This is a genomic window from Streptomyces sp. yr375 (genome assembly GCF_900110755.1).
In the GTDB taxonomy this organism is placed as follows: Bacteria; Actinomycetota; Actinomycetes; order Streptomycetales; family Streptomycetaceae; genus Streptomyces.
Genome location: NZ_FOFF01000064.1, coordinates 1 through 43396, shown reverse-complemented (window position 1 = coordinate 43396; position 43396 = coordinate 1). Strand labels below are relative to the sequence as shown.

The following is a 43396-nucleotide window of genomic DNA, read 5'->3' as shown; positions in this document are numbered from 1 at the left end:
CGATATTTCACTCCGATCGCGGAAGTAACTACATGTCAGCAGAGTTCGGGAAGACGCTCGACCGGTTCGGTCTCCGCAGGTCTTCCGGCCGCACCGGGATCTGCTTCGACAACGCCATGGCCGAATCATTCTTCGGCGCCCTGAAGAACGAGCGCGTATCCAGGGTGACTTACCTGACCCGCGAGGCCGCCCGACAGGACATCACTCGCTACATCGAATTCTGGTACAATCGCAAACGCCTCCACTCGGCGGTGGGTTACCGCCCTCCGTACGAAGTCCACGCCGAGTACGAGAAGTTGCGAATCGCCGCGTGAAATGAACGGCCAGAAGCCTGTCCGGAAAACGCGAGGCTCCTCACTGTCGCGCAACTCAAGTTGCACGGCAAAGTGTTGGGCCTTCGCCAGGGCGTTGCGCGCTGGAGGTCGCACTTGCTGTTTCTCCGTTGCCGTTGTCTGGGCGGGGGATGTACTTCAGCATGAACGCCGGGAGCCTGATGATCGTCTCGTGGTCGGGAACGTCGGTGGAATGTCCAGGGATCGAACCGACTTCCTGGCCCTCTTCAACTTCTTATTCGGTCGCCTTGTACGACTGGATCAGGAGATCGCTTGTCTCCTCGTGAAACCAGATCGTCGGAGACTCGTCAGTGGGCGTGTTGGGGCTGATACCGAGAATCTTCAGGGACATGGCTGCTTCTGCCGAAGAGAGTTGCACCAACGTGCACGAACTTCATCCTCCCGACCGATCAGCAGGAGGGCGCAAGCGCGGCGCATGGAAGCGCGAGCGCATCCGCCACCGTTCGTTTTGAAGTGTTCTTTCTCGGTGAGGGTGGCGAGAGGAGCTTCGTCCGAACTGCGGTTCGCCATGATCACTGAGCGGTCTGCGGTGTCGCCCCTCCGTGATCACGGCGCTTTTGGGGTTCGGCCAGTGGGCCCGGCCACCGCCCGGGAAACAGCACCCCACATCCCCTGCTGTGGCGATCCCGCCGACCACCACGTTCGCCAGGTGCACGGAGACCGGACATGAAAGGAGTCTCGTGGCTGAACCGCCGAACTTGCATGTGCTTGCACGGTTTTGAGGTTCGCGACGTGAGGCCCGGTGGCAGGCTTCCACCATGACGCAGCCCAAGCACGCACACCTGACGTGGGACGAGCAGCTTCAGGAAGGAACGGGGGCGGTCCAGGGGGCGTTTCTGGAACTTGTGCGGGAGACCAAGGACACCCGGTCGTACCACAGCAACATCATCGACGGGGATCTCCAGACCGCGGACTACGCACGGGCCGTCCTTCGGCGCGTCGTCGACTTCCACGCCATCCCCGACGACGTCGAGGACGGCGTCGCTCACCGCACGGCCCGCGCCCAGTACATGGGCCAAGGGGGACGCACGTATCACACCCTGTTGGACGAACAGGCCTTGCGGACGAACATGGGCGGCGTCGAGGTGATGCGGGGTCAGCTCAGGCACCTGCTCGATGTGTTCAGCCTACCGGGCTTGAGGCTGGGGGTGATTCCCGCGCGGGCGGAACTCGCCGTGTATCCAGGGCATTCGTTCGCCATCTTCGACGGAGAACTGGTCGAGGTCGAGACCTACGCGTCCTGCCTCAGCGTCACCGAGGTGGATGCCATCTCCACCTACGAGAAGGCCTTCGGCCTGTTGGAGCGGTCGGCTGTCTATGGCCAGGAGGCGCGGGAGTTGATCGAGGCCGAATTGCTGGTCCTGGGGTGAGGGTTGGGCTAGGTCTCGGTCTTGTCCTTGGTTTGGCGTATCAGGGACAGCAGGGCGGGCGGGGACAGCGTGAGCGCGATGGTGGGATCGTCGCTCTCCCGGAGCAGGAGGTGGGGTTCTGCGTGGGTGACTTCGACGCAGTCCTCGCCGTCGACTCCTGAGAAGGACGACTTCTGCCAGCGGGGCTCAGGTGTGGCAGGCGGGTTCATAGTTCTCTCTCGATGCTGTGAATGAGCCGGAGGGACTCCTGCGCGCTGAGCGCGGCCCGGTCGGCGACCTCGAACTGTGCGCGGTACTTTCGGAGCGCGGCGTCGGCGTACAGGCTGCGTCCGCCCAGGGCGCTGTCGAGCCGGACGGTGTCCAACTCCCCCACCGGGCCGCCCGCGTAGAGCACGGGTTGGGTGGCCTCGATGAAGCCCTCGTACGCGAAAGGGATGACCCGTACGGTCACCGTCGGCCGGTCGGAGACCTGGCGCAAGTAGCCGAGTTGGGCCTGTGTGACCTTGCGGCCGCCGAACCGCATCCGTAGAGCCGCCTCGTGGATGTACGCCTCGAAGGGGGGCGGGTCGTCCCGTTCGAGGACCTGGCTCCGGATCAGCCGGAACTCGATCCGCAGGTCGGTCACTGCGGGCGGAAGCGGCGGGACGCGGTCGCTGTGGATGGCCCGCACGTACTCCTCGGTCTGCAGCAGCCCCGGGATCGTCACCGTCTGCAGAGACCTGAGGTACGTCGCCCGGAATTCGAGTTCGGCGACGTCGAGAAACCCCGGGGCGAGGACGCTCCGGTACGCGTCCCACCACCGTTTGCCCCGCTCCTCGGCCATCGCGCAGAGCGCGTCGACCAGTTCGGCGTTCGAGGCCTCGTAGTGCACGGCCAACTGCCGTACCCGCGCACCGCTCACGCCCCAGCGGCCGGCCTCGATGTGGCTGATCTGGGCCTGGTTCCCGCCCAACAGCGCACCCGCCTCGGTGGTGGTCAGCCCTGCCGCCTCACGCAACTTGCGCAGCTCCGCGCCCAGCCGCGCCTGCCGCGCCGTGGGATTGCTCCTGGGGGGCATCGATTCCCTTCCTGCCTTACGGACACAGTCTGCCGCGCCGCACTCCGACGGGTCCACCCACACGGGTGATAGTTCCGTCATCATTATGCGACGGCACATATCTGTGCCCTACTGTCTTCCTCGTACCGCACCACGCACCAGTAACCCCACAGTGCAGCCATGCCAGTTGGCGTGGCCGAGCCATGGCGGTGTGCGGGCGGAACACCCTGTACCCACCGGAACAACGAGGGAGCCCCCGACATGGACCCCACCGCACCTGCCGCCCCTCACCTCCCCCACCCCCCGCAGATCTACCGCCTCCGCACCCCCAACTCCCCCACCAGCCCCAAGATCTGCCGGGACACGGTCGCTCTTCTGCTCCAAGTGACCGGGCATCCCGAACTCCGGGACACCGCCGGGCTGTTGGTGTCCGAGTTGGTGACGAATGTGGGGCGGCACACCGGGTCCCTGGCCGTTCGACTCGAAGCTGTCGTCCGTCATGACCGGGTGCGGGTGGCCGTGTACGACGACGAGCCGGCCAGGCCCCCGGCTCCTTCGGCCCGTCCGGCACCCGACCATGACAGCGACTGCGGGCGCGGGTTGCTGCTCGTCGAGGCGATGGCGACGGCGTGGGGTGTCGGGGCCGCGCATCCGTCGAGTCTGGCGGGTCTGACCGGCCTGAGTGATCCGAGTAATCCGAGTGATCTGACCGGTGCGGCTGGGCTGGGTGGCAAGCATGTGTGGTTCGAGCTTCTTGACCGGCCCGGCCGCGACTGACCTGCGCGGGGTGACATAGGGATCCCCTATAGCTCCTACTCGTATTTCGTCTTTGCCTCTCGTTCTTTTGCGAACGTACCTTGAAGCAGCTCGACTTCGACGAAGTGCTTACCGCGAATTCTCCGAGGATTCGCGCTCTGCGTACGTTTGTTTCGTTCCGTCGAGCGGGCTGATACGCGAACGAAAAGGGACGGGCATGACCACGATTGAGAATGGTTCCGGCACGCGAGAGTTTGTGGGAAAGCGGGCCCTGGTCACGGGTGGTTCTCGTGGGATCGGGGCGGCCATCGTGCGCCAACTCCTGGACGCGGGGGCCGACGTGCTGACGACCGCCAGGTCGGCGACGGGCTCGGTGCCGGAGGGGGCCGGCTTCGTGGCGGCCGATGTGCGGACGCGGGCCGGAGCGGAGGCGATCGCCACGGCCGCGCAGGAGAGGCTCGGCGGGGTGGACGTCGTCGTCCACAACGCGGGTGGGGCGCGGCCGTACGAGAGCACCTCGGCCATTCCCGACGAGGAGTGGCAGGACCAGTTGGACCTGAACTACCTGGCCTCGGTGCGGCTGGACTCGCTGCTGGTACCGGCGATGCGGGAGCGGCGTTCGGGGGTGATCGTGCACGTCTCCTCGGCCGCCGTCCCCGTCACGCCTCCGCCGTTCCTGCACTACACGGCGGCGAAGGCGGCGCTGGAGAACTACAGCCGGGGACTGGCCTCGGAGTTGGCCCCGTTCGGGATCCGGGTCAACACCGTGACGCCCGGCAGGGTCGCCACGCCCGGCGGCGAACTGACGCGGGAGCAGTGGGCGCAACTCGACCGGACGCAGGGCGAGAACGACACCATCGTGCCGCTGGGGCGCATCGGTCAGCCCGACGACATCGCCCACGCGGTGCTGTTCCTCATGTCCGACCGGGCGAGCTGGCTGACCGGGAGCAATCTCGTCGTGGATGGTGGGGAATTTCCGAGGGGCTGATGCGTCGTCATCACTGGTAGTGCTGCCAGCAGTACTGCCGACGGCTTCAGGGCGTCAGCGGTGAGGTGGACGCTGTGCTGGTGGGGACCAGGGTTCCTGGCGTAGGAGTTCGAGTAGGGCCGTCTCCGCCGGGCCCGCGCCGGGGCGGAGTACGGCGATGACGGGCTGGGACACGGCCGGGGCCACCGGGCGGACGAGGTGCTCGTGACCGTGGGGGACTGCGGAGGCGGGGACGAGCGTCACCCCCAGCCCTTGGGCGGCCCAGCGCACTGCCGTTGCCGTCTGGGAGACCCTGGCGGCCGTGGTCGGGGGCAGGTCGTTGTCCCGCAGTACGTTCAGCAGTACGCCGTCGAGCGCGCTGTCACGGTCGAAGCGTACCCACGGCTCCCCCGCCAGTTCGCGCAACTCGACTCGTTCGGCGGCGAGTTGGCAGTGTCCGGGGCCCAGCACCACGACGAACTCCTCGTCGCCGAGGTGGTGGGCGTCGGCGGGGGTGCGGCGGCACGCCGCCATCAGCGCGAGGTCCAACACGCCCCCGCGGCACAGCCGTTCCAGCTCGGCGGAGCTCGGCTCCTCGAAGACGGTGACCTCCAACCGGGGGAAGCGGCGGCGCAGTACGCCCAGCGCACCCGGCAACTGCCGTGTGCCGAAGCCCATCTGGACCGCGACCACCAACTCGCCCACCAGCTCGTCGGCACCGGCCCGCGCCGTCGCCCTCGCCCGCCGCGACGCGCTCACCGCGACCTCCGCCTCCCGCAGGAACGCGCGGCCGACCACGGTGGGCACCAGTCCGGTCGCGGTCCGGGCGAACAGTTTCACGCCGAGTTCCCGCTCCAGGCCGCGGATCTGCTGGGACACCGACGGTTGAGCGACGTGCAGCAGCTCCGCCGCCGCCGTCACCGAGCCGTGTTCGGCGACGGCCAAGGCGTACTCATACTGACGAAGGCTCATCGGCTCCCGTCCCCATCCGTCATCTCCATCGTCCCCATCGTGTCCATCGTCGTCATGGGTGGTGCAACTCGGTAGGCGGCGCGTTTACTCCGGGTCCGTCCATCCGTCCATCCGTCCGTCTCCGGGTGCGGGAGATTGTCGACCGGAGGAGAATTGTCGCGTCAATTCACGGGAGGAAAAGATGAGTGCTACGCCCGCGAGTGTCAACGAGTGGTATTTGGCCGGGCTCATTTTCGGCTGGGAAGCGCCCCAGTGCACCGCTCAAGCACCGGCGCCCCTCGACGACGAAACCCTCCAGGCCTACTTCCAGGGAGTTCAGGACGGCGGCGTCGCCCGTCTCGACTTCGAGGACAAGAAGGCCGCCGAGGCGGACAATCCGGAGCCGGTGAACTACCCGACGATCGGGCCCGTCCCCGGCGGCGGCGTTCCGCTGGACGACTTCCTCAAGGATCAGCGAGAGCTGCTCGAAGGGCTTTTCCACCAGCACATGCCCCACATCGAGGTGCCGGAATACGAACCCTGGTATCCGCCCTTCGAGAGCGTACCCAGGTGACCGCTGGGTAGATGCCGGTCGAGTGACCGGGCGAGTGGCTGGGCAGGTGGGGTGACGGGCGGGGGCGTCGAGTTGGTCGAAAAGCGGGAGCGTCAGGCCGGGCGGGTGGCTGTCGTCGATCCCGGCGGGGCCGTGCTGCTCTTCCGGTACTACAACGTCGAGGACGGCGTGCACTGGGCGTTGCCCGGGGGTGGGCTGGAGGACGGGGAGTCGCCGCGCGAGGGTGCGCTGCGGGAGCTGGGCGAGGAGACCGGGTGGACGGATCTGGAGCCCGGGCCGCTGCTGTGCACCTGGGAACACGACTTCGTGCGCGCCGGCACCCTCGTCCGGCAGTACGACCACATCTACGTCACCGCCGGGCCGCGCCGTGAGCCCGCCGGGGACGACCTGGTGGCCGCCCACGCCGTGGACGGCATCCTCGGCTGGCGCTGGTGGACGCGCGCGGAGCTCGCCGAGGAGGCCGAGACGGTGTGGCCGTCCGGTCTCGCCCGGCTGCTCGATCAGTGGGAGGCGGGCACCGGGCCGTGAGGTTCACGGGCGGCGCGGCGGCTTGGCCGCTCCGTACAGCCAGTCCGACCAGATGTCGTCGAAGTCCGCGTCCGGCGCTGCCTTTTCGACGTACGCCGTGAAGGCCGCCGTGTCCGCGTTGGCGTGGCGGTGGGCGGCGGTCCAGCCCTGGACCAGGTCGTGGAAGGCGTCGTCGCCGACGGTCTGGCGGATGCGGTGGATCACCATCGCGCCGCGCAGGTAGACGGGGGTGTCGGAGATGTGGGCGGCGGTCGTGGGCTTCGCGGGTGCGAAGGACCACAGGTCGTCGTACTCGTCCTCGCCGTGGTCGTACAGGTCGTTGAACGTCTGCTCCGCGGTCGCGCCGCCCTCGTCCTCCGTCCAGAGCCACTCGGCGTAGGTCGCGAAGCCCTCGTTGAGCCACATGTCCTGCCAGCTCTTCGGCGTCACGGAGTCGCCGAACCACTGGTGCGCGCTCTCGTGGACGAGGGTCACGAGGTCGGGGGCGCCGGGGTAGACGGGACGGTTCTGGGTCTCCAGGGCGTAGCCGGCGTCCCCGGGGCGGTCGACGATCGCGCCCGTGGAGGAGAAGGGGTACGGGCCGAAGGTGTCCGCCGCCCAGTCCATGATCTCCGGGAGCCGGGCCAGCACCTTGCTGCTCGCGGCGGTCTGGGTCGGGTCGACCGCTACGTACACCGGCAAGCCGTCCGTGGTGGCGGAACGGGTGACCTTGTAGCGGCCGATCGCGACGGTCGCCAGGTAGCTCGCCATCGGCTCCGCCGTGTGCCAGGTGAAGGTGCTGCGACCGTCGGCCGTCGTGCGCTCGCTCTTCAACTCGCCGTTGGAGACTGCCGTCAGGCCCTTCGGGACCGTGACCTCGACGTCGTACGACGCCTTGTCGGAGGGGTGGTGGTTGCCGGGGAACCAGGCCATCGAGCCGGTCGGTTCGCCGAGGGCGAGCGCGCCGTCCGCCGTGCGCAGCCAGCCCTCCTTCGAGCCGTCCGGGTCCGTGATCGTGCGCGGGCTGCCGGAATAGCGGACCTCGGCCTTGAAGGTCGTGCCCTTGGGGAGGGGGGTGGGCGGGCGGATCGTCAGCTCCTGGCCGTCCCGGTCGTACGCGGCCGTACCGCCCCCGACGGTCACCTTCTCGACCTTCATGCCCGCCAGGTCCAGGTTGAAGGCGGTGAGGTCCTCGGTCGCGCGGGCCGTGATGACGGCGGTGCCGGTGAGACGGTTGCCGTCGGGGGTGTAGGCGAGGGTGAGGCCGTAGTGGGAGACGTCGTAGCCGCCGTTGCCCGCCTTCGGGAAGTACCGGTCGCCCAGGCCGGAAGCGCCGTGCCGACCACCGTCCCGCGAGCCGTCTTTCGAGCTGTCGCACGCGGTGAGGGTCAAAGCTAAGGCCAGGAGCGCGGCGGGCGGGCCAAGGCGTACGAATCTGGGCATGCCGGCGATCCTATGACGGCGTCGGGGCCGGGCGCGGGGGCGTGACACCATCGCCTACGTGCTCGATATCGGCTACGCCCTCTCCAACCGCTTCCCGGACCCGCCGCAGACGGACTACCGCCGCGCGGACGTCCGCGCCCTGCGCCACGACCTGTTCTGCGGCGACGTCTACCTCGCCGACACGAAGGCCGACCGCGAGGTGTCCACAGCCTGGGGATGGGTGCCGGTGCTGGACTTCGCGTGGGCGCTGTGCGACATCGTGGAGCGGATCGACCAGGACCCGGCGGGCTCCCGCGCCTCCCGCCCCCAGTACGCCGAACTGGACTTCACCGAGTCCACCGACCGCATGCTCTTCGAGCGGCGCTTCGGCTGGGTGGACATCGAGGCCGACTGGATGCGGGTGGAGGAGCCCGCGCTCACCTTCTCCCACGCCGAACTCCGCCGCGAGGCCCGCGACTTCCTGCACGACCTCCTCGCCGACCTGACCGACCTGCACGACGACCTGGGGGAGAACCCGGCGATCTGGACGTTGCAGGCCAAATTCCCCCGCCTGAAGTAACACCCCGGACGCCCGCCCCTCCCCCTCACCTCCAGCTCCCCCCCCTCTGCCTCCCCCTTTCCCCTCCCCTTCTCAGCCCTCCACCCTGATTCCCAGCTCGCCCGCCAACACCGGTGCCAGGTCCAGTAGTTGGGCTGTGCTGATCACCGCGCCCGACAGGCGGTCCACGCCGCCCGCGATGCCCAGTTCGGTCGCTCCGCGCAGGTCGACGTCCGTCAGGGTCGCCGCGGTGAAGTCGGCGGACTTCAGGGCGCAGTCGATGAACTCGACGCGTTCCAGGCGGGCGCCGCCGAAGTCCGGTTCGACCAGGACGCAGGCCTCGAAGACGACGTCCCGCAGCCGTGCCTGGCGCAGGTTCAGGTAGTCGATCTTGCCGCCGCGGATCACCACCCGCTCCAGGACGGCGCCGTACAACTGCGTGCCGCCCAGCCGGGCGTCGATCAGCTCGACGTCGCGCAGGGTCGCCTCCGCCAGGTTCGTGCCGACGCCCCGGATGCCGGTGAGGGAGGAGTCGAGGAAGCGGGCGTGACGCAGCCGGGTCTCGTCCAGCGCGCAGCCTCTCAGGGCGCAGTCCATGAAACGGGCGCCCCCGCCGTCCTGCCCGGCGAGATCCAGCTCGCGGAACTCCACACCGTCGTAATCCCCGTCCGGCTCCAGCGCCCCGCCCCCGTACTGCTCCAGCGCGGGCAACCGCACCTCCGGACGCTTCGCACCCTTCACGGCCCGCACCGCACCACCACCGCCACCGCCGCTGACACTCGCTCGCCTCGCCATGCCCCCATGCTGCACCCCACCACTGACAGTCCCCCTCCTCGCCGGGGGTGCGATTGATGCCGATTCGTGGTCTTCTGTCTCAATGAGTGTCACCCGGACAGGTGAACCCTCCACCGACACCGAACCCGATCCGCGCCGCTGGTGGGGGCTGGTGATCATCGCCCTCGCGCAGCTCATGGTCGTCCTGGACGCGACGATCGTGAACATCGCGCTGCCGTCCGCGCAACAGGACCTGGGCATGTCCGACGCGAACCGCCAGTGGGTGATCACCGCCTACACGCTCGCCTTCGGCGGCCTGCTGCTGCTCGGCGGGCGCGTCGCCGACCTGCTGGGGCGCAAGCGCACGTTCGTTTTCGGGCTGATCGGCTTCGCCGCCGCGTCCGCGCTCGGCGGTGCGGCCGTCAGCCCGGGCATGCTGTTCGGCGCCCGCGCCCTCCAGGGCGTCTTCGCCGCCGTACTGGCGCCGTCGGCGCTCAGCCTCCTCACGACGACGTTCACCGACCCCAAGGAACGTGGCAAGGCCTTCGGCATCTACGGCGCCCTCGCCGGCAGCGGCGCCGCGCTCGGCTTCATCGTCGGCGGTCTGCTGACGGAGTACCTGGACTGGCGCTGGTGCCTCTACGTGAACGTGCCCATCGCCATCGTGGCCGTCCTCGGCGCGTTCGCCCTCCTCCACGACCGGCCCGGCCACGCGGGCGCCCGCCTCGACGTGCCCGGCGTGCTGCTGGGCTGCGGCGGTCTGGTCGCGATCGTCTACGGCTTCAGCGAGGCGCAGCCGCGCGGCTGGAGCGATCCGGTGGTGCTGGGGCTGCTGATGGGCGGGGTGGCGCTGCTCGCCGTCTTCGTCTGGTGGCAGACCAAGGCACGGGTGCCGCTGCTGCCGCTGCACATCATCAGGGACCGCAACCGCGGGGGCTGCTTCCTGACCATGGGGCTGGCCGTCATCGGCATGTTCGGCCTGTTCCTGTTCATGACCTACTACCTCCAGGTCATCCTCGGCTACTCCCCCGTGCGCACGGGCCTCGCCTTCCTCCCCCTCACCCTCGCGATCATCACCGGCTCCACCCAGATCTCGGCGCGGCTGATGAACCGGGTCGCGCCGCGCATGCTGATGGTGCCGGGCATGCTCCTCGCGTCGGGCGGCATGGTGATCCTCACGCAGATCACGGTGCACTCGTCGTACACCACCGAGATCCTGCCCGCGCTGCTCCTGATGGGTCTCGGCATGGGGCTGACCTTCATGCCGGTGTTCGCCACGGCCACCGCCGGGGTCGCCCCGTACGACGCCGGCGTCACCTCCGCCACCGTCAACACCTCGCAGCAGGTGGGCGGTTCCATCGGCACGTCGCTGCTCAACACGATCGCCACCACCAGCAGCACCGCCTACATCGCGGCCCACCTGACCGGCCCCGGCACCGCCGCCCACAAGGCCCAGATCGCGGCGGTGGGCACGGTGCACGGCTACACGGTCGCCATCTGGTGGGCCGCCGGCATCATGCTCCTGGCCGGTCTGGTCGCGGGCGTGATGGTCACGGCCAAACCCCCGGGCCACGACGTCCCGGCCCGGGCACCCGTCCCGGAACCTGCCACCTGACCACCCCGGCCTACCCACCTACCCCAGCAGGCGCGCTACCGCCCCGCCACCCGGTCCGCGAGTCGTGCCAGGCGGGACGAGGTGGGCGCGTGGTGTCGGGTTTCTCGGCGGTCGGCCGTGCGGTAGGTGGCGTACATGGCCTGGACGCCCAGCCAGCGCAGGGGTTCCGGTTCCCAGGCCCGGACCTTGTGGCCGACCCAGGGGAGGGTCGTCAGGTCGGTTGCCGTGGCTTCGGGCTGCCGGCCCGAGTCGAGGCGGACCAGGTCGCGCAGGGTGCGGGCGGCGAGGTTCGCGGTGGCTACGCCCGAGCCGACGTAGCCACCCGCCCAGCCGAGGCCGGTGGCCCGGTCCAGGGTGACCGTCGCGCACCAGTCGCGCGGCACGCCCAGCACCCCTGACCAGGCATGTTCCACGCGCAGCCCGGCCAGCGCCGGGAAGAAGGCGACGAGGATCTCGTGCAGCGCGCGGATCGTCTCGGGGCGGGTCCGGCCGTCGTTGTCCGTGCGGGAGCCGAAGCGGTACGGGACTCCGCGTCCGCCGAGCGCGATGCGGCCGTCAGGCGTGCGCTGGGCGTACATGTAGGCGTGCGCCATGTCGCCGAGCGCCTCGCGCCCCTGCCAGCCGACGGCCGCCCACTGCTCCTGGGTGAGCGGTTCGGTGGCGATCATCGAGGAGTTCATGGGCAGCCAGGTCCGCTTCTCGCCCTTCAGCGCCGCCGTGAAACCCTCCGTGCAGCGCAGTACGTAGGGCGCGCGGACGGTCCCGTACGGCGTCACGGCGCGCCCGGCGGCGATCTCCGTGACCGGGGTCGACTCGTGGATCGTCACGCCGAGCGCCTCGACGGTCGCCGCCAGCCCCTTCACCAGTTTCGCCGGGTGCACGCGCGCGCCGTGCGGGGTCCAGCTCGACCCGACCGCGCCGGCCACCCGCACCCGCTCGGCGGTCTCGCGGGCGCCGTACAGCTCGCGGTCGTGCTCCCCGTACGACAGCTCGTGGGCGTGGAAGGCCTTCAGGCGGGACAGTTGCGCGGGGGTCCGGGCCACCTCCAGGACGCCGCCGCGGTGGACGTCGGCGTCGATGCCCTCCTCCGCCACCACCCGGACGATCTCGTCGACCGTCTCGTTCATCGCCCGCTGGAGCCGTACGGCGGCCTCGTGGCCGTGCAGGGCGGCGTACCGGTCGCGGCCCGCGATGCCGTTGTACAGCCAGCCGCCGTTGCGCCCGGACGCGCCGTAGCCGCAGAAGCGCTGCTCCAGAACGGTGACGGCGAGGTCGGGGGCGGCCTTCTTCAGGTAGTACGCCGTCCACAGGCCGGTGTAGCCGCCGCCGACGATCACGACGTCGGCGGACGCGTCGCCGGCGAGCGGCTCCCGTACCGCCGGGAGGCCGTCGTCCGCGTACCAGAAGGCGATACCGCCGTTCACGACACCGTCCAGGACGCCGTGCGTCCCACCCGTCACACCGCTGCTCATGGGGCGGACGTTAGCGCCTGTCCGGCGATGCGCCCACTGTCCGCTCCGGATCGCGCGGCGCTCGTTCTCGCCCCCTGACCAGCGGGTAGCACGCGAGCCCGATGAGTACGGAGACGAAGTGGCCTACGTCGGTGAAGGTCGGCGTGGCGGTCAGCGGGACGGTGTAGACGACGAGGACGACCGCGAGGTACGCGTACCGCCACGGGGAGGGGAGCCGGTACACGAGCACCCCGACCACCCCCGCCAGCGCGTAACTCACGCCCACGTCAAGGGTGTTGACCGAGGACTGCGGTGCGAGTCCGTCCCGGATCGCCCAGGCCAGCACGCCCTGGCTGATCAGTGTCGCCAGCACGTGGGCGGCGGCGCACACCGCGAGCCAGCGGGCGGTGCCGAGCCAGCGTTCCGCCGGGGCGTGGAAGACGGAGTACAGCGCGACGTACGGCGGCCAGTGACCGCCGTCGATCCACATCGCGCTCGCGACGAGCACCCGCACCGGGTGCCGGGACAGCTCACGGATGTTCGTGGACCGCTGCCGCAGGAACTCCTGTTCGAACTCCGGGGACATGTGGTGCAGGGCGACCGTGGTGAAGAACAGGATCACCAGCCATACGTAGGTGCCGGGCGCGCTGCGGACGTACGCCCACACCGCCCGCCGGACCCCGGACACTCCCCTGAGCCGTTTCACCCGGCCCAGTATCGTCGCGGGCGCCGGGGGCCGCCGCCCGGGTCCCCGACCCGGGCGGCGGCCGGACAAGCGGCCGACAGAGTCAGCGGGCGGTCTCCGGGCAGACGGCTTCCGGCCTGATGAAGCCCGCGAAGCGGTCGGCGAACTCCGCGCTGACGTAGAGGCTGCCGCCGTTCTGCACGAACAGGTCGAGGTTCGCCTCCAGCCAGTTCGTGAAGACCGGGCCCGTGCGGTGGTCGTCGAAGGCCTGACGGTCCTTCCAGGCCCCGAGGAAGATGATCTCGTTGTCCGTGGGCGGCGGGAGCGAGCCCTCCACGATCGAGGTGTGCAGGCAGTACATGTAGGTGTCGGGCTCGTACTTCTCGGTCTGCAGCACCAGTTCGCGCAGCGCGGTGATCGCCTCCTCCCGCTTGCCCTCGACGTGCCACCACTTCGTGACGATGGAGATCACCGGCTCTGCTCCCTCATCTGGTCGATGCCTTCGCGCAGCTTGTCCCGGGCGTCCTGGGTGCGCGCGTAGAAGAACCGGGGGCACAGCGTCTGGCCCCGGTGCACCGGGCTCGGGGTGCGCATCAGCGCGACGGCCATGTTCTTCAGCCCGTACATGCCGTGGACGGCGATCGGCAGCGCGGGCCGGGGGCCGACGCCACTGTCCGCCAGCTTGTCCGGGACCTGCTTCGGCTTCCCCGAGAAGGCCAGGTAGAGGTCGTCGACGAGGCGCGTGTACGCGAGGTCGAACTCGCTGAGCGCCGCGCCCTCGGGGCCGCCCACCGTGTCGCCGTTGATCGCGATGTGCAGCGCCGGGTGGACGGAGTCGTAGTCCACCAGCAGCAGCGCGCCCTCCGGCTCCTGGTTGGCCAGTTGGGTGCTGCGGAAGCGGCGGCCCGACTGGATCTCGCGGAAGCGCACGTAGTGGGAGTACATCTGCCAGCCGTTGCGCAGCTTGTCGTCGTCGGTGACGGTCTTGGCCTTGTCCCCCAGCTTCGCCGGGTCCAGGCCCTCGCCCTCGTCGATGATCTTCTGGATCGCCTGCCGGGCCGTCTCGCGGTCCTTCACCTCGATCACGAACCCCGCGCCGCCGTAGTACTCCCCGGCCGGCACCTGGTTGCGGTGGTCGAACTCCGAGTCCGGGCAGATCGCCGGGTCGGCGAGGGCGGCGAGGATCGCCTCGTAGAACTCGCCGATGGTGGCGTACACGCACGAGCCCAGCGGGATCTCGGAGAGCTTGGTCGCGCCGTGCAGGGGGTGCTCGATGTCGACGTACCCGGCCACGGCCTGCGGGGTGAGCGGGCCCAGCTCGAGCGTGCCGATGCCGGCGATCAGCGGGCTGTCGAGCGGGTAGACCGGGATCGGGCTGATCTCCTGGCCCCGGAACGTGACGGGCGCGGGGCTCGGCACCGTCCTGAGCGCGTTGAGGACGTTCGCGGCGAGGGTCATGTGGAGCATCTCCTCCATGACCACGCTGCGGATCGTCTGCACCGCCTCGGTGTTGGTGCCGTCCTTGATGGAGTACAGCCCGGTCAGATAGACGGGGATGGTGCTCAGCTCCAGGCCGACGGCCAGTTGCAGGGCGGCCTTCAGCTCGCCGAGGCTCTTGATCCTTTTCGAGTCGGTCACGTGTGGTCCGCCTTCTTGCCGCCCAGGTTCGCCGCGATGTGGTCGCCGGTGCGGATGGCCAGCGCGGTCATGGTGAGCGTCGGGTTGGAGGTGCCGAGCGTCGGCATGCTGCCGCAGCCGACGACGTACAGGTTGGGCAGGTCGTGGCTGCGCTGGTGGCTGTCGACGACCGACTGCGCCGGGTCGTCGCCCATCCGGTGGGTGCCGACGACATGCCCCGCGCCGCGCACCCAGTACGTCTCCCCGTCGTACTCCACGGCCGCCGGGTCGCCGGCGTCGTAGTGCGTGTAGTCGCCGGGCCGGTAGACGGGCCTGCTGACCTGGTCGGCGATGCCCAGCGCCGCGAAGAGCTGCTTGCTGGCCTCCGCCGCCCAGGGCAGAGCCGCCCGCACGTAGTCCGAGAGGTCGTAGTGGATGACCGGGCGGTGCTTGCCCAGCGCGTCCCGGTAACGGTCGTCCACGGTGACCTGGTTGGACGGCTCCGGGTCCTGCTCCAGCTCCCAGGCGATCCGGAACTGCCGGGGCAGGATCGCGCCGAGCGACTTACGCAGCTCCTTGCCCCACATCCGGGCCTGCCCGTCGCTGCCCGCGCCGACCAGGTCGTGGACGGTGTCGTACGGGGCGTTCTCCGGGAAGTTCCAGCCCCAGTTGCCGATCTCGACACGGAACGCGGTGCGTTCCCTGCGGAAGTCGCCGTCCCGGAAGGCGGGGATGCCGGACGTGGAGCCGGGGCCCCGGTAAGCGCCCGCGTTGTCCTTGAGCAGGCCCCAGGTGAGCAGCAGCGGATGGTCCATCAGGTTGCGGCCGACCTGGTCGCTGTTGTTGGCGGCCTCGGAGGCCAGCAGCAGGGTGGCGTTCTCGATGGCGTTGGCGGCCAGGACGTAGGTGCGCGCGGTCACCGTGCGCTGCTCCGGTGGCGTGCCGTCCTCGTAGTACGTCTTGTAGGTGAGGCCGGTGACCGTGCCCCGCTTGCCCTTCTGCTGCGTGTGCTCGACGCTCATGACGACCGACTGGCTGCGCACGGTGACCACGGCGCGCGGCTTCTCCTCCGGCCGCAGCGGCCGGTCGGGGTACCTGACGATCAACTCGTACAGCGTCTTGAGGGCGTTGTACTTGGCCTGGGCCGGACAGATCGGGATACAGCTCGAGTTGCCCTCGCAGCGGGTGCCCTGCTCGGCGTTGCCGACCGCGCCCACGACCTCGTAATCCGGCGTGGTCGGCGTCGAGTTGCGGGCCACCGGGGTGTTGCTGACCCTGACCGGGAAGGTGTGCGTCTTGTTCTTGCCGTCCTTCAGACTGACGACCAGACCGGCCGACAGTTTGGCCATGTAGCGGTCGAGGTAGCTGGAGGGGATCTCCTCCATCGGGAAGAGGTACTTCCCGCCGCGCATCTTCTTCGGGTCGGCGGACTTGAAGTACCCGGCGACGTCGTCGATCGGGTAGTACTGGTGGTCCACGTCCGCCGAGACGCCGATGATGTCCCACTCGGCGCGCTCGTAGTACGGCTTCAACTCCTCGTACGACAGCGGCCAGTCGACCGCCCGCTCGTACTTGGTGCGCAGCCGGAAGTCGTTGGGGAGCATCCGCAGGCAGGTGCCGAGCCAGTGCAGGGTGGTGCCGCCGAGCGAGCGGGCGTAGTCGCTGCCGAAGGGCAGCGGGCCCTCCTGGACGAAGTACCCCTTGTCGCTGGGCACCCTGGCGATGTCGAGCACATCCGGCTGCGGGGCCGAACTGCTCGCTGGATACGGGGAGTTGGGCACCTTGATGAGCGCCTCTTGGTACGCCTCGACGTATGTGTCGTACTTGTCGGCGCTCATCGCCGTGGCCCGGCCGGCCTCCAGGATGAGGATCCGGGGGTACGCGGGCGGGGTCTGCGCGGCGGCCTTCTCGATGACCGTCTTGGCGACGGTCGCGGTGGCGATGCCGCCGCCGACGAAGACGATGTCGTAGTCGGGGTCGGAGGTGTCTTCACCTTCGGCGGGAGGGGGGTTGCTGCTCATGACTCGTCGCTTCCTCGCGGCTCAGGAGGTTTCGGGTTCAGGAGGTTTCGGGTTCAGGAGGTTCGGGCTCAGGAGGTTCGGGCTCAGGAGGTTCGGGTTCAGGAGGTTCGGGCTCAGGAGATCAGGGTCGGCGGCTCGGACCAGGAGCCGAAGCCCGGTGGTTTCGCGCCCATCGGGTGGGCTCCGGCGGCGGTCCACACCAGGCCCTCGCGGTAGCCCTGGGCGGAGACGACGTGCTCGACGTCGTCGGCGGTCGAGCCGTTCTCGTCGCGGTAGTCACCGGCCAGCGGATACCAACTGCCCAGGTACCAGAGCTTGATGAGGCTGACGGCGATCGGCGCGAAGCGCGGGTTCTCGATGACCTTCGTCTTGAGGGCCGCGTCGCTCTCGCCGTCGCCGGTTTGCCGGTCGGCGGCGAGGGCTTCGGCGGCGTACCGGAACAACTGCCCGGCCTCGCGCTCGCCGATGATCCGCAGCAGCGTGTCGTAGTAGGTGTCGATCATGCCGGTGCCGGCCAGCTCGGCCCGGTCGAAGCCGGTGAGGCGGACGGACAGCTCGGTGAAGATCTGTTTCGGGGTGAGGGGCGGGGCGGCTTCGGACATACGGGTACTCCCGTGGGGTGGGTACGAGGGAGGGGTCGGACGGAGAAGGGGTCAGACGAGGGTGCGGTTGAGGGGGCTGAGGTCCAGCGGGCGGGAGACGTCCGGCTCGAACGTCGAGTCCACGGACTGCTGGAAGCGGAAGAAGCCCGTCGGGTCGGCGATCTTCTTGATCCGCTGGAGTTTCTCCAGGTTGCCGCCGTAGTAGGCGGTGGCCCAGCCCTCCTGGAGCGGGTCGATGTAGTTGACGTAGGCGCCGTGGAACTCGGAGCTGAGCGCCTCGCCGAAGTCGTACGCCCACTCGACGTTGGCCCGGGTCTGCGCCGGGTCGTTCCAGATGGCCTTGAGCTCGAAGACGTAGCGCTTGTCGCGGTGCGGGTAGGGGCCCTGGCCGCGCAGGTCCTCGTCGTTGACCCGGCCCCGGCCGTGGGTCCACACCACGAAGCTGTCGGGTGAGGGCGCGCTCGCCATCATCTGCTGGACGGACCTGATCATCTCCGGCTTCCAGCCGAGGTCGCCGATCATCCCCGAGCGGATGTAGGCCAGCCGGTCGCCGACCAGCGTGGAGCGGCCGATGGTCGCCTCGAGCGTCGGCAGCGGCATCGAGTACAGCCGTACGTCGAAGGGTTCGAGTTTGAGCATGTCCTTGAGCTGCTCGACGCCCTCCGCGTACTCGCCGTTGAAGACCGGCGTGATCCGGAACGAGGGGATCTTCCGGGTGGGCTCGGCCGGGTCCACGTCGTGGCCGACGTACCCGTAGGCGGCCATCGCGCGCGGCGCGGCCTTCGCCCACGCGTCGTACGCGCCGATGACCTCCTCGGCCCGCGCCAGCGGGAACGAGAGGCCGCCGCCGAGCACGGTCCGCGCCGCCGGCTGGTGCAGTTGCAGGGTCATCTCGACGGCGACCCCGAAGTTGCCCCCGCCGCCGCCCCGGCAGGCCCAGAACAGGTCCCGGTCGTCGGGGTCGAGGGAGTCGGCGGCCAGCACGCGCGTCAGGCCTGTCGCGTCGACGAGCTTGATCTCCACGACGTTGTCGCTGCCGAGCCCGTACGAGCGGGACACGAAGCTGTAGCCGCCGCCCTGGAGGAAGCCGGGCAGGCCCACGGTGAGACAGCCGCCGCCGATCGGGATCAGCGGGGTGCCGCTGTCGGCGACGAACTGGTAGACGTCGGCCCAGGTCGCGCCCATCTGCACGGTGAGCCGCCGCTGCTCCTCGTCGAGCCGCATGCCCTTCATCAGGCCGAGGTCCAGGACGATCCCGCCCCGGTTCAGGCAGTACCCGGCGGCGCTGTGCCCGCCGCCGCGCACCGTCATCGGCAGCCCGGTCTGCTGGGCGAACTCGATCGCCAGGAACACGTCGAGTTCCGAGTTGGCGCGTACGACGTACGCCGGGGGCGTGCGGGTACGGCCGTTGTCGATGGCGACGACCTTCGCGTACTCGGCGCTGCCCGGCTCGACGACGTAGCCGCTGAGGCTGCGGGCCAGGTCGTTCACGGCGCTGCGGAGATCGGGCACGGTCAGGCCTCCACCACGTCGGCGAACGACTTCAGGGCGCTGAGGCTCGGCACGAAGAAGTACTCGCCGCCCCGCATGGACGTCCACTGGCCGACGCGCTTCGTGAAGAAGAAGTCGACCACCGGCGGCGGGAAGGTGGAGAAGTCCAGCTCGTTGCGCGAGCCGTACTGCTTGGGCCAGCGCTGCTCGACGGCGTCCTCGCGCTTCTTGCCGTCCGGCAGGGTGCCGATCACCGGGTCGAGGCCGCTGCCGCCGCGCAGGAAGACCTCGTTGTTCGACCAGGCCGCCTGGATGAACTCGAACTGGTCGGCGATGCTGCTCTGCGCGCACAGGAACAGCAGCCCGACCTTGTCGTCCTCGTCCGGGTCCAGGGTCACCCGGCCGAAGCTGATGCCCCGGCGGGCGATGCGCTGCGTGCGCTCCTGGGTGACCGGCACGCCGAACTGGCGCTGCTTGTCGCCGCGCGGGTTCGTCTTGCGGACGTGCGCGGTGAAGGGGCAGCGCACGCCGTCGACGTCGGCGTCGTAGCTGAAGTTGTTCGGCTGGTCGCCGAGACCCGCCACCTCCCGGTCCACCACCGGCGTGCCGTCCTTGAACCGGCCCACCATGTAGGCGCCGGCCAGCGCGATGTCCTCGGGGGTGGGTTCGGTGGCCTTCGGGTCGGCGTACCGGGCGATCTCGGCGGCGAGGAGCTTCTCGTCGTCGCGGAAGCCCCGCACGTTCTGCTCCAGCTTGCGGTACACGAAGTACGAGCCGTAGGCGGAGTCGTCGTCACCGCCCGGGTCCGGGACGAGGACCTGGCCGAGGGGCGCGCTGGGGTCGTACTCGTCGATGCCGCCCTGCCGGGTCCGCGCCCGGGCGATGTCGCGGGCGAAGAACAGGGGCTGGCTGATGCCGTCGACGAAGCCGAAGTGCTCGCGCACGGGTGCTTTGCGGTCCGGGTCGCCGGCCGCGTTCAGCCGCATGGCGGCGCCGGTCTCCATGGCCGACTTGGCCCCGATCGCGGCGAGTTCCTCCGCCAGCTCGCAGACGAGTCCCTCCAACCGCTCCTCGACGTCGTCGGCGACGATCACCAGGGCGTGCAGCGTCTCCTGGAACGTCTCCTCCCACTTCGTCACCGGCGGATCGCTGAGGAAGGCCGCCCGGTCCTTGGCCCCGGCGATGAACGACGGGTCGTCGGGCGTGTTCTCGTCGCCCAGCCGCAGATCCCGGTAGCCGTCGGCCGACAGCAGCACGCCGACGAAGGGGTCGCTGGCGGACTCCAGCAGCGCGCGGTGGTCCTTCGCCGTGATCGCGCCGTTCGCGTGCAGCGTGCCCTGCAACTCCCGGTACGCCTTCGCCTCGTCCCACTGCTGGAGCGCGGAGGTGACCCGGTCGGCGGCGACCATCCCGGCCAGCCACCGCCGGGCCCGCTCGCGCTCCTCGGGTTGCGTGGTCAGGAACGTGATGAACAGATGACGGCTGTTGTCGCGCCCGTGACTCTTGAGGATGTTCCCCTGGAGATCGTCCAGGGCCTTCCTCAGGGCCTCGCGGGTGTTTCGGGTCGGCGGGATCTCGGGGTTGTCCGGATCGATGGCGGTCTGCTTCAGGTCGATTGCCATAACACCCTCATTCGCCCTAAAAGGGGCACGCGTAACCGCGACGACATGCATGCCCTCCGCATATGCGAAGGGCAAGAAGGCGGCTCGACGTGCACATATGGACAGCAAGGTGAGGTTTGCGTATGCCAGCGGCATTCACCCCTCAGGAGCAGCGACGCCCACCCGAAACCCACCATCCGAGTGATATACGGCGAACAAGTGCCCGGTCCCGGATCCGGCCGTCGCACAGGGGTTCCGGCGGTTACCGGGGGTGCGACCCGTTCGCGTGAATTGGGGTGGGGTGGGGTGGGGGTGCGGGGGGGGTGAGCGACGGATGTCCGGCGACGCGACGGCGCGCCCGTAAGTGCAACTGCGGCTGCGGCCGTGGACGTGGCTGATCAGGCGGATGCGGCGGCCAGCAGCACGTCCACGAGCCTGTCCGCCGCATCCGGTCGGCCATGCGTCCGTGCCCGCTCCGCCATCGCCGCCCGCAGGGCGGGGTCGGCCAGGAGCGGGCCCACCGCGCTCTGCAGAGCCTGGCCGGTGACCTCGCCGAGCAGAGCCAGCGCGGCCCCGGCGTCTGCCAGGTGCCGGGCGTTGTGCGCCTGCTCGTTCCCGGCCGACGTGGCGAGCGGGACGAACACGGCCGGCTTGCCGAGAGCGGTCAGCTCGGCCAGGGTCCCGGCACCGCTCCGGGAGACCACGACGTCGGCCAGCGCCAGCACGTCCGGCAGCTCCGCTGCGACGAACCCGGTCAGGTGGTAGCGGCCGGCGAGAACCGGGTCCAGCCCGGCGGCGGCCGCCCGGAGCTCGTCCACGTTCGCCGGACCGCACTGGTGGATCACGTTCGCATGGCTCAGCAGCCAGGGCAGCACGTCACGAACCACACCGTTGATCTGCTGGGCGCCCTGCGCCCCGCCGGTGACGTAGACGGTCGGCAGCCGCCGGTCGAACCCGTGCAGGCTCAGCGTCTCGACCGCCTTGTCCCCGTGGCCGCCCAGCACTTCCGGCCGTACCGGGTTTCCGGTGACGACCGCACGCTCGCGTACCTCGGCGGGCAGCAGCGGCAGCGAGGACTCCGACGACACCGCGATCCGCGTCGCCGAACGCGCGAGCTTACGGTTGGCCAGCCCGAGCCTGACGGTCTGCTCGTGCAGGACCAGCGGGCGCCGGCACAGCCGCGCGGCCAGCCCGGCCGGGACCGCGACGTAACCGCCCGTCGCCAGGACCACGTCCGGTTGGAAGCCCGCCACGATCGACCGGGCCTGCGTCACGCCGAGCGGCACCCGCGCCATGTCCTTCATGTTCGCGGCCGACAGCATCTTGAGCGGGTTCGACGAGCGGCGGATCTTCCCCGTGGCCACCGTCTTGAACGCGATGCCCTCCGCGGGGGCGACCCGCGCTTCGAGACCGTCCACCGTCCCGATCCACAGAACGTCCAGCACGCTGCCCGCATCCGCGAGACGGCCTTGCAGGGTACGGATCGCCGTCAGGGCCGGATAGGTGTGACCGCCAGTCCCTCCACCCGTCACAAGCAGCCGGAACGAACGCGGGAGCACGGGGAGCATATTCACCCCACGCACCCTACTGACTGCACGGTTGGCAGGCGGGAGCGCATGAGGTACTCGACCGACTCGAAAGGCCGCTGATGAACACCCGCACAATCCGCCGCACAAGCGTCACACTCCCCGCCGTGAACGGGCCAGGCCACTGCCTCTCCAACGTGACGGACTTCCACTACACCGACGCCGACCTACGGGACCTCGACCTGTCCGACGCCCACTTGATGGACGGGCGGATCACTGGCCTCAAGGCCCAACGCACCCGTCTCGACAAGCTCCGCGTCGACTCCGTGGAGTTCACCGGCTGCGACCTGGCCTCGCTGCGGTGGACCGACAGCAAGGTCTCGCGGGCCGTCTTCCGCGACTGCAAGCTCATGGGTGGCGTGCTCGAAGACGTCACGCTCGACAACGTCCTGTTCGAGAACTGCAGACTCGACTACAGCGCCTTCACCCGCGTCCGGGCCACCGGCCCCGTGATCATCACCAAGACCTCGCTGCGCGAGACCACCTTCGCCGCCTGCGACCTGAGCGCCGCCCTGCTCGACGACTGCGACCTGCGGCTGACCGAGTTCGACGGCGGGAAGTACCGCGGCCTCGACCTCCGCGGCAACGATCTCTCCCGGCTCCGCGGCCTCGCCTCGCTCAAGCAGATCGTCATCGACCAGGCCCAGACACTCCAACTGGCCGAGGCCCTCGCCGCCGAACTGGACGTCACCTTCGGCGAAGACCTCCACGACAAGTAGCCCTGGTTGTCAGCTCGTTTTGCTCTGCGCGCGTATGGCTTTTCGCGCGGCGCGGTACTTCTCGCGGGGCCTTTGGTGCATCGGGACGGTGTAACTGCGGGCACCACTGATGGCACCGGGGGGCGGCGCGGCGATGCTGGGGCGGTCGGTGGTGGCTGACGGGGAGGGGTCAGGCGTGGGGGGTCGGGGTGGCGGGGGAGTCGTGGTGGTCGTCGGTGTCTGGGCCGGGGTGGTCGAGGCTGTTGAGGCGGGCGCGGACCTCGTCGGCGTTGGAGCGGTCGAGGTCCTCCAGCAGGACCAGGGCCTGGAGCCAGGCCGTGCGGGCCGCCTCCGGGTCGTGGGCCGCGCGCAGGGCGTCGCCGAGGCGGACGAGGGTGCCGGCCTCGTTCGGGTTGTCCTTGAGGAAGCGGAAGCGGGAGACGGCCTGTTCGTAGCAGATCACGGCGCTCTGGTCGTTGCCGAGGCGGTGGTGGGCGTGGCCCATGGTGTTCCACGCGCCGGCCTGCCCCCTGACGTGGTCCAGTTCCCGCAGCAACGGCAGGGCGAGCCGGCAGGAGGCGATGGCCTGCTCGTGGTCGCCGAGCATGGTGTGGCACCAGCCGATCGCGGCCAGGCTCTCGGCCGCCCCGGGACGGTGTCCGGCGGCCTGGTACAGCGCGAGGGCCTGCTGCGCCTGGGCCAGCGCCTCCCGGTCGCGGCCCTGCCGGTGCAGGGTGAAGGTGAGGTTGAGTCGCACCCGGCCCTGGGCGGCGCCGTTGCCGATCGCCGTGTACAGCGCGAGGGCGTCGTAGAGGTGGACGCGGGCGTTGTCGAAACGGTTCAACTGGGCGTACGCGCCGCCCAGATCGCGGTGGATCCTGGCCTGTTCGGACGGGCCGCCCTTGCGTCGCGTGGCCGCCAGCGCGGTGAGCTGGACGGCTATCTGGTCGTACCAGTGGCCGCGCCAGTCGAGGTAGGGCTGCATCGTCCAGGCGATCTGCCAGACGTACGAGTCGAAACCGGTCTCGACGGCCTTGCCGACCACCGCCATGAGTACGGCGTGCTCGGCGGCGAACCAGTCCATCGCGCAGCGGCGGTCGGCCAGTTCCTCCGGTGTGACGCCCTCGCCGACCGGACCGGGGTGCGGCATCTCCCGGTGGGAGGCGATGAGGTTGGCGGCGGCGTGGGCGGTGTGCAGATAGTGGCCGAGCATCCGGTCGAGGGCGGCGCGGCGCTCGTCCTCGGACTCCTCGGCCGCCAGGAGTTCGCCGGCGTAGGCCCGCAGCAGGTCGTGGAAGACGTAACGGCAGGGGCGGTGGTGGATGAGAAGGTGAGCACCCGTCAGTTCGGCTAACAGTGGCCGGAGTTGGGAGACGGACAGGCCGGCTAAGCCCGCTGCGGCGGCCCGGGACACGTCGGGGCCGGGGTGCAGCGCGAGCAGTCTGAAGAGGCGCGCGGCGGCCGGGGTGAGCGCACGGTAGGACCAGGAGAACACGGTCCGTACGTTGCTCACCGCGTCCATGTCCTCGAACGAGTCGAGGCTGCCGTGCGACTGCCGCAGTACGGCGGCGGTGGATGCCAGGGAGAAGGTGGGATGCGCGACCGCGTGGGCGGCGACGATGGCCAGCGCCAGGGGCAGCCGCGAGCACATCGAGATGATCTCGGCGACCGCCCGGGGTTCCGCCGCGACCCGCTCCGCGCCGAGCCGGTTGATCAGGGTGTCGCGGGCCTCGTTCAGGGTGAGCAGGCCGAGGGTGAGGGGATGGGCGCCGTTGGCGGCGACCAGGCCCTGGAGGTGGTTGCGGCTGGTGATGACGACGAGGCAGCCGGGTGCGCCGGGCAGCAGCGGGCGGACCTGTTCGGCGTCGCGGGCGTTGTCCAGCACCACCAGCACCCGCCGGTTCACGACGAGGCTGCGGTAGAGGGCGGCCTGCGCGTCCAGTCCGGCCGGGATCCGCTGCGGCGGCACCCCGAACGCCTCCAGGAAGCCGCGCACCGCGTCAGCCGGGGTCACGGCGGAGCCCTCGGGGCCGAACCCGCGCAAGTCTACGAAGAGTTGACCGTCGGGGAAGCGGTGGGCGACCCGGTGGGCCAGGTGGACGGCGAGCGTGGTCTTGCCGATGCCGGCCATGCCGTCGATCGCGCTGATCACCACGGGGGCGGTGGGCCTGCCGTCCTCGGGCAACAGCGCGAGAACGTGGGTCAGTTCGGATCGCCGGCCGGTGAACGTCGCCAGGTCCGCGGGGAGTTGGGCCGGGCAAGCCCCCTCCGCGCCGGGCAGGGGGGATGCGATGTCCGTGTCCGGTGCGGCCTTCACCTCGGGTTCTGCCGACTCCGGTTCGGGAGCGGGCTCCGCGTCCGAGCCTGCGGGGGACGGCAGTTCGTCCGGTGGGGCGTCCGGCCGGGGCGGTTCGTGGTCCTGCTGCGGGTCCGAGGCCGTGGTGGTGGCGGAGGGCGTCGGGGTGAGGTGGCGGGTGGGCGGTTCCAGGGCGGAGGTGTCGTGGCGGAGGATCGCCTGTTGGATGGCGCGCAGTTCGGGGCCCGGTTCCAGGCCGAAGTCCTCGGCGAGGAGGGCGCGGAACCGCTCGTACCGCTGGAGGGCCTCGAGGGTGCGCCCGGACAGGTACAGGGCGCGGATCAGCAAAGCCCAGGCCGTCTCCCGCAGGTGGGTGGCGGCCGTGAGTTCCTCCGCCGCTACGACCGCCTGCTCGGTGTCGCCCGCCTCGATCAGCGCGTTGACGCGGACCTGCTGCGCGGCGAGCCGTACGTCGTCCAGGCGGGCGACCTCCGAGGCGGCGAACGCGTGGTCGGCGGCGTCGGCGAGGGCTGCGCCGCGCCACATGAGCAGCGCCCGCTCGATCTCCGTACGGGCGCCGTGGGCGTCGCCGGCCGACAGCAGCCGTCGGCCGCGGTTCACGGACCGCTCGAAACGCACGGTGTCCCGGGCCTCCGGCGGGATCCGCAGGGCGTACCCGGTCGGGCCGCTGACCAGGACGTCGGAGCGGGCCCGGGCGCCGCGTCCCGGTTCCAGGACGGAGCGGAGTCGGCTGATGTGGGCGTGGACCGACGACACGGCGCTGGGCGGTGGGCGGCCGTCCCACAGGTCGTCGCACAGCCGGTCCATGCGCACGGGCCGGCCGTTCTCCATGAGGAGGCGGATCAGCAGCACCCGGCGTTTGCGCGGACCCAGGTCGAGCGGTGAGCCCGCGCGCCGCACGGTGAGCGGACCGAGCAGGCTGAACTCGTACTTCGCCTCGCCCTCTTGCCCCGCCCCGGACGTGATGTGTGCTCGGTTCGAGGGTTCTGGTTCGTCGCTGATAGCCATGCAAAGTAAGGGCGCGAGCAGCAGCGGCCCCCGCCCGACCCCCTTCAGGTCACCCCTGCGGCCGACCGTGGACGACCGCGCTCCCCACCCGTGAACAGCGGCCCCCGTCGCTGTCATATTGTCCCACGCTTCAACTTCATTGCCTCAGATAACGGGCCGCTCGCACCACCCGCGATCCGGCCGAAAAGCGGGGACAAGAAGCAGACAAGACGTAGACAAGACGCAGGCAAGATGCGACCAAGTCCGGTGCCACACAGTGCAGTTGCCGTATGGAGCAGGCCCCCGGCCAGGCAAGAACGATTCGGCGAATCGGGCCGGCGCGGCACGATGTCTGACGCGTGTAAAGGAACCCTGGTATGGCTTCGGTCAGTGCGCCTTCGTCACTCTGCGACTTCTGCGGTGACGCGATTCACAGCACCAACAGCGGGAACCGGAAAACGTCCTCCAAGTACTGCTCGAACGCCTGCCGGCAGCGCGCGTACCGTCGGCGGCTGAAGGGCGACGGAATGAACACGTCGGACTCCGCCGGACTCCCGGAGCGGCTCAGCAGCTTCGTCGGCCGGACCGAGGAACTCGTCGAGCTGGGACGGCTGTTACGTACCACACGGGTGCTGACGCTGACGGGCCCCGCCGGCGTGGGCAAGACCCGCCTCGCGGTCGAGCTCGCCGCCCTGGAGCATCGGGGCGGGCGCAGCGAGGCCGTGCTCGTGGAGTTGGGCGCGGTGCTCAGAGGCGAGGCCGCGCGGCAACGGATCGCGGCGGCGGCGGGCGGGGTCGGCGACCCGACGGCGTCGCTGACGGATCCGCAGGCCGCCCGGCTCGCCGCCGGCGGCGATCTGCTGCTGGTGCTGGACAACTGCGAGCACGTCCTCGACGACTGCGGTCTGGTCCTGGGCGAACTGCTGTCCCGGCAGCCGGGGTTGCGGGTGCTGGCCACCAGCCGCGAGCCGTTGCGGCTGCCGGGCGAGACGGTCTACCCGGTCGGCGGACTCGGGCTGCCCGATCCGGACGCCGACGGGTCGTTCACCGACTCGCTGCGCTCGGACGCCGTACGCCTGTTCGTCGACCGGGCGCGGGCCGTCGCACCGGAGTTCCAGCTCACCGAGGACAACGCGGCGCGCATCGGCACGATCTGCGCGCGGCTCGACGGGCTGCCGCTGGCACTGGAGTTGGCGGCCCGGCTGGTGCGGGCGCTGCCGCTGGCCGAGATACACGACCGGCTGGACGACCGGCTGTCCCTGCTCACCAACGGCTGGCGCACCGCCGACCCCCGGCACCAGAGCCTGCGGGCGGCCCTCGAATGGGGCTACGAACTGCTCACGCCGGTGGAGCAGTCGCTGTTCCGGGCGTTGTCGGTGCTGCCGGGCGGGTTCGGCCCGGACGCCGCCGCGGCCGTCGCCGCGGACGATGGCATCCCCACGGTGACCGCGCTGGAGCTGCTGGCGGGTCTCGCGGCCAAGTCGCTGATCACGCCGTGCCATGACCGGGCGGGCTCCACCCGGTTCCGGATGCTGGAGTCCGTCCAGTGCTACGGCCACGAGCGGCTGCTCGCCGAGGGCGAGGCGACCCGGACGTACGGTCGGCTGGTCGGCTGGCTGACCGGGCTGGCCACGCCGGTGCAGGAGACGGCGTTCGCGCCGTTGCACACCGTGCGGCGGATGGCGCGCGAACGCGACAACCTCACCCACGCGTTGGAGTGGCTCAGCGAGAGCGACGACGAGCGGCAGCTCCTGCTCGCCGGGGCGCTGGCCGTCGTCGGCATCCACCGGGGGACGCCGGCGGACACCCTCGTCCTGCTGTCCGGGGCGCTGGAGCGCACCGACCCGGCGTCGCGGCACCGGGGCAACGCGCTCGGCGTGGCCGCCCTGCTCGCGGGGTGGCGCGGGGACCCCGAGGAGGCCGTGCACATGGCGCGGCAGGGCGTGGCGCTCGCCCGCCAGGCCCGTCAAACCCACCTGCTGGGACGGGCGTTGCTGGTCCTGAGCATCGTCAAGGAACTGCACGGCGACGAGAGCGCCGTCGAGGATCTACGGGAGTGCCTGGAGCTCGGGCGGGGGCTGGACGACGGGCTCATGACCGCGCTCTGTCTGAACCTCCTCGCCCGCCAACTGCTGGGCCAGGGCGACCTGGAGCAGGCGGCGGAGCTGGTCGGCCAGGCCCTTCCCGTGCTGATGGCGGAGGGAACTCCCGCCCTGCGCCGCATGGTTCTGCACACCACCGGGATTCTCGCCCTGACGCGGGGCGACCTCCCGACGGCGGAGGCACGCTTCACCGAGTGCCTGGACAACACCTGTCACCTCGACGGCGCCGCCTGCTCACTCGAGGGCCTGGCGGTCGCCGCGGTGCGGGCCGGGAACTTCGAGCGGGGGCTGCGGCTGTTCGCGGCGGCCGAGACGATCGGGGAGCCCGAACCGTTCGTACTGACCCTGCTGTGGCGGCGCGGCGTCGAGGAGGCGCGGGCGACGGCGCTGGACGCGCTGCCGAGGTCCAAGGCGGACGCGGCGATCGAGGCGGGGCGCGAGATGGAACCCCGGCGGGCCGTGGAGTACGCGCTGCGGGTCCGGCGGGAGCCGGCCGCCACGGCCGGTGGGGGCGGCGACCCGCTGAGCCGACGGGAGTGGGACGTCATCGACCTGGTGGCCAAGGGCCTCACAAACCGGCAGATCGCCGCGCGGCTGTATCTGTCGGTGCGCACCGTGGAGACCCACATCCGCAACATCCGCACCACCCTGGGCCTGCGCTCCCGCGCCCATGTCGCCGCGTGGGCGGCCCGGCGGGACCGCGCGGTGATCACCTCGGCCCGGCCGGCCGGGCGACGCGCGGTCATGGCCTGACCCTCCCGACGACGGCCACGGCCACGGCCACGGCATCGGCATCGGCGTTGGTGTCGGTGTCGGCGGGCCCGGACGTAACGGTGGTCAATACCGATGCCTCGACGCGTGGCCGGGCGGAGAGTGGGGCCGCATGGACGTGGCCGTGTCCACCGGAAGAGAACCGGAAGAGACGAAGAGAAAGAGACTTCAGTGAGCAATCCCTTCGAAGACGAGACCGCGCAGTACAAGGTGCTCGTGAACGATGAAGGCCAGCACTCCCTGTGGCCGGTCTTCGCCGACGTACCCGCCGGATGGACCTCGGTCTTCGGGCCGGACGACCGCCAGAACTGCCTGTCCTACGTGGAGGACAACTGGACGGACATGCGCCCCGCCAGCCTGATCGCCGCCATGACGTCCGAGTAGCGCTCTCTCCGACTCGTCCCGACGCACACCACACGATCTCCATCGGTACGGTGCTGGACGCCGCCCCCGCGGACGGCGTCCACCGCGACGGCGGCCGGGGCCTGCTGCTCGTCAACGGCCGCTTCGGACAGGCTGGTTGAGCCGTACGGGTGCGGGGGCGGGTGCGGGGGCGGGTGCGGGTGCGGGTGCGGCCGGCTCGGCCGGTTCCGACAGGCGCCGCGTCAGCAGGTCCGCGAGTCGGTCCAGGCCGGTCTCGATCTCCTCCGGGGTCAACAGGGAGCAGGAGAGGCGGAGTTGGTTCTCGCCGCCGCCCGCGTCGTCGTAGAAGTGGCGCATCGGGGTCCACAGGACGCCGTGTTCGCGGGCGGAGCGTTCGAGGAGGGCCTCGTCGGCCGGGAAGGGCAGGGTGAGGACGACGAAGAAGCCGCCGGTGGGGGTGTTCCAGTGGATCTGCTGCTCGCCGCTGCCGTCGTCGGCGGCGGGTGCGAAGCGGGAGCGCAGGCCGGCCAGGACCAGGTCCAGGTTGCGCCGGTAGACGGCGATCGCGCCCGCGTTCGCCCGGACCAGGCTGTAGTCGTGCTCCAGGAGCTGTCCGGCCACCACGGCTTGGGCGACCGGTGACGTGTTCACCGTCACCATGCTCTTGATCTTCGCCAGTTCGTCGGACAGGTACCCCGCCGCCTCGCCGCCCGAGGTCACCCGCTGGTCGGCGACCATGAACCCGACCCGGGCTCCGGGGAGGGTCGTCTTGGCGAACGAGCCCAGGTAGAGCACGCGTTGCGTGCGGTCGAGGGCCTTCAGCGTCGGCAGGCGCTCGCCGTGTCCGGTCCCGGTGAACAGGCCGTACGGGTTGTCCTCGACGAGCAGGATGTCCTCCTCCTCGGCCGTCTCGATCAGGCGTCGGCGGGTGGCGAGGCCGAGGGAGATGCCGGTCGGGTTGGAGAAGTCCGGCACCACGTACAGGCAGCGGGGGCGCAGGCCGCGCGCCCGTGCCTCGCGCAGCCGGGCGCGCAGGTCGTCGAAGTCGACCCCGAGGTCGCCGGACGCCACCCGCAGGACGGGCATCCCGACCAGCTTCGCCGCACCGCTGAAGCCCATGTACGTGGGCGAGACGGCCAGCGCCACGTCCCGTTCGTCGCGGCACAGCACGCGCAGCGCCAGATACATGGCCTCCTGCGCGCCGACCGTGATCACGATCGACTCGGGGTCCGCGTCGATGTTCTCGTCCACCGCCAGATGACGGGCGACCAGCTCGTGGATGACCCCCTTGGTCCGCCCGTACTGGAACAGCGTCCGCATCACGTCGTGGTCGCCGAGGCCTGGCTGCGAGGAGAGGAACTCCTGGTAGCGGTGCAGGTGGCGGGTGAGGTCGCGGACGTCGAAGAAGTCCTCGGTGGGGCGTCCGGCGGCGAAGGACACCGCGTCCGGGTGGCGACCCGCGACCTCGTTGAGGAAGGTCATCGATGCGAGGAGCGGGTCGCCCAAGGCGGAGTTCAGGTCCGAGAGTTCCATGCCGAACACTCTCCGGCCGGGGGCGGCCGCGGGCATCGGCGATGACCACCGTTACGCCGTCGGCGACCCCCCGGCCAGGACGGCGGCCAGTACCGCGCCCACCTGGGCGAGCGGCTGCGGGGCGCACATGGCGTCGTGGGTGGAGTCCACGCGGTGCACGTGGACGCGGCCGGTGACGTGCGGCTCCCAGTCCGCCGCGACCGGCGCGTCACCGGTACGGCCCTCGACCGCCGTGAAGTGCAGGACGTCACCCCGCAGTTGGCCGGGCGTGTGCCGGTGGAACATCCGCTGGTTGCTGCGGTAGGTGCGCAGGAACGCCTCCAAGTGCTCCTCCTCCAGCGCCCACGGGGTGCTCTTGCGGACCAGGGCGAGCGTCTCCGGCACGGTGAGCGGGGCGGTGAGCGGACCCTCTTGCCTGTCGGCTCCGAGGAACTCCACGAGGAGTTCCAGGAGCGAGTGGTCGTCGGACTCCGTTGGCTGCTCGGCGGACGGGGTGCGCGGGGGCATCGGGTAGGCGTCCATCAGCGCGAGGACGGCCACCTCCGCGCCGTCGCGCTGGAGTCGCTCGGCGACGGCGTGGGCGAGCACTCCGCCGAGGGACCAGCCGAGCAGATGGTACGGACCCGTCGGCTGGACGCCCTTGACCAGTTCGGCGTAGGTCGCGGCGAGGTCGGCGACGGTGCCGTCCGCCGCGTCGGCGGTGTCGGCCGTGTCGGCCGTGTCGGCCGTGTCGGGGCGGGTGAGGCCCGGGGCCTGGAGCCCGTACACCGGCTGTTCCGGGTCCAGGTGCCGCAGCAGTCCGGCGTAGGGCCAGCTCAGACCGCCCGCCGGGTGCACGCAGAACAGCGCGGGCCGACGGCCGCCGGTGCGCAGCGGCAGCAGGGGGGCGAACGGGTCCCCGCCGATGCCACCACCGATCACCCCGTCGCCGTCGGCGTCCCCGTCGAGCGAGCGGGCCAGGCCCGCTGCCGTCGGGGTGCGGAACACGTCCGCGATCGACAGCCTCGTACCGAAGGCGCTGTGGATCGCGCTGAGCAGTTTCATGGCGAGCAGCGAGTGGCCGCCGAGGTCGAAGAAGCTGTCGTCGACGCCGACCCGTTCGACCCCGAGCAGTTCGGCGATCAGCTCGCACAGCGTCTCCTCGCGCGGGGTGCGCGGCCCTCGGCCCCCTTCCGTCGCCGCCGCGTACTCGGGGGCGGGCAGGGCGGCACGATCGAGCTTGCCGTTCGCGGTCAACGGGAGCGCGTCGAGGGTGACGAACGCCGAGGGCACCATGTAGGCGGGCAGTACGGCGGAGAGGTCTCCTGTTATGTCCAACTGGCCTTCCTGGTCAGGCCCGTTCGCGGTTTTCTCCGGTACGACGTAGGCGACGAGGCGTTGGTCGCCGGGGCGGTCCTCGCGGACGACGGCCACGGCGCGGGCGATGCTCGGGAGGCGGGTGAGGGCGGTCTCGATCTCGCCGGGCTCGATGCGGTGGCCGCGCAGCTTGATCTGGTCGTCGGTCCGTCCCAGGTAGACGAGTTCGCCGTCGGCGCGCCGGCGGGCCAGGTCGCCGGTGCGGTACATCCGGGTGCCGGGAGCGCCGTACGGGTCGGCGACGAAGCGTTCGGCGGACAGGCCGGGCCGGTTGAGGTAGCCCCGGGCCAGGCCCGCGCCCGCGATGTACAGCTCGCCGGGGACGCCGGGGGCGACCGGGCGCAGCCACTCGTCGAGGACGTAGAGCGCGCTGTTGGCGAACGGCCGCCCGATCGGCACCGGTCCGGCCGGGGTCGGGTCGCCGGGGCGGAGCCGGAACTCCGCGCAGGCGACCGTCGCCTCCGTCGGACCGTACTCGTTGACCACCACCGTGTCCGGGTGCAGCCGCCGCCACGCGTCCAGCGCCGCGCCCGGCAACTGCTCGCCGCCCAGCACCAGTTGGCCGGTGGGAGACTCGGTGTCCGGCAGCGCGGCCAGCAGCGGCAGATGACTGGGGGTGGCTTTCAGGAAGGTCGGCGGCGGAGTGTCCGTCCGCTGCTCCTCCAGGGTGGACAGGTGGACGCGGCCGCCCGCCGCGAGCGTGCCCAGCAGACCGGTCACGGTCAGGTCGAAGGTGACCGGCGAGTGCAGCAGCGTACTGCCGGACAGCGCGGGATACGCCGACGCGCACCAGGCCAGATAGCCGGCCACCGCCCCGCGCTCGACGACCACGCCCTTGGGGCGGCCGGTGGAGCCGGAGGTGTAGAGGACGTAGGCGGGGTGGCCGGGGAGGTCGGGGCCGGGCCGGTCGTGGTCGGTGAGGTCGCGCGGGCTGAGTGCCCGCAGCGCCGCCGAGGTCTCCGCGCCGCCCGGGGTGATCACCGGGAGGCCGGTCGGCCAGGGGACGGCCGCCTCCTGCGTGGTGATCACGGCCGCCGGTGCGCAGTCCGCGAGTTGGTAGGCGATCCGCTCGGCCGGGTGGTCGAGGTCGAGCGGCAGGTAGGCACCGCCCGTCTTGAGCACCGCCAGCAGGGCCACGACCAGGTCCGGCGAGCGGGGCGGCAGAGCGACCGCCACGATCGTCTCCGGGCCGCCGACGCCCCGCGCGATCAGCAGCCGGGCCAACTGGTTTGCACGGGCGTGCAGTTGGGCGTAGGTGAGTTCGGTGTCGGTGAGTTCGGTGTCGGTGAGTTCGGTGTCGGTGAGTTCGGTGTCGGTGAGTTCGGTGTCGGTGTGGGTCAGGGCGGTGGCGTCCGGGGTGCGGGCGACCTGGGCCTCGAGGAGTTCCGGCAGCGATGCCTCGGGCCGGGCACGGACCGGCCCGTGTGACCAGGTCGTGAGCTGCTTCAGCTCGCCGGCGGAGAGGACGGCGGCCTGGCCGATGGGCCGGTCGGGGTGACCGGTCAGCGCGGTCAGCACGCGGAGGAACCGGTCGGCGAGGCCCTGGACGGTGGCCGCGTCGAAGAGTTCGGTCGCGTACTGGACGGTCCCGTGGATGCCGTCGGGATCGCCTTCGGCGGTGCGCCGTTCGGCGAGGTTGAACCACAGGTCGAACTTGACGGTGCCGGCTCCGCCGGGCTGCGGTGCGGTGGTCAGACCCGGAAGGTCGAGCCGGGCCGCCTCGCCCGCGCTCTCGACGGCCAACATGGTCTGGAACAGGGGGTGTCGGGCGAGGGAGCGCTGCGGGTTCAGCACTTCCACGAGACGCTCGAACGGCACGTCCTGGTGGGCGTAGGCGGCGAGGTCGGTGTCGCGGACGCGGGCGAGGAGTTCCCGGAAGGTCGGGTCGCCGGAGGTGTCGGTGCGCAGGACCAGGGTGTTGACGAAGAAGCCGACCAGGTCGTCGAGGGCTTCGTCGGTACGGCCCGCGATCGGGGTGCCGAGGGGGATGTCGGTGCCTGCGCCGAGCCTGGTCAGCAGCGCGGCGAGTGCGGCCTGCGCGACCATGAAGACGGTGGCCCCGTTGTCACGGGCGAGGCGGGCCATCGCGGCGTGCACGTCACCGTTGATCGCCAGGTCGACGGCGGCGCCCTCGTTGGTGGCAACCGCCGGACGGGGGCGGTCTGTTGGCAGCCGCAGTTCCTCCGGGAGCCCGGCCAGCGACTCACGCCAGTAGCCGACCTGCCGGGACAGCACGCTGTCCGGGTCGTCCTCCGAGCCCAGCAACTCCCGCTGCCACAGCGCGTAGTCCACGTACTGGACCGGCAACTCCCCCCAGCCGGGCGGGCGTCCGCCCCGCCGTGCCGCGTACGCCTGCGACAGGTCGCGGGCCAGCGGCAGCATCGACCAGCCGTCGCCGGCGATGTGGTGGACGAGGAGAAGGAGCGCGTACGTGTCCGGGCCGAGGACGAACAGGGTGACGCGCAGGGGCAGTTCCGTCGCGAGGTCGAAGCCGATGGACGAGGCGGCCGTGATCTCCTGCTCCAGCAGCTCCTCCGTGGTGTCGACGACCGACAGCGGCCGTACGGCGTCGGAGTTTACGGGTTCGACGAGTTGGTGGGGGTGGCCGTCCCGTTCGGGGAAGCGGGTGCGCAGGCTTTCGTGCCGTTCCACCACGTCCCGCAGTGCGGCGGCCAGGGCGTCCCGGTCGAGGTCGCCGGTGAGGCGTACCGCCAGCGGCATGTTGTACGCGACCCGGCCGGCTTCGAACTGGTTGAGGAACCACAGCCGTTGCTGGGCGAAGGACAGCGGGATCTGTTCCGGACGGGGCATCGGACGCAGCCCGGCGCGGGCGGCATCGGACGTCGTCGCCGCGAGGTGCGCGGACAGGGCGGCGATCGTCGGGGCCTCGAACACCGCCTGCAAGGGCAGTTCGATCTCCAGCTCGGCCCGGATGCGGCTCACCAGCCGGGTCGCCGTCAGCGAGTGTCCGCCCAGGTCGAAGAAGCTGTCGTCGATGCCGACCCGTTCCAGGCCCAGTACCTCGGAGAACAGGCGGCACAGCGCCTCTTCGCGCTCCGTGCGCGGGCCCCGGCCGCCGGCCGCCGCCGCGTACGCGGGAACCGGCAGCGCGGCCCGGTCGAGCTTGCCGTTGGGCATGAGCGGCAGGGCGTCGAGCGGCACGACGGCGGTGGGCACGAGGTGCGCGGGCAGTACGGCGGACAGCGCGTCACGCAGCGCGCCGGGGTCCGGGCGGGGCCTGTCGTCCGCCGGTACGACGTAGGCCACGAGGCGTTGGTCGCCGGGGGCGTCCTCGCGCATGACGACCGTGGCCTGCGCGATGCCGGGGAGGCCGAGCAGCGCGGTCTCGATCTCGCCGGGTTCGATGCGCATGCCGCGGATCTTGATCTGGTGGTCGGTGCGGCCGAGGTACTCGAGCTGTCCGTCCGGCCGCCAGCGGGCCAGGTCGCCGGTGCGGTACATCCGCGCGCCGGGAGCGCCGTACGGGTTGGCGACGAACCGTTCGGCGGTCAGCACCTGCCGGTCGAGGTAGCCGCGGGCCAGCCCCTCGCCCGCGATGTACAGCTCGCCGGTGACGCCCGGGGCCACCGGCTGGAGGCCGCCGTCGAGGACGTGGCACTGCGAGGCGTGCGTCGGGCACCCGATGGGCGGCGGGGCCGGGAGGGGTGCGAGCGGTGTGGTGAAGCTGACGCACACGGTGGACTCGCTGGGGCCGTACGCGTTGACCATGCGGCGGCCCGGGGCCCACCGGGTGATCAGCTCGGGCGGGCAGGGTTCGCCGCCGACGCCGAGGACGAGCCGGGGCGGCAGGGCGTCCGGGGGCAGCAGGGCCAGGACCGAGGGGATGAGGAGGACGTGGGTCGCCGTACCGCTCCTGAGGAGGCGGGCCAGTTCGGGGCCGGGGACGAGTTGGTCGGCCGGTGCCAGGACGAGGGTGGCTCCGTTGAGGAGCGACATGCACTCCTCCAGGAACGTCGAGTCGAAACTCGGCGACGCGAACTGAAGGACACGGCTGTCCGGGGTGATCGCGAACCGCTCTTTGAGGGTCTGCGCGAACGGGGCCACGCCCCGGTGGGTGCTGACGATGCCCTTGGGCCGGCCGGTGGACCCCGAGGTGTAGATGACGTACGCCGGGTGATCGGGGCCGAACGGGTGACCACGATCGGCGTCGCTGAGGTCATGGTCGTCCTGAGCGTCCCAGACGCGGACGGTGTCGGCGCTGTCCAGCGCCAGGACGGGGACGCCCGTGTCCGGCAGACCGGCGGCGTCGTGCGTCGTGGTGACGGTCAGCACCGGGCCGGTGTCGGCCAGCATGTACTGGATCCGGTCGGCCGGATACCGCAGGTCGATGGGGAGATAGGCGGCCCCGGCCTTGAGGACGGCGAGACGGGCCGCGATCAGGTCCGGCGACCGGGGCAGCGCGACCGCGACATACCGGCCCGGCCCGACGCCACGCCCCACGAGCAGCCGGGCGAGCCGGTTCGCGCGGGCGTTCAGCTCGGCGTACGACACGGTCATGTCCTGGTACGACAGTGCTGTGGCGTCCGGGGTACGGGCGGCCCGGGACTCGAACAGCTCCGGGAACGTCGCGCCGGACACGTCGCTCGCGGGGCCGTCCGACCACGCGGCCAGACGCTCGCGTTCGACGGCGGTGAGGAGGCCGAGGCCGCCCACGCGCAGGCCGGGGTCGTCCACGACCGCCGTCAGCGCGGTGGTGAACCGGTCGGCCAATTCCCGGACTTGGGCGTGGTCGTAGACGTCGGTCTGGTAGTCGAACCGCAGGCGCAGGCCACGGCCGGGCATCACCAGCAGGCTCAGCGGGTAGTGGGTGACGCTGCGGGTCTCCGCCGAGGTGATGCGCAACTGCCGCGCCGCCGCGCCGGCAGCCGCATGGGGACCGGAGCCGCCGCCTGTCTCCAGTCCGGAGGCCGCCGACATGTCGAGGGGGTAGTTCTCGAAGGCGACGACGGTGTCGAAGAGTTGGCCGCCGCCCGCCAGGTTCTGGATCTCCGCGAGTCCGAGGTGCTGGTGGGCCAGCAGTCGGGCCTGCTGGCCCTGGACGCGGGTCAGCGTCTCGCCGAGCGTGGCGGCGGGGTCGAGGGCGACCCGTACGGGCACCGTGTTGATGAACAGCCCGACCATCGACTCGATGCCGGGGATCTCCGCCGGCCGCCCGGCGACCATCGCGCCGAACACCACGTCGTCCTGGCCGGTCAGCCGGCTCAGCAGCACCGCCCACGCCAACTGCACCACGGTGTTCGTGGTCACCCCGTGGCCACGCGCGGCGGCGGACAGCCGCCCGGTGAACTCCTCGGGCAGCTCCACGACCAGGTGACCGGTCCGTTCCGGCGCGGCCCGGCCGGGCTCGGCCCCGCTGAGCCGGGTCGGCTGCCCGAGCCCGGCCAGCGCCTCCCGCCAGGCCGCCTCCGCGACCGTACGGTCCTGGCCCGCCACCCACGCCAGGTAGTCGCGGTACGGGGTCACCGGCGGCAGCCCGGTCTCCGCGCCGCCCTGCGCGTACAGCGCGAACAACTCCCGCAGGAGGATGGGCAGGGACCAGCCGTCCAGCAGTACGTGGTGGCTGGTGAGGACGAGTCGGTGGCGTCCTTCGCCGAGGCGGATCAGCGTGAACCGCAGCAGCGGCGGATCGTCCAGATCGAACCGCCGGGCCTTGTCCTGCTCCAGCCAGGCGGCGAGAGCGGCCTCCTGCGCCGACAGACCCTGTTCAGACGCGTCCTGTTCAGACGCGTCCTGTTCAGACGCAACCTGTTCCGACGCGTCGTCCAGACTCGTCAGGTCGACGTCCTCCCACGGCAGGTCCACCTCGCGGGGGATGACCTGAACGGTCCGGGAGCGCGCCGACACGAACCCGGCCCGCAGGTTGGCGTGCCGGCGCAGCAGCGCGCTCACCGACGCCCTCAGCACCCCCGGGTGGAGCGGCCCCTCCACCCCCAGGCAGAGCTGGGTGACGTACACGTCAGGGGCCTGCTCGTCGTACAGCGCGTGAAACAGCAGCCCTTCCTGCAAGGGTGCCAGAGGCAGAATGTCCTCCAAGTCCCGCTGCGTCACTTCCGCTTCCTCCATGTCAGTTCGAGGTCGTCGATGTCGGACTGGGACAGCTCCAGCAGCGAGAGGTCGGACGGGGTACGTCCGCCGCTGTCCGGCAGGACGGCGTGCCGCGCCAGTGCGTCGAGCGCCTGCGTGTAGCCGTCGGCGAGTTCGCGCACGGCCGCTTCGGACAGCACTCCCCCGGCCCAGGACCAGGAGACGTGGAGTTCCGGCCCGTAGGGGGTGTCCATGGTCACCGAGTCGACGGTGAGCACGTGGGTGAGGGGCAGGTCCGGATCGGAACCGGAACCCGCCGTCGAGCCCTCACCGGCGGGCGACCAGTCCGCCGCCGGCTGCACCGGGACCCGCCCCAGGTAGTTGAACGCGATCTGCGGTACGGGCGCGGCGCTCAACTCCGCGGCGGTGTCCGGGTTGAGGTGGCGCAGCAGCCCGTATCCGATGCCGTGGTCCGGGACGGCCCGCAACTGCTCCTTGATCCGCTTGAGTACGGTGCCGGCGTCCCGCCCGCCGTCCCACACGGCGGCCTCGTCGAACGGCCCCGGGTCCAGCCGTATTGGGTGGACGGAGGTGAACCAGCCGACGGTACGCGAGAGTTCGAGGCTGTCGGAGATCCCGGCGAGCCCTTCACGGCCGTGACTCTCCAGGTCCACGAGGACGCCTCCGTGCCGGGCACGGGGGGTGCGGTGGCGTCCGACCGCCAGGGCCAGCGCCGTCAACAGGACGTCGTTGACGCCCGCGTGGAACCGCGCCGGAAGCTGGGTGAGCAGCGGCTCGGTCCGCTCCGGCGGCACGACGACCGTCACGGTACGGGCCGTGCGGGCAAGGTCCTCGGCGGGGTCGAGGGGCCGGTCCCCAAGCAGCGGTTCGGCACCGGCGTCTCCCAACACCACCTTCCAGAAGGGGAGTTCGGCCAGCCGGGCCGGGTTCACCGCTTCCGCGGCGAGTTTCCCGGTCCAGGTCCGCAGCGAGGTCCCCACCGGTTCCAGTTCAGGGGTCCGGCCGTCCGCCGCGGCCTGCCATGCCTGGGCGAGGTCGGGCAGGAGGACGCGCCAGGAGACGCCGTCCACCGCCAGGTGGTGCACGACCAGCGACAGCCGCCCGGAACGGACGGACCCGGCGTCGAACCACACCGCCTGGACCATCACCCCGTCACCGGGAGCCAGCCGCGCCCGCGCCCCCTCGGCCTCGACGGCGACGACCGCAGCCAGGGCATCGCCGTCCAGCCCGGTGGCGTCTATACGGCGTACGAGGTCGGCGGCCCGGACGCTTCCGACGGCGGCGATCTCCAGGCCCCACGCCCCGTCACCGCCACCGTCACCGTCACCGCCAGCAGGCCTGACCCGCATCCGCAGGGCGTCATGCCGGTCAACTACCGCTTGCAGGGCGGTAGTCAGGGCCTCGGTGCCCAGGTTCGGCGGGACGCGCAGCAGCATCGCCTGGCTGAAGCGGTCGATCGGTCGGCCGGAATCCAGCGTCCGGCGCATGACCGGCGTCGGCAGCAGCGCACCGGTGCCGGCCCCCGCCTCCTCCACCGGTGCCTGATCGCTCTCGGTGGCCACCAGGGCGAGCCCCTCGACCGTCTGCCGCTCGAACACATCGCGCGGGGTGATCTTCAGACCCACCGCACGCGCCCGGGAGACCAACTGGATCGACACGATGCTGTCGCCGCCCAGGTCGAAGAACCGGTCGTCGATGCCTACGTGCTCGACGCCGAGGAGATCGGCGAACAGCTCGCACAGCACCTTCTCCCGCTCGCTGCGCGGCGCGCGCCCGGACGCCGTACCGGCCGGATCCGGCGCGGGCAACGCCTTGCGGTCGAGCTTGCCGTTGGGCATCAGCGGCAGCGCGTCGAGGACGACGACGGCGGACGGCACCATGTGGGCGGGCAGCACGGAGGCGAGATGCCCACGCAGCGCCGCCACGTCGACGTCCGCCGCGTGCTCCGCCTCCGCCTCCGGTACGACGTACGCGACGAGCCGCTGCTCACCGGAGTTGCTACCGGGGTTGCCACCGGGGGTGTCCTCGCGGACGACCAACACCGCCTGGCCGACGCTGTCGTGGCGGATGAGCGCGGCCTCGATCTCGCCGGGCTCGATGCGCATGCCCCGGATCTTGACCTGGTCGTCCTCGCGGCCGAGGTATTCGAGCTCGCCGTCCGCGTTCCAGCGGGCCAGGTCGCCGGTGCGGTACATCCGCGCGCCGGGCGGGCCGAACGGGCAGGCCGGGAAGCGGTCCGCGGTGAGGGCGGGCCGGTTGAGATAGCCCCGGGCCAGCCCCTCCCCCGCGATGTACAGCTCACCGGTCACACCGGCCGGCACGGGCTGAAGCCGGGAGTCCAGTACGTAACACTGCGACCCGTGGGCGGGCCGCCCGATGGACGGCGTCCCCCGGCCCGGCAGCATCGGATCGGTGAAAGTGAGACACACCGTCGACTCGCTGGGGCCGTACGCGTTGACCATACGGCGGCCCCCGGCCCAGCGGTCGACGAGTTCCGCCGAGCACGCCTCGCCGCCGACGCCGAGGACCAGGTCGTCGGGAAGCGAGCCCTCGGGCAGCAGGGCCAGTACGGACGGGATGAGCAGGACGTGGCTGGCCAGCCCGCTGCCGAGGAGTTTCGCCAGCTCGGGTCCCGGACGCAGCCGTTCCGCCGGCGCGCCCACCAGGGTGGCCCCGCTGAGCAACGACATGCACTCCTCAAGGAACGTCGAGTCGAAACTCGGCGACGCGAACTGGAGGATCCGGCTGTCGGGGGTCACGGCGAACCGTTCCGCGAGCGTCCGGGCGAACGGCGCTGCCCCCCGGTGGGTGGACACGATGCCCTTGGGACGGCCCGTCGACCCCGAGGTGTAGATGACGTACGCGGGATGGTCGGCCCGCAGCGGCGCGTGCCGGTCCCGGTCGGTCAGGTCGCCGTCATGGACCCGGTCCCAGACGGCGGTCACCTGCGGATCGTCCAGCGCGAGGATCTCGACACCGGCCGCGGGCAGTTCCTCGGCGTCGGCGACGGTGGTGACGACCAGGACCGGGGCGGCATCGTCCAGCATGAACCGGATCCGCTCGACCGGGTACTTCAGGTCGATCGGCAGATAGGCGGCCCCCGCCTTCAGTACGGCCATCCGGGCCACGATCAGATCGACCGACCGAGGCAGGGCCACCGCCACACACCGTTCCGGCCCCACGCCCCGGCCCGCCAGCAGCCGGGCCAGCCGGTTCGCGCGGGCGTTCAGCTCGGCGTAGGTCAGCTCGGTGTCGCCGTAGACGAGGGCGGTGGCGTCCGGGGTACGGGCCACCCGCGCCTCAAACAACTCCGGCACCGTGGCGTCGAGTTGCTTCCAGGCCGGCCCCGCCGACCAGTCGGCCAGCTCGGCGCGCTCGCGGGCGGTGAGAATCTCGGCCTGGCTGATGGTCTGGTCGGGGTCCGCCACCGCCGCGGCCAGCGTCCGCGTGAACCGGTCGGCGAGCGCCCGCACCGTGCTCTCGTCGAAAAGGTCGGTGGTGTAGTGCAGGATGCAGTGGACTCCGTCGGGACTGCCGTCGCCGGTGTGCCGCTCCGTCATGCTGACCGACAGATCGAACTTGGCCGCGCCGACCCCCGCCATCCGCGAACTCGTACTCAGCCCCGGCAGCCCCAACCGCGCCTCACCCGCGTTCTCGACCGCCAACATGGTCTGGAAGAGGGGGTGCCGGGCGACGGAGCGTTGCGGGTTGAGAAGCTCCACGAGCCGCTCGAACGGCACGTCTTGATGCGCGTAGGCGGCGAGGTCGGTGTCACGGACCCGGCCGAGCAGCTCACGAAAGGTCGGATCACCGGACGTGTCGGTGCGCAACACCAGCGTGTTGACGAAGAACCCGACCAGGTCGTCCAGCGCTTCATCGGTACGACCCGCGATCGGCGTCCCGAGTGGAATGTCGGTGCCTGCCCCGAGCCGGGTCAGGAGCGTGGCCAGCGCCGTCTGGGCCACCATGAAGACGGTCGCCCCGTTGTCGCGGGCAAGGCGGCTGATGGCGGCATGCAGCGCGCCGTCGATCTCCAGGTCCACGGCAGCGCCGTTGTTGGTGGCGGTGGCCGGGCGGGGCCGGTCGGTGGGCAGTTGGAGTTCCTCGGGCAGACCCGCCAACGCCTCGCGCCAGAACCCGACTTGGCGCGCCAGCAGGCTGTCGTCGTTCTCCTCCGAGCCGAGCAGCTCACGCTGCCAGAGGGTGTAGTCCGCGTACTGCACGGGCAACGGCCGCCAGTTGGGCGTACGGCCGCCCCGCCGCGCCGCATACGCGATGGAGAGGTCGCGGGCCAGCGGCGTCATGGAAGTGCCGTCACCCGCGATGTGGTGGACCACGAGCAGCAGCACGTGCTCGGTGGGCGACAGCACGAACAGCGTTGCCCGCAACGGGAGATCCACCGCCAGATCGAACCCGACGGCCGTGACAGCCACGACGGCCCGGTCCAACTCCGCCTCGACCGTGTCGACGACAGCGAGTTCCGGCCCAGTGGTGATCCCGACGGCCTGGTAGGGCTCACCCTCGTGATCGGGGAAGCGAGTCCGCAGACTCTCATGCCGCTCTACGAGGTCGTGGAGCGCGGCAGCCATCGCATCCCGGTCCAACTCACCGGTCAGCCGCATGGAGAAGGACATGTTGTAGCCAGCCCCGGCCGCCTCCAACTGGTTCAGGAACCACAGCCGACGCTGCGCGAACGACAACGGCACCCGCTCCGGCCGGGGCATGGGCCGCACCCCGCTGCGCGCATCGGCCGTCCCCGCCAGACGCCCGGAGAGTGTGGCGATCGTCGGTGCCTCGAAGACTGCCTGTAGGGGCAGTTCGATGCCCAACGCGGCACGGATACGACTCACCAGGCGAATGGCGAGGAGGGAGTGCCCGCCGAGTTCGAAGAGGTTGTCATCGATGCCGACTTGATCCACCCCGAGGACGTTGGCGTACAGCTCGCAGAGGATCTCCTCCTGCGCGTTACGAGGACCACGGCCCCTGACGGCAGCGCCCGTGTCGTACTCAGGCACCGGAAGAGCGGCCCGGTCCAGCTTGCCGTTCGGCGTCAACGGCAACGCGTCAAGGACCACGAAGGCCGACGGCACCATGTAGGCGGGGAGGGTCGCGGCCAGTGCGTCACGCAGAGCGGCCGTGTCGGGGGTGCCGGAGGCCGTTGCCGGTACGAGGTAGGCGACGAGGCGCTGATCGCCGGGGGTGTCCTCGCGGGCCACCACCACAGCCTGACCAACAGCCTCATGGCGGATCAGCGCTGCCTCGATC

28 protein-coding genes and 2 pseudogenes are annotated in these 43396 nt (G+C 71.0%); 11 read left to right on the top strand and 19 right to left on the bottom strand.

What is annotated here, in order from left to right:
- The coding region (locus BMZ82_RS36230) for an integrase core domain-containing protein (protein ID WP_177244833.1) at window positions 1-314 on the top strand (314 nt) is incomplete at its 5' end.
- A gap of 55 nt (window positions 315-369) precedes the next feature.
- Here the strand turns inward: BMZ82_RS36230 and BMZ82_RS42360 are convergent.
- A pseudogene (locus BMZ82_RS42360) lies at window positions 370-684 on the bottom strand (hypothetical protein).
- 427 nt (window positions 685-1111) lie between these two features.
- On the opposite strand from BMZ82_RS42360, the gene BMZ82_RS36220 reads away from it, so the two are divergent.
- On the top strand, window positions 1112-1723 hold the full coding sequence (locus BMZ82_RS36220; RefSeq protein WP_093781649.1) for a DUF5753 domain-containing protein: 612 nt from the start codon (window positions 1112-1114) through the stop codon (window positions 1721-1723).
- Window positions 1724-1731: 8 nt separating this feature from the next.
- Here BMZ82_RS36220 and BMZ82_RS36215 read toward each other — a convergent pair whose 3' ends face one another.
- Both BMZ82_RS36215 and BMZ82_RS36210 read right to left on the bottom strand, forming a co-directional pair.
- Window positions 1732-1932, bottom strand: a complete 201-nt coding sequence (locus BMZ82_RS36215; protein ID WP_093781648.1) for a DUF397 domain-containing protein — start codon at window positions 1930-1932, stop codon at window positions 1732-1734.
- Window positions 1929-2780 carry a helix-turn-helix domain-containing protein gene (locus BMZ82_RS36210; RefSeq protein ID WP_093781647.1) on the bottom strand — a complete coding sequence of 284 codons (852 nt, stop codon included), beginning with the start codon at window positions 2778-2780 and terminating at the stop codon, window positions 1929-1931. Before BMZ82_RS36210 ends, BMZ82_RS36215 begins: the two co-directional genes overlap by 4 nt.
- Before the next feature lie 240 nt (window positions 2781-3020).
- Here BMZ82_RS36210 and BMZ82_RS36205 point away from each other — a divergent pair, with 240 nt between their 5' ends.
- On the top strand, window positions 3021-3536 hold the full coding sequence (locus BMZ82_RS36205) for an ATP-binding protein (protein ID WP_177244832.1): 516 nt from the start codon (window positions 3021-3023) through the stop codon (window positions 3534-3536).
- A 196-nt stretch (window positions 3537-3732) separates the two neighbouring features.
- Window positions 3733-4503, top strand: coding sequence for an SDR family oxidoreductase (locus tag BMZ82_RS36200; protein ID WP_093781645.1), 771 nt, complete (start codon window positions 3733-3735; stop codon window positions 4501-4503).
- 54 nt (window positions 4504-4557) lie between these two features.
- Here the strand turns inward: BMZ82_RS36200 and BMZ82_RS36195 are convergent, their stop codons facing one another.
- On the bottom strand, window positions 4558-5454 hold the full coding sequence (locus BMZ82_RS36195) for a LysR family transcriptional regulator (RefSeq protein WP_093781644.1): 897 nt from the start codon (window positions 5452-5454) through the stop codon (window positions 4558-4560).
- A gap of 181 nt (window positions 5455-5635) precedes the next feature.
- On the opposite strand from BMZ82_RS36195, the gene BMZ82_RS36190 reads away from it, so the two are divergent.
- On the top strand, window positions 5636-6007 hold the full coding sequence (locus BMZ82_RS36190) for a hypothetical protein (protein ID WP_093781643.1): 372 nt from the start codon (window positions 5636-5638) through the stop codon (window positions 6005-6007).
- A gap of 90 nt (window positions 6008-6097) precedes the next feature.
- Window positions 6098-6535 (top strand): annotated as a pseudogene (locus BMZ82_RS36185) (NUDIX hydrolase); the annotation flags it as partial.
- 3 nt (window positions 6536-6538) lie between these two features.
- Here BMZ82_RS36185 and BMZ82_RS36180 read toward each other — a convergent pair.
- Window positions 6539-7957, bottom strand: coding sequence for a M1 family metallopeptidase (locus BMZ82_RS36180; RefSeq protein ID WP_093781641.1), 1419 nt, complete (start codon window positions 7955-7957; stop codon window positions 6539-6541).
- A gap of 58 nt (window positions 7958-8015) precedes the next feature.
- Here BMZ82_RS36180 and BMZ82_RS36175 point away from each other — a divergent pair, with 58 nt between their 5' ends.
- Window positions 8016-8516 carry a hypothetical protein gene (locus tag BMZ82_RS36175; RefSeq protein WP_093781640.1) on the top strand — a complete coding sequence of 167 codons (501 nt, stop codon included), beginning with the start codon at window positions 8016-8018 and terminating at the stop codon, window positions 8514-8516.
- A 72-nt stretch (window positions 8517-8588) separates the two neighbouring features.
- On the opposite strand, the gene BMZ82_RS36170 is transcribed toward BMZ82_RS36175, so the two are convergent.
- Entirely contained in the window at window positions 8589-9290 is a 702-nt protein-coding gene (locus BMZ82_RS36170; RefSeq protein ID WP_177244831.1) for a pentapeptide repeat-containing protein, read from the bottom strand.
- 82 nt (window positions 9291-9372) lie between these two features.
- Here BMZ82_RS36170 and BMZ82_RS36165 point away from each other — a divergent pair, with 82 nt between their 5' ends.
- Window positions 9373-10884 carry an MFS transporter gene (locus tag BMZ82_RS36165; RefSeq protein ID WP_093781639.1) on the top strand — a complete coding sequence of 504 codons (1512 nt, stop codon included), beginning with the start codon at window positions 9373-9375 and terminating at the stop codon, window positions 10882-10884.
- A 35-nt stretch (window positions 10885-10919) separates the two neighbouring features.
- Here the strand turns inward: BMZ82_RS36165 and BMZ82_RS36160 are convergent, their stop codons facing one another.
- From BMZ82_RS36160 to BMZ82_RS36125, 9 genes are all read right to left on the bottom strand, one after another.
- Entirely contained in the window at window positions 10920-12356 is a 1437-nt protein-coding gene (locus tag BMZ82_RS36160; protein WP_177244830.1) for an NAD(P)/FAD-dependent oxidoreductase, read from the bottom strand.
- A gap of 10 nt (window positions 12357-12366) precedes the next feature.
- Window positions 12367-13041 (bottom strand): rhomboid-like protein, encoded by a 675-nt coding sequence (locus BMZ82_RS36155; protein WP_256252291.1) that lies wholly within the window; start codon window positions 13039-13041, stop codon window positions 12367-12369.
- An 82-nt stretch (window positions 13042-13123) separates the two neighbouring features.
- The gene (locus BMZ82_RS36150) at window positions 13124-13492 is read right to left on the bottom strand and encodes a putative quinol monooxygenase (RefSeq protein WP_093781638.1); all 369 of its coding nucleotides are present in this window, start codon (window positions 13490-13492) and stop codon (window positions 13124-13126) included.
- Complete coding sequence (locus BMZ82_RS36145) at window positions 13489-14658, bottom strand: ferritin-like domain-containing protein (protein WP_177244829.1); 1170 nt, start codon at window positions 14656-14658, stop codon at window positions 13489-13491. The genes BMZ82_RS36150 and BMZ82_RS36145 overlap by 4 nt, the downstream gene beginning before the upstream one ends.
- A complete protein-coding gene (locus BMZ82_RS36140) occupies window positions 14655-16658 on the bottom strand; it encodes a GMC family oxidoreductase (protein ID WP_093781636.1) in 2004 nt (667 codons plus the stop codon). Before BMZ82_RS36140 ends, BMZ82_RS36145 begins: the two co-directional genes overlap by 4 nt.
- 113 nt (window positions 16659-16771) lie before the next feature.
- Complete coding sequence (locus BMZ82_RS36135) at window positions 16772-17260, bottom strand: hypothetical protein (protein WP_093781635.1); 489 nt, start codon at window positions 17258-17260, stop codon at window positions 16772-16774.
- 51 nt (window positions 17261-17311) lie between these two features.
- Complete coding sequence (locus BMZ82_RS36130; RefSeq protein ID WP_143098981.1) at window positions 17312-18772, bottom strand: FAD-binding oxidoreductase; 1461 nt, start codon at window positions 18770-18772, stop codon at window positions 17312-17314.
- A gap of 2 nt (window positions 18773-18774) precedes the next feature.
- Window positions 18775-20373, bottom strand: a complete 1599-nt coding sequence (locus BMZ82_RS40445; protein ID WP_143098980.1) for a Dyp-type peroxidase — start codon at window positions 20371-20373, stop codon at window positions 18775-18777.
- Between the two features lie 377 nt (window positions 20374-20750).
- The gene (locus BMZ82_RS36125) at window positions 20751-21920 is read right to left on the bottom strand and encodes a UDP-N-acetylglucosamine--N-acetylmuramyl-(pentapeptide) pyrophosphoryl-undecaprenol N-acetylglucosamine transferase (RefSeq protein WP_093781633.1); all 1170 of its coding nucleotides are present in this window, start codon (window positions 21918-21920) and stop codon (window positions 20751-20753) included.
- A gap of 125 nt (window positions 21921-22045) precedes the next feature.
- Here BMZ82_RS36125 and BMZ82_RS36120 point away from each other — a divergent pair, with 125 nt between their 5' ends.
- Window positions 22046-22657 carry a pentapeptide repeat-containing protein gene (locus BMZ82_RS36120; protein ID WP_177244828.1) on the top strand — a complete coding sequence of 204 codons (612 nt, stop codon included), beginning with the start codon at window positions 22046-22048 and terminating at the stop codon, window positions 22655-22657.
- Between the two features lie 169 nt (window positions 22658-22826).
- Here BMZ82_RS36120 and BMZ82_RS36115 read toward each other — a convergent pair whose 3' ends face one another.
- A complete protein-coding gene (locus BMZ82_RS36115) occupies window positions 22827-25961 on the bottom strand; it encodes an AfsR/SARP family transcriptional regulator (RefSeq protein ID WP_177244827.1) in 3135 nt (1044 codons plus the stop codon).
- 506 nt (window positions 25962-26467) lie between these two features.
- Here BMZ82_RS36115 and BMZ82_RS36110 point away from each other — a divergent pair.
- Window positions 26468-28795, top strand: coding sequence for an ATP-binding protein (locus BMZ82_RS36110; RefSeq protein ID WP_093781630.1), 2328 nt, complete (start codon window positions 26468-26470; stop codon window positions 28793-28795).
- A 189-nt stretch (window positions 28796-28984) separates the two neighbouring features.
- Window positions 28985-29197 carry an MbtH family protein gene (locus tag BMZ82_RS36105; protein ID WP_093781629.1) on the top strand — a complete coding sequence of 71 codons (213 nt, stop codon included), beginning with the start codon at window positions 28985-28987 and terminating at the stop codon, window positions 29195-29197.
- A gap of 111 nt (window positions 29198-29308) precedes the next feature.
- On the opposite strand, the gene BMZ82_RS36100 is transcribed toward BMZ82_RS36105, so the two are convergent.
- From BMZ82_RS36100 to BMZ82_RS36090, 3 genes are read right to left on the bottom strand one after another with little or no spacing between them, the layout of a single operon-like run.
- The gene (locus BMZ82_RS36100; protein ID WP_093781628.1) at window positions 29309-30709 is read right to left on the bottom strand and encodes an aminotransferase-like domain-containing protein; all 1401 of its coding nucleotides are present in this window, start codon (window positions 30707-30709) and stop codon (window positions 29309-29311) included.
- Between the two features lie 51 nt (window positions 30710-30760).
- Window positions 30761-38134 carry an amino acid adenylation domain-containing protein gene (locus BMZ82_RS36095; protein WP_177244826.1) on the bottom strand — a complete coding sequence of 2458 codons (7374 nt, stop codon included), beginning with the start codon at window positions 38132-38134 and terminating at the stop codon, window positions 30761-30763.
- On the bottom strand, window positions 38131-43383 hold the full coding sequence (locus BMZ82_RS36090; RefSeq protein WP_256252292.1) for a non-ribosomal peptide synthetase: 5253 nt from the start codon (window positions 43381-43383) through the stop codon (window positions 38131-38133). Before BMZ82_RS36090 ends, BMZ82_RS36095 begins: the two co-directional genes overlap by 4 nt.
- Window positions 43384-43396 lie beyond the last annotated feature (13 nt).

Bases quoted from the DNA above. Each gene is read 5' to 3' on its own strand.
- BMZ82_RS36195 (WP_093781644.1), bottom strand. From the start codon at position 5,454: ATGAGCCTTCGTCAGTATGAGTACGCCTTGGCCGTCGCCGAACACGGC.
- BMZ82_RS36140 (WP_093781636.1), bottom strand. From the start codon at position 16,658: ATGAGCAGCAACCCCCCTCCCGCCGAAGGTGAAGACACCTCCGACCCC.
- BMZ82_RS36190 (WP_093781643.1), top strand. From the start codon at position 5,636: ATGAGTGCTACGCCCGCGAGTGTCAACGAGTGGTATTTGGCCGGGCTC.
- BMZ82_RS36205 (WP_177244832.1), top strand. From the start codon at position 3,021: ATGGACCCCACCGCACCTGCCGCCCCTCACCTCCCCCACCCCCCGCAG.
- BMZ82_RS36125 (WP_093781633.1), bottom strand. From the start codon at position 21,920: ATGCTCCCCGTGCTCCCGCGTTCGTTCCGGCTGCTTGTGACGGGTGGA.
- BMZ82_RS36160 (WP_177244830.1), bottom strand. From the start codon at position 12,356: ATGAGCAGCGGTGTGACGGGTGGGACGCACGGCGTCCTGGACGGTGTC.
- BMZ82_RS36220 (WP_093781649.1), top strand. From the start codon at position 1,112: ATGACGCAGCCCAAGCACGCACACCTGACGTGGGACGAGCAGCTTCAG.
- BMZ82_RS36170 (WP_177244831.1), bottom strand. From the start codon at position 9,290: ATGGCGAGGCGAGCGAGTGTCAGCGGCGGTGGCGGTGGTGGTGCGGTG.
- BMZ82_RS36100 (WP_093781628.1), bottom strand. From the start codon at position 30,709: ATGGAACTCTCGGACCTGAACTCCGCCTTGGGCGACCCGCTCCTCGCA.
- BMZ82_RS36135 (WP_093781635.1), bottom strand. From the start codon at position 17,260: ATGTCCGAAGCCGCCCCGCCCCTCACCCCGAAACAGATCTTCACCGAG.
- BMZ82_RS36165 (WP_093781639.1), top strand. From the start codon at position 9,373: ATGAGTGTCACCCGGACAGGTGAACCCTCCACCGACACCGAACCCGAT.
- BMZ82_RS36180 (WP_093781641.1), bottom strand. From the start codon at position 7,957: ATGCCCAGATTCGTACGCCTTGGCCCGCCCGCCGCGCTCCTGGCCTTA.
- BMZ82_RS36200 (WP_093781645.1), top strand. From the start codon at position 3,733: ATGACCACGATTGAGAATGGTTCCGGCACGCGAGAGTTTGTGGGAAAG.
- BMZ82_RS40445 (WP_143098980.1), bottom strand. From the start codon at position 20,373: ATGGCAATCGACCTGAAGCAGACCGCCATCGATCCGGACAACCCCGAG.
- BMZ82_RS36115 (WP_177244827.1), bottom strand. From the start codon at position 25,961: ATGGCTATCAGCGACGAACCAGAACCCTCGAACCGAGCACACATCACG.
- BMZ82_RS36215 (WP_093781648.1), bottom strand. From the start codon at position 1,932: ATGAACCCGCCTGCCACACCTGAGCCCCGCTGGCAGAAGTCGTCCTTC.
- BMZ82_RS36110 (WP_093781630.1), top strand. From the start codon at position 26,468: ATGAACACGTCGGACTCCGCCGGACTCCCGGAGCGGCTCAGCAGCTTC.
- BMZ82_RS36210 (WP_093781647.1), bottom strand. From the start codon at position 2,780: ATGCCCCCCAGGAGCAATCCCACGGCGCGGCAGGCGCGGCTGGGCGCG.